Origin of the sequence: Rhodoferax sp. U2-2l (assembly GCF_020594515.1) — a bacterium.
Classification (GTDB): Bacteria; Pseudomonadota; Gammaproteobacteria; order Burkholderiales; family Burkholderiaceae_C; genus Rhodoferax.
The window spans coordinates 114384-170385 of the sequence record NZ_JAJCTH010000009.1; the positions used below are offsets into that span (position 1 = coordinate 114384).

General features: G+C 58.7%; 43 protein-coding genes and 1 tRNA gene (1 of these 44 running past the window's edge). 31 read left to right on the forward strand and 13 right to left on the reverse strand.

Annotation, left to right across the window (positions count from 1 at the left end; all coding sequences use genetic code 11):
* From htpG to LHU53_RS10100, 5 genes are all read right to left on the reverse strand, one after another.
* A protein-coding gene (htpG, locus tag LHU53_RS10080; protein WP_227332519.1) for a molecular chaperone HtpG crosses the window boundary here: on the reverse strand, nucleotides 1–1127 show its 5' portion. It extends 874 nt beyond the left edge of the window; 1127 of the gene's 2001 nt are visible here — the first part of the coding sequence; it begins with the start codon at nucleotides 1125–1127; its stop codon lies off the left edge, out of view.
* Nucleotides 1128–1369: 242 nt separating this feature from the next.
* Nucleotides 1370–3565 carry a TRAP transporter permease gene (locus LHU53_RS10085; RefSeq protein ID WP_227332520.1) on the reverse strand — a complete coding sequence of 732 codons (2196 nt, stop codon included), beginning with the start codon at nucleotides 3563–3565 and terminating at the stop codon, nucleotides 1370–1372.
* 84 nt (nucleotides 3566–3649) lie between these two features.
* Nucleotides 3650–4603: a TAXI family TRAP transporter solute-binding subunit gene (locus LHU53_RS10090; RefSeq protein WP_227332521.1), complete on the reverse strand. Its 954-nt coding sequence runs from the start codon at nucleotides 4601–4603 to the stop codon at nucleotides 3650–3652.
* Between the two features lie 127 nt (nucleotides 4604–4730).
* Entirely contained in the window at nucleotides 4731–5630 is a 900-nt protein-coding gene (locus LHU53_RS10095; protein WP_227332522.1) for a D-amino acid aminotransferase, read from the reverse strand.
* A 35-nt stretch (nucleotides 5631–5665) separates the two neighbouring features.
* On the reverse strand, nucleotides 5666–6601 hold the full coding sequence (locus LHU53_RS10100) for a DMT family transporter (protein ID WP_227332523.1): 936 nt from the start codon (nucleotides 6599–6601) through the stop codon (nucleotides 5666–5668).
* A 183-nt stretch (nucleotides 6602–6784) separates the two neighbouring features.
* Here LHU53_RS10100 and LHU53_RS10105 point away from each other — a divergent pair, with 183 nt between their 5' ends.
* From LHU53_RS10105 to LHU53_RS10115, 3 genes are all read left to right on the forward strand, one after another.
* Nucleotides 6785–7003: a glycine zipper 2TM domain-containing protein gene (locus tag LHU53_RS10105; RefSeq protein ID WP_227332524.1), complete on the forward strand. Its 219-nt coding sequence runs from the start codon at nucleotides 6785–6787 to the stop codon at nucleotides 7001–7003.
* Nucleotides 7004–7128: 125 nt separating this feature from the next.
* Entirely contained in the window at nucleotides 7129–7602 is a 474-nt protein-coding gene (locus LHU53_RS10110; protein WP_227332525.1) for a hypothetical protein, read from the forward strand.
* A gap of 501 nt (nucleotides 7603–8103) precedes the next feature.
* Complete coding sequence (locus LHU53_RS10115) at nucleotides 8104–9951, forward strand: phosphoenolpyruvate carboxykinase (GTP) (protein WP_227332526.1); 1848 nt, start codon at nucleotides 8104–8106, stop codon at nucleotides 9949–9951.
* 525 nt (nucleotides 9952–10476) lie between these two features.
* Here LHU53_RS10115 and LHU53_RS10120 read toward each other — a convergent pair.
* The 4 genes from LHU53_RS10120 to LHU53_RS10135 are packed head-to-tail and all read right to left on the reverse strand — an operon-like array spanning nucleotide 10477 to nucleotide 16098.
* Nucleotides 10477–13950: a DEAD/DEAH box helicase gene (locus tag LHU53_RS10120; RefSeq protein ID WP_227332527.1), complete on the reverse strand. Its 3474-nt coding sequence runs from the start codon at nucleotides 13948–13950 to the stop codon at nucleotides 10477–10479.
* Between the two features lie 59 nt (nucleotides 13951–14009).
* A complete protein-coding gene (lipA, locus tag LHU53_RS10125; RefSeq protein WP_227332528.1) occupies nucleotides 14010–15005 on the reverse strand; it encodes a lipoyl synthase in 996 nt (331 codons plus the stop codon).
* A gap of 59 nt (nucleotides 15006–15064) precedes the next feature.
* Entirely contained in the window at nucleotides 15065–15793 is a 729-nt protein-coding gene (lipB, locus tag LHU53_RS10130; protein ID WP_227332529.1) for a lipoyl(octanoyl) transferase LipB, read from the reverse strand.
* An 8-nt stretch (nucleotides 15794–15801) separates the two neighbouring features.
* Nucleotides 15802–16098, reverse strand: coding sequence for a YbeD family protein (locus LHU53_RS10135; protein ID WP_227332530.1), 297 nt, complete (start codon nucleotides 16096–16098; stop codon nucleotides 15802–15804).
* 6 nt (nucleotides 16099–16104) lie between these two features.
* Here LHU53_RS10135 and LHU53_RS10140 point away from each other — a divergent pair, with 6 nt between their 5' ends.
* The 9 genes from LHU53_RS10140 (at nucleotide 16105) to LHU53_RS10180 (ending at nucleotide 23443) form a co-directional block, all read left to right on the forward strand.
* Complete coding sequence (locus LHU53_RS10140; protein WP_227332531.1) at nucleotides 16105–16707, forward strand: ATP synthase subunit I; 603 nt, start codon at nucleotides 16105–16107, stop codon at nucleotides 16705–16707.
* A 14-nt stretch (nucleotides 16708–16721) separates the two neighbouring features.
* Nucleotides 16722–17612, forward strand: coding sequence for a F0F1 ATP synthase subunit A (gene atpB, locus LHU53_RS10145; RefSeq protein WP_227332532.1), 891 nt, complete (start codon nucleotides 16722–16724; stop codon nucleotides 17610–17612).
* Nucleotides 17613–17674: 62 nt separating this feature from the next.
* On the forward strand, nucleotides 17675–17923 hold the full coding sequence (atpE, locus tag LHU53_RS10150) for a F0F1 ATP synthase subunit C (protein WP_227332533.1): 249 nt from the start codon (nucleotides 17675–17677) through the stop codon (nucleotides 17921–17923).
* A 36-nt stretch (nucleotides 17924–17959) separates the two neighbouring features.
* Nucleotides 17960–18430, forward strand: a complete 471-nt coding sequence (locus tag LHU53_RS10155) for a F0F1 ATP synthase subunit B (protein ID WP_227332534.1) — start codon at nucleotides 17960–17962, stop codon at nucleotides 18428–18430.
* 9 nt (nucleotides 18431–18439) lie between these two features.
* The gene (locus LHU53_RS10160; RefSeq protein WP_227332535.1) at nucleotides 18440–18970 is read left to right on the forward strand and encodes a F0F1 ATP synthase subunit delta; all 531 of its coding nucleotides are present in this window, start codon (nucleotides 18440–18442) and stop codon (nucleotides 18968–18970) included.
* A 48-nt stretch (nucleotides 18971–19018) separates the two neighbouring features.
* Nucleotides 19019–20572, forward strand: a complete 1554-nt coding sequence (gene atpA / locus LHU53_RS10165) for a F0F1 ATP synthase subunit alpha (RefSeq protein ID WP_227332536.1) — start codon at nucleotides 19019–19021, stop codon at nucleotides 20570–20572.
* A 29-nt stretch (nucleotides 20573–20601) separates the two neighbouring features.
* Entirely contained in the window at nucleotides 20602–21498 is an 897-nt protein-coding gene (gene atpG / locus LHU53_RS10170) for a F0F1 ATP synthase subunit gamma (protein WP_227332537.1), read from the forward strand.
* A gap of 50 nt (nucleotides 21499–21548) precedes the next feature.
* Nucleotides 21549–22976 (forward strand): F0F1 ATP synthase subunit beta, encoded by a 1428-nt coding sequence (gene atpD, locus LHU53_RS10175; protein ID WP_227332538.1) that lies wholly within the window; start codon nucleotides 21549–21551, stop codon nucleotides 22974–22976.
* 50 nt (nucleotides 22977–23026) lie between these two features.
* Nucleotides 23027–23443 (forward strand): F0F1 ATP synthase subunit epsilon, encoded by a 417-nt coding sequence (locus LHU53_RS10180; protein WP_227332539.1) that lies wholly within the window; start codon nucleotides 23027–23029, stop codon nucleotides 23441–23443.
* A 75-nt stretch (nucleotides 23444–23518) separates the two neighbouring features.
* On the opposite strand, the gene LHU53_RS10185 is transcribed toward LHU53_RS10180, so the two are convergent.
* Genes LHU53_RS10185 through LHU53_RS10195 form a run of 3 tightly spaced genes read right to left on the reverse strand, consistent with a single transcriptional unit; the run spans nucleotide 23519 to nucleotide 25547 of the window.
* Nucleotides 23519–24040 carry a TPM domain-containing protein gene (locus LHU53_RS10185; RefSeq protein WP_227332540.1) on the reverse strand — a complete coding sequence of 174 codons (522 nt, stop codon included), beginning with the start codon at nucleotides 24038–24040 and terminating at the stop codon, nucleotides 23519–23521.
* On the reverse strand, nucleotides 24040–24957 hold the full coding sequence (locus LHU53_RS10190; protein ID WP_227332541.1) for a YgcG family protein: 918 nt from the start codon (nucleotides 24955–24957) through the stop codon (nucleotides 24040–24042). Before LHU53_RS10190 ends, LHU53_RS10185 begins: the two co-directional genes overlap by 1 nt.
* Complete coding sequence (locus tag LHU53_RS10195; protein ID WP_227332542.1) at nucleotides 24954–25547, reverse strand: LemA family protein; 594 nt, start codon at nucleotides 25545–25547, stop codon at nucleotides 24954–24956. Before LHU53_RS10195 ends, LHU53_RS10190 begins: the two co-directional genes overlap by 4 nt.
* Nucleotides 25548–25698: 151 nt before the next feature.
* Here LHU53_RS10195 and LHU53_RS10200 point away from each other — a divergent pair, with 151 nt between their 5' ends.
* The 11 genes from LHU53_RS10200 (at nucleotide 25699) to LHU53_RS10250 (ending at nucleotide 50173) form a co-directional block, all read left to right on the forward strand.
* Nucleotides 25699–26148, forward strand: coding sequence for a nuclear transport factor 2 family protein (locus tag LHU53_RS10200; RefSeq protein WP_227332543.1), 450 nt, complete (start codon nucleotides 25699–25701; stop codon nucleotides 26146–26148).
* A gap of 39 nt (nucleotides 26149–26187) precedes the next feature.
* Nucleotides 26188–27174 (forward strand): alpha/beta fold hydrolase, encoded by a 987-nt coding sequence (locus LHU53_RS10205; protein WP_227332544.1) that lies wholly within the window; start codon nucleotides 26188–26190, stop codon nucleotides 27172–27174.
* Nucleotides 27167–27706, forward strand: a complete 540-nt coding sequence (locus LHU53_RS10210; protein WP_227332545.1) for a DUF2946 family protein — start codon at nucleotides 27167–27169, stop codon at nucleotides 27704–27706. The genes LHU53_RS10205 and LHU53_RS10210 overlap by 8 nt, the downstream gene beginning before the upstream one ends.
* 288 nt (nucleotides 27707–27994) lie before the next feature.
* A tRNA-Arg gene (locus LHU53_RS10215) sits at nucleotides 27995–28070 on the forward strand.
* A gap of 839 nt (nucleotides 28071–28909) precedes the next feature.
* Nucleotides 28910–34204 carry a DEAD/DEAH box helicase gene (locus tag LHU53_RS10220; protein ID WP_227332546.1) on the forward strand — a complete coding sequence of 1765 codons (5295 nt, stop codon included), beginning with the start codon at nucleotides 28910–28912 and terminating at the stop codon, nucleotides 34202–34204.
* 18 nt (nucleotides 34205–34222) lie between these two features.
* Nucleotides 34223–37081: a helicase-related protein gene (locus LHU53_RS10225; protein WP_227332547.1), complete on the forward strand. Its 2859-nt coding sequence runs from the start codon at nucleotides 34223–34225 to the stop codon at nucleotides 37079–37081.
* A gap of 9 nt (nucleotides 37082–37090) precedes the next feature.
* Nucleotides 37091–41626, forward strand: coding sequence for an N-6 DNA methylase (locus tag LHU53_RS10230; protein WP_227332548.1), 4536 nt, complete (start codon nucleotides 37091–37093; stop codon nucleotides 41624–41626).
* 16 nt (nucleotides 41627–41642) lie between these two features.
* Nucleotides 41643–43634 carry a hypothetical protein gene (locus LHU53_RS10235; protein ID WP_227332549.1) on the forward strand — a complete coding sequence of 664 codons (1992 nt, stop codon included), beginning with the start codon at nucleotides 41643–41645 and terminating at the stop codon, nucleotides 43632–43634.
* Nucleotides 43635–43692: 58 nt separating this feature from the next.
* The gene (locus LHU53_RS10240) at nucleotides 43693–47685 is read left to right on the forward strand and encodes an RNA-directed DNA polymerase (protein ID WP_227332550.1); all 3993 of its coding nucleotides are present in this window, start codon (nucleotides 43693–43695) and stop codon (nucleotides 47683–47685) included.
* Nucleotides 47682–49367, forward strand: a complete 1686-nt coding sequence (locus LHU53_RS10245; RefSeq protein ID WP_227332551.1) for an ATP-binding protein — start codon at nucleotides 47682–47684, stop codon at nucleotides 49365–49367. The genes LHU53_RS10240 and LHU53_RS10245 overlap by 4 nt, the downstream gene beginning before the upstream one ends.
* Before the next feature lie 32 nt (nucleotides 49368–49399).
* Nucleotides 49400–50173, forward strand: coding sequence for an HNH endonuclease (locus LHU53_RS10250; protein WP_227332552.1), 774 nt, complete (start codon nucleotides 49400–49402; stop codon nucleotides 50171–50173).
* On the opposite strand, the gene LHU53_RS10255 is transcribed toward LHU53_RS10250, so the two are convergent.
* Nucleotides 50170–50478 carry a helix-turn-helix transcriptional regulator gene (locus LHU53_RS10255; RefSeq protein ID WP_227332553.1) on the reverse strand — a complete coding sequence of 103 codons (309 nt, stop codon included), beginning with the start codon at nucleotides 50476–50478 and terminating at the stop codon, nucleotides 50170–50172. The genes LHU53_RS10250 and LHU53_RS10255 overlap by 4 nt on opposite strands.
* Nucleotides 50479–50542: 64 nt before the next feature.
* On the opposite strand from LHU53_RS10255, the gene LHU53_RS10260 reads away from it, so the two are divergent.
* From LHU53_RS10260 to LHU53_RS10295, 8 genes are all read left to right on the forward strand, one after another.
* On the forward strand, nucleotides 50543–50782 hold the full coding sequence (locus LHU53_RS10260; RefSeq protein ID WP_227332554.1) for a hypothetical protein: 240 nt from the start codon (nucleotides 50543–50545) through the stop codon (nucleotides 50780–50782).
* Nucleotides 50775–52244 carry a site-specific integrase gene (locus LHU53_RS10265; RefSeq protein ID WP_227332555.1) on the forward strand — a complete coding sequence of 490 codons (1470 nt, stop codon included), beginning with the start codon at nucleotides 50775–50777 and terminating at the stop codon, nucleotides 52242–52244. Before LHU53_RS10260 ends, LHU53_RS10265 begins: the two co-directional genes overlap by 8 nt.
* A gap of 327 nt (nucleotides 52245–52571) precedes the next feature.
* Nucleotides 52572–53177 carry a hypothetical protein gene (locus LHU53_RS10270; protein ID WP_227332556.1) on the forward strand — a complete coding sequence of 202 codons (606 nt, stop codon included), beginning with the start codon at nucleotides 52572–52574 and terminating at the stop codon, nucleotides 53175–53177.
* 14 nt (nucleotides 53178–53191) lie between these two features.
* A complete protein-coding gene (locus tag LHU53_RS10275) occupies nucleotides 53192–53536 on the forward strand; it encodes a hypothetical protein (RefSeq protein WP_227332557.1) in 345 nt (114 codons plus the stop codon).
* Nucleotides 53537–54021: 485 nt separating this feature from the next.
* A complete protein-coding gene (locus LHU53_RS10280) occupies nucleotides 54022–54381 on the forward strand; it encodes a hypothetical protein (RefSeq protein WP_227332558.1) in 360 nt (119 codons plus the stop codon).
* A gap of 276 nt (nucleotides 54382–54657) precedes the next feature.
* The gene (locus LHU53_RS10285; RefSeq protein WP_227332559.1) at nucleotides 54658–55071 is read left to right on the forward strand and encodes a transposase; all 414 of its coding nucleotides are present in this window, start codon (nucleotides 54658–54660) and stop codon (nucleotides 55069–55071) included.
* A gap of 8 nt (nucleotides 55072–55079) precedes the next feature.
* Entirely contained in the window at nucleotides 55080–55424 is a 345-nt protein-coding gene (gene tnpB, locus LHU53_RS10290) for an IS66 family insertion sequence element accessory protein TnpB (protein ID WP_227332560.1), read from the forward strand.
* A gap of 81 nt (nucleotides 55425–55505) precedes the next feature.
* A partial coding sequence (locus LHU53_RS10295) for an IS66 family transposase zinc-finger binding domain-containing protein (protein WP_227332561.1) occupies nucleotides 55506–56002 on the forward strand: 497 nt, incomplete at its 3' end.

Sequence of the window (56002 nt, forward strand, 5' to 3'; positions counted from 1 at the left end):
ACACGTTTGGTGCAGCCTTCGCGGATGGCTTTCACGTCGCGGCTTTCCTGAAGCAACTCGCGGCTCACGTTCAGCGGCAGGTCGGATGAATCGACCACGCCTTTGACGAAGCGCAGGTAGGTCGGCATCAGGTTGTCGGCGTCGTCCATGATGAAAACGCGCTTGACGTAGAGCTTGACGCCCGCCGATTTTTCGCGGTTGTACAGGTCAAACGGCGCTTTGCCGGGGATGTACAGCAGCTGGGTGTACTCGGTGCTGCCTTCCACGCGGTTGTGGGTGTAGGCCAGCGGCGCCTCGGCGTCGTGGCTGATCTGTTTGTAAAACTCGTTGTACTCGTCGGACGTGATGTCTTTTTTGGCGCGCGACCAGATGGCGTTGGCCTTGTTGACGGTTTCCCACTCGCCGGTCTTGACCATGCCACCGGGTTGGCGGCCACCGTTTTCGTCCGATGGGTTGATCAGCTCGCCGTCTTTCCACTCTTCCTTTTCCATCAAGATGGGCAGGCTGATGTGGTCGGAGTACTTGTTGATGATGCTCTTGATCTTCCAGGCGCTGGCGTATTCCAATGCGTCGTCACGCAGGTGCAGGATCACGCTGGTGCCACGCTCGGCGCGCTCCATCGGCTCCACCTCGAAGTTGCCAGCGCCACCGCTGACCCAGCGCACACCTTCGGCAGCGGGCAGCCCGGCGCGGCGTGATTCCACCGTGATCTTGTCCGCCACGATGAAGCCCGAGTAAAAGCCCACGCCAAACTGGCCGATCAGCTGGCCTTGCTGGGAAGCATTGGCCTTCTGATCACCGGTGAGCTTGCTCATGAAGTCTTTGGTGCCGCTCTTGGCGATGGTGCCCAGATGCTCCACCGCTTCGATCTCGCTCATGCCGATGCCGTTGTCGGTGATGGTCAGCGTTTTGGCGTCCTTGTCAAAGGTGACCTTGACCTTGAGTTCGGAATCGGACTCGTACAACGCGGTGTTGTTGATGGCTTCAAAACGCAGCTTGTCGCAGGCGTCGGACGCGTTGGAGACCAGCTCGCGCAGGAAAATTTCCTTGTTGGAGTACAGCGAGTGGGTGACCAGGTGCAGCAGTTGCGCCACTTCGGCCTGGAAGGAAAGGGTTTGTTTGCTCATGGGGTTAGCGGTGTTCTCAAAGCATTAAAAAAACCAGCACGCCGGGCGGCTGGCACGCAAGCGGGGTAGCAGTTGTGGGCGATCCCGGCAAATTCAAGGGCCTCGCCGGGTTTTCTCTGGCCGTGGCCTGGCCTATGACGCTACCGGGCGCAGGCTGGGTACCAACGTGCGTGCCCAGTCTGGGCGAGTTGACTCAAAAAATAGCGGGCAGCCCTTTGTGCCAAAGGGCTGCCGCCTGATTTTTATGTGCCACTGGCCAAGGGCGACTCGCGCCAACTCTTGAGCTGGCGCAACACCACTGGCACCACCATCGCCACGCCGATCAAGGTCGCGGTCAGGCTGGGTGCCACCATCAGCAGCGCGGCGGCAATACACAGCGCCTGCTCCCAGCGTTTCATCTCGACCAGGAAGAACTTGGAGAACGCCATGGCCAGGAAGGTGATGCCCAGCACACAGCCGATAAAGGTCACGCTGAAGTCATACCAGGTGAAGCCTTTGGCCACCAGGATCAGTGACGGCGAGAACACAAACACAAATGGCACCAGCGCCTTGGCAATGCCCAGTCGGAACGCGGTGTTGCCGGTCTTGAACGGGTCGCTGCCCGCCATACCCGCCGCCGCATAAGCCGCCAGCGCCACCGGCGGCGTGATGTCGGCCAGCACACCGTAATAAAACACAAAGAAGTGCGCCACCAGCGGCTCCACGCCCAGCTGCACCAGCGTGGGCGCGGCCACCGTCACCATGATGATGTAGTTGGCGGTGGTGGGAATCCCGGCGCCCATCAAAATACAGACACCCGCCGTCATCACCAGCGCGGCCAGCAGGGTGAGTGACTGGAAGGCGACCAGGTAGCTGGGGATGATGGTGGCCAAGCCTCCGGCAATGGCCTGCGCCGCGCCGGTGATGATGAAGCTGATCTTGAAGCCCACGCCAGTCAGCGTGACGACACCGATCACGATGCCCACCGTGGCTGCTGCCGCACCCACGGCCAGCGCGTATTTGGCACCGGTCTCAAAGGCTTCCACCAGCACGGACGGTTCAATCCGGCCGCGGATTTTGAGCACGCGCATCATCACCCACGTCACCAACACGCTGCCTGCAAAGATGCTCAGCTTGACCATCTCGTCCAGGTTGGTGAAGGCAATGCCCATCAGCGCCAGGTGCAATACCACCATCAGGCCCCAGTTTTTGGGTGTGTTGCCGCGCACCGAGGTGGTCAGGCCGACGATGGCACACGAGGTGATGCCAACAAACGCCGCCAGATACGGCGTGCGCCCGCTGACCAGGATGCTGATCAGCAAAAACAGCGGGATCAGGGTGGGCCAGCGCATCTTCAGGCTCTGGCGCAGCTTGGGCATTTCTTCCTCGGTCAGCCCGCGCAGGCCGTAGCGTTTGGCCTCAAAGTGCACCTGCATGAACACGCCAAAGAAGTGCATGAAGGCCGGCACGATGGCGGCGGTGATGATGGTCTGGTAAGGCAGGCCCAGGAATTCGATCATCAAAAACGCCGCGGCACCCAGCACCGGCGGCGTGATCTGACCGCCGGTGGAGGCGGCCGCTTCCACGGCCCCGGCAAATTCGCGCTTGTAACCGACGCGGATCATCGCCGGAATGGTGAGCGACCCGACCGTGACCGCATTGGCCACGGAGGAACCTGACAACATGCCAAACATGGCCGAGCCAAACACACTCACCTTGGCCGGGCCACCGGCGTAACGCCCGGCGACGCTCGACGCAATGTCCAGAAACAGTTGCCCCAGCCCGATGCGGGTGGCCATCACGCCAAACAGCACAAAGTGAAACACGTAGGTGGCCACCACCCCGACCGCCACGCCGTAGATGCCCTGGCTGGTGAGGTACTGGTGGTTGATGAACTGGCTCCAGCTGGCCCCGGCGTGCTGCAACAGCCCTGGAAAATGCTGACCAAACAGCGAATAAGCGGTGAAACTCAGCGCAATCACCGGCAGCGGCCAGCCCATGCTGCGCCGCGTGGCCTCCAGCAGCGCCACAAATAACATGCTGCCAAACAGCACGTCATAGGTGTCCGGGTTGCCGATCCGAAACGCCAGGTCGTCAAAGGTGTAGGGGATGTACAGCACCGCAGCGGCCACGCATATGCCTAGCACCCAGTCGTACAGCGGAATGCCGCCCGGCGTGGCCAGGCGGTTATGCACCTGACGGTGTTCAGTGGCCTTGCTGGCGGAAAACACCAAAAAGATCAGCCCCAGCACAAACGCCAGGTGCACGCCGCGGTGCGTGGTTTCGCGCAGCAGGCCAAACCCGGCGGTGTAGTAGTGAAAACAGCTGAGCAGAATCAGCAGCCACTTGATCAACACCGTGGCGGGCGGCACCGAGGGGCGAAACCGCATCTCGGGATCGAATTTTTCCTCCATGGCCAGGAGTTGCTTGTCATCGGGCAGGGTGGTGGCTTGGCTCATGCTTGTTTTTCTGGTGGCTTCCAAAACGACAACGGGCGGAAAACCTGTTCCGCCCGCCCTGGTTCAATCCGTGTTGGCTGAAAATTATTTCAGCACACCGGCTTCTTTGTAGAACTTCTCGGCACCCGGGTGGTACGGAATGCCCACGCCTTGCACAGCGTTTTGCAGCGTGATGTATTTGCCCTTGGCATGGCCAGCGGCCAGGGTTTTCTGGGCAGCCTCAGAGTACAGCGCCTTGGTGATCTGGTACACGGTTTCGGTGTCCACCTTGTCGCTGGTCACCAGTTGGGCACCCAGCGCCAGGGTTTTCACGGCGGGCACACCCTTGTAGGTGTCGGCCGGGATCGAATCCACCGCAAAGAAGCTGCTAGATTTGCGCAGGCTCTCCGCTTGTGGGCCGTCAATCGGCAGCAACTCGATACCGCCACCGGCGGTGGCCAACTCGGCAATCGCGCCGGCCGGGGCGCCACCGGTGAAGAAGAAGGCGTCGAGCGCGCCGTCTTTCATCTTGTCGCCAGCCTGATTGGGCTTGATGTACTCGGGCTTGATATCAGACTCTTTGATGCCGTAGGCCGCCAGCACCAGGCGGGCGTTGATCAGCGTGCCGGAGCCGGGTTCGTCCAGCGCCACACGTTTGCCTTTCAGGTCGGCAATGCTCTTGAGGCCGGCGCCTTTTTTCACCACCACGTGGATGCTCTCGGGGTACAGGTTGGCAATCATGCGCAGACCGGTGATCTTGGGCTTGCCTTCAAAAATGCCGGTGCCGGTTTGCGCCCAGGTGGCCACGTCCGACTGGCTGAAACCTGCTTCCATGGCGCCACCGGCCACACCCGTCACATTCGCCAGCGAGCCGTTGCTGGCTTGCGCGGTGGCGATGATCTTGCCGGGCTGCGACACCGCGTTGGCGATCATGCCGCCCACGGGGTAATAGGTGCCAGCGGTGCCGCCAGTGCCGATGCGGAAAAACTGTTGCGCGCTGGCGGTGCCAACGAGCGCGGCAGAGGCCACAACGGCGGCTGCAAGGAATTTCAGTTTCATGGGTCGCTCCAGAGGATTGAAAAAAGTGACAGGAAAGGGCTGTCGGGACGAAAGTGGCAGTTTACCCTTGCGCGGGGGGCTCTTTGATTGCGGAAAACACGGGTGGTGGCGTGTTTTTTTTCAGCGCTCAGGTGGGCGCAACCGCCTGTGCCAGCGCCTTGGCCTGCTGGTAACCTGCGTAGAGCTTGGCATACACCGGACCGGGCAGGCCATTGCCCACGGGCTGACCGTCCAGCAAGGTCACGGGCAGCACCTCCTTGGTGGCCGACGACAACAGCAATTCATCTGCGGCCAGCACCTCGGCGCGGCTGATGCGCCGCAGCTCAAACGGAATGCCTTGGGCCTGGCAGATGTCTTCGATCAGGCCATAACGGATGCCTTCGAGCACCAGGTTGTCCTTGGGCGTGCCCAGAACCCGGCCGTTTTTCACCACCCAGACATTGCAGGCGGCGGCTTCGCTCAAAAAACCGTCGCGGAACATGATGGTTTCGATGGCGCCCACGTCAAAGCTGATCTGGCGCGCAAACACCGCACCCAGCAGGCTGGTGGCCTTGATGTGCGCCTTTTCCCAGCGGAAGTCGTCGGCGGTGACACAGGCCACGCCTTGGTCGCGTTGCGCTGCGCTGGGCGGCTTCATGCCGTTGGTCAACACAAACACGGTAGGGGTGAGGCCCTCGGGCATCACATGGTCGCGCATGGCCACGCCACGGCTGATCTGGATGTAGATCAGTTGATCGCCACTGGGCTCGCCAGATCCTGCGTAAGCGTCGTAGTCAGTGATCAATCTGGCGGCTATGTCAGCCCATTGGGCGCGTGTGAAGGGGTTGTGGATGCGCAGCTCTTTCAGGCTGCGCTCCAGCCGGGCCATGTGCTGCTCAAAGCGGAACAACTTCCCGGCGTACACCGGCACCACCTCGTACACGCCGTCGCCAAAGATGAAGCCGCGGTCCATCACGCTGATCTTGGCGTTGGGCAGGGTGGTGAATTCACCGTTGAGGTAACAGGGCAAGGCAGGTAGGGTGTTCATAAGCAGGTCGGGTCAGGTTGCAATGGGCTGGCAGTTTACGCCCCGGCACGTGCTTGATCGGGCCGCCGTGGTCCACCGCGCAAACTCACCAGCATCACACCTGCCAGCACCAACAGCGCGCCCATCACAAAACTGGGCTCCAGCGGCTCACCCAGCAGCCACACACCAAACCCCATGCCAAACAGCGGTGTCAAAAAGGAAAACACCCCCAGCCGTGAAGCCAGGTAATGCCGCAGCAACCAGAACCAGGCCAAAAAGCTGGCAAACGACACGATCACCGACTGAAACACCAGGCTGGCCCAGACCATGGGTGTGAAGTGGATACCGGTTTGCCCCAAAGCCAGCGCGGCCAGCATCAGCAGCACAAACGCGCCAACCAGTTGGTAGAGCAAGGTTTGTGAAGCCGACGCGCTGGCCAGGCGCGAGCAGCGCACGACCACCGTGGTGGCGGCCCATGCCATGCCTGCCAGCAACGCCAGCGCGTCGCCCCACAGCGCATCCGTTGTCGGTCCGGTCCCGCTGGCGGCTTGCTGGCGGCCAAAAAAGGTCAGCACGATGCCCGCAAAAGCCAGGCCAATACCCAGCCACTGCACCCCGTTGAGCCGCTCGGCGGGCAGTTTTACGTGCAGGCCCAACGCCGCAAAAATGGGTGCGGTGTACAAAAACACCACCGCATGCGACGCTGAGGTGTGGCGCAGCCCTTCACCCACCAGCAAAAATTCCAGCGCAAACAAACCACCCACCCACAGGCCCGCGGGCAAGGTGCCGTCGGTGATGGACATGCGTTCCTTGCGCCACCCCATGAACAGCCCCACCAGCAGCGCCGCCACCCCGGAGCGCAGACCAATCTGCATGATGGGCGCAATGTTGTGGGCGGTGGCTTTCAGCACCACTTGCTGCACGCCCCACAGCAGGCACAACAGCAGCATCAGGGAAGAGGCGCGCGCATCCAGCGCTTGGCGGGTGGTCATCGGGCAGGTCCGGGTTGCAGGGTCAAGGGGGTCGATGATAGGGACAGGTCGGCGTGGCTTGCTCAATTGTTGGAATGTGTTTTTAAACCCTGGTGGCGAAACATCTGGAAACACCCGGACATCAAACCACCAAACGGCTCTGGGATGATGACCACCTTCACAACACTAAAAAGAGGTCTCAGCATGAAAGCTTCCGTCAAATCCGTGACAAGCGTCGTTGGCTTGTCGGTTTTACTCGCGCTGGGTGGCTGTGCCAACCTGTCGCACCGTGACCGCAACGTGATTTCTGGCGCAGGCATTGGCGCTGTGGCGGGTGCGGTGCTCACCGGTGGCAGTTCTGTTGGCACGGTGGGTGGTGCCGCAGTGGGTGGTGTGATTGGCAACCAGATCGGTCGCCGGTAAGCCCATCGTCGCGCTCCGGGGCATGGTGGCCGCACGGGCCACTGCCGCTGGCAGCCCACTTCGGGGTTAGTATGCGGCGTCCAAATGCCCGGCTCCCGGGTGTTGCCACCCCTTGATCGCCACCCGTGACTGACTTACCCGACAAAATCCAAGAACCCCGCCTGTGGCGCCACGACGGCTGGACCGCTCAGGTCATCAAGAATGAAGATGACGACGGCTGGGCCGTGGCCATGACGCCCGACGGCGCGGCCGAGCCCGCGTTGATCGGCCCGTGGACCATGGGCCGCGACAAAAAGAACCCGAAGCCGCTGGACGGCAACGCCTTCAGCACCCTGCTCAAAACCGCCCGTGAATTTGTGCGTCGCAGCGAGCAGCAGTTGCACGCCACGCTGCACCAAAGCATCACGGTGACGCACGGCGTCGAACGTGTCACCGTGCGCCTGGACATCACGCCCGATGACGACCACCCCTGGGCTGTGTTGAGCGCCACGGACGACGGTGACGAACTGCTGGCGCAAGTGCGCGTAGCACCCGCTTTCAAGCTCAACCGAGCCAGCGCGCTGAGGTGGGTGGAAGCTGGGTTTGCCAGACCAGCGTAGTGGCGCGGCGTGCGCTGCGCTCGCCATCCCCGCCATGACCGCTGGGCATGCCCCAGCCGCGCATCAAACTTCTTCTTGACCACGTCCACCGCGGTAGCCACCGCGCTGCCCGCATCGGCCGCGTGCAGCGCATCGTTGATGCCGTCACCCATGCAGCCCACCACGTGGCTGGTTGTCTGCAGCGCCAATGTGGTGGTTTTTGGGCGGGCATCAAGGGCATGGCACCGCCCTGCTGTCTGTCGTTCAGCAGGGCCGTTGTTGTGTCAGGCCGGGCGCTATTTCCTGACATGAAAAAGTGCTAGCTTTGGCGGGCTTGATTGCCATCCTTTTGATTCAGCGCAAATCCGTACAGTACCAAGTGGTTGACTTGTATCAAGATAATGTTATCGGGATAATAGTTAATTATTCATTACCGTCATCAATCGTCCGTGACCTGAAGCCGAACCAGGGTTTGTGCGCCAGGACCACCGTCAAAGTTTTTTAACTGCAAGGAGTCGTTCAATGAGTGGCAAGCCCGTCGGTTACCCGGCAAATGTGAGCAACGAGAAACTTCTGACTTGGGTCAGTGAGATGGCCGAACTGTGCAAACCTGACCGCGTGGTGTGGTGTGATGGTTCGCAAGAGGAGTACGACCGTTTGTGTGAGGAGATGGTGGCCGCAGGCACCTTCATCCGTCTCAATCCCGACAAACGCCCCAACAGCTTCCTCGCCCGCACCCATCCCTCGGATGTGGCCCGTGTCGAAGAGCGCACCTTCATCTGCTCCGCCACCAAAGACGAAGCTGGCCCCACCAACAACTGGGCTGACCCGGCTGAGATGCGTGCGACGCTGAAGAATGTCTTCACCAACTGCATGACCGGGCGCACCATGTATGTGATCCCGTTCAGCATGGGGCCGCTGGGCTCGCCGATTGCCAAGATTGGCGTGCAAATCAGCGACAGCGCCTATGTGGTGGCCAATATGCGCATCATGACGCGTATGGGCGCCCAGGTGTTGGACGTGCTGGGCAACGGCGCCTTCATCCCGTGTATGCACTCGGTCGGCGCACCGCTGGCTCCGGGTCAAAAAGACTCGACCTGGCCGTGTGAGCCCGATATCGCCAAAAAGTACATTGCCCATTTCCCCGACACCACCGAGATCTGGTCGTATGGCTCGGGTTACGGTGGCAACGCGCTGCTGGGCAAAAAATGCCTGGCCCTGCGTATTGCCTCGGCCATCGCCCGCAAGGAAGGCTGGCTGGCCGAGCACATGCTGATCTCAGGCCTGGAGTCCCCTGAAGGCAAAAAAACCTATATCGCCGCGGCGTTCCCCAGCGCGTGTGGCAAGACCAACCTGGCCATGCTGCGCCCACCCAAGGGCATGGAAGGATGGAAGGTCACCACCGTGGGTGACGACATCGCCTGGATCAAAAAAGGCCCTGACGGCACCCTGCGCGCCATCAACCCTGAGGCCGGTTTCTTTGGCGTGGCCCCGGGCACCAACTACTCGTCCAACGCCAACGCCATGTTGACCATGACGAAGAACTCGATCTTCTCCAACGTGGCACTGACCGACGACGGTGATGTGTGGTGGGAAGGCATGGACGGCGAGCCACCGACCCATTGCATCGACTGGCAAGGCAAAGACTGGACCCCTGGCTGTGGCCGCCCGGCGGCGCATGCCAACTCACGCTTCACCGCGCCTGCCAGCCAATGCCCCTCGATTGACCCCGACTGGGAAAACCCCGCCGGGGTGCCCGTGGCCGCCTTCATCTTTGGTGGCCGTGCCAGCAAGGAAATGCCGCTGGTGTTCCAGTCCTTCAACTGGGCGCACGGCGTTTACCTGGCCGCCACCATGGGCTCGGAAGCCACGGCGGCCGCCATTGGTGTGGTGGCCACGCGGCGTGACCCGATGGCCATGCTGCCGTTCTGTGGCTACAACATGGCCGACTACTTCACCCATTGGCTCAATGTGGGGCGCAACGTCAGCAACCCACCACGCATCTTCCGAGTCAACTGGTTCCGCAAGGATGATGCCGGCAAGTTCATCTGGCCTGGTTTTGGTGACAACCTGCGGGTGCTGAAGTGGATTGCCGGGCGCGTGCATGGTCAAGGCAGTGCCGTGGAAAGCCCGATTGGCTGGATGCCGCGCTTTGAAGACATCGACTGGACCGGCCTGGACTTCCCCCAGGACAAGTTCTACGACCTGATGGCTGTGGGCCGCGAAGCTGGTACTGCCGAAGCGCACGCCCACGAGGAACTGTTCGACCGCTTCCGCGACCGTCTGCCCAAAGAGTTCACTTTTGAGCGCGAGTTGCTGCGCTCGCGTTTGTGGCGCTCGCCCGACCGTTGGGAACTGGCGCACGAGTAAGTGTTGATTGACCCCCGGGCGTACTGCGGGGGGTGCATTTGAAGAATCCGGCGAGTTTTTGACTCGCCGTTTTTTTTGGGCTGACATGTCAGGCAGGGATGCAGACGGTCAAACGCATGCCTTTGCTCGGTCAGGTGGCGTTGTGGGGATCTGGGTACGCCAGGACTCAGGACGACGCGGCACTCAGCTCCGCGGCTGTCCCCCGGCCCTGCGGGCCTCCTCCTTGATGCCGCTACGCTGAATGCCACGCCGTCCTGAGTCAGCCAACATGGTGCGACGATTGAGGAATTCATACCGGGCCCGCCCACACCGCTGGCGACCGATGAGAGTGGGGTGAATGGTGCAGCGGCATCAAGGAGGAGCCCACGCCAGTGGGCGGGGGACAGCCGCGGAAGCATTCGCCCCGCTTTCATCGGTCATCACCCAGAGAGGTAGACGACGTCCAGGCAACAGCGCCTCGGTGACACGTCGAATTGCCGCGGCTTTTATCTGGAAGTCTGTCAGCGGCCAACTGAAATTGCGTCTTCAGCCCGACAGCGGCTTAAGCAACTCCGCCAAATCACTCTCGCTAAACAGCGGCTGTTTGCGCCCCACCGAGCCGCTGTACATGCTGTCGGCCAGTGAGGCTTTGCGCTCTTGCAGCGCCAGGATGCGTTCCTCGATGGTGCCTTGGGCCACCAGTTTGACAACCCACACACTTTGCGTCTGGCCGATGCGGTGGGCGCGGTCGGTGGCCTGGGCTTCCACCGCCGGGTTCCACCAGGGATCAAAATGGATCACGGTGTCGGCCTGGGGCAGGTTCAGGCCGGTGCCACCGGCTTTCAAGCTGATTAAAAACAGCGGCACCGCGCCGTTGGTGAACTGGCTGATGATCTCGTCGCGCTTCTGGCTCTGGCCGGTGAGTTTGACCCACTTCAGATCCCGCTTTTTGAGTTCCGCTTCGATCAGGGTCAGCATGCTGGTGAACTGCGAGAACAGCAAAATGCGCCGCCCCTCGGCCAGCATCTCGGGCAGCAACTCCATCAGCTGCTCAAGTTTGGCTGAGGTTTTGACTTTTTTGGCGGCGTCGAGCTTGAGCAAGTGCGGGTCGCAGCAGACCTGACGTAATTTCAGCAGCGCGTCCAGGATGGTGATTTGTGACTTGGCCAAACCCTTGGTACTCAGCGCCTCGCGCACGGTTTTCTCCATGCCGAGGCGGATGGTTTCGTACAGGTCGGCCTGTTTTCCAGCCAGCTCCACGCGCATCACGGTCTCGACCTTGGGCGGCAACTCATGTGCCACCAGCGCCTTGGTGCGGCGCAGCATGAACGGGGTGACGCGCGCGCGTAATTGCTGCAGTGCCTCGGGGTCACCCTGTTTTTCGATCGGGTGGCGAAACAGCTCGGTAAAACGTTTCTGGCTGCCCAGAGACCCCGGCATCAAGAAGTGGAACAGGCTCCATAACTCACCCAGGTTGTTTTCCATCGGTGTGCCTGAGAGGCACAGCCGGTGCCGGGTGCTCAGTTCGGCCACCACCTGGGCGGCCTGGGTGGCGGCGTTTTTGATGTTCTGCGCCTCGTCCAGCACCACCAGGTGCCATTGGCCTTGTAACCAGCCTTCGCGGTCACGCGGCAGCAGCGAATACGGGGCGATAACGATGTCGTGCTCATGGGTGCTGCCACTGACCTCGTGGCGGTCCGCACCGTGGATCACCAGGCAACGCAGGCCGGGGCAAAAGCGCTCGGCCTCGCGGCGCCAGTTGCCCATCAGGCTCACCGGCGCAATGATCAGCGCGGGGGCAGTCAGGCGGCCAGCGTCTTTTTCGATCTGGATGTGGGCCAGGGTTTGCAGGGTTTTGCCCAGGCCCATGTCGTCGGCCAGGATGCCCGCCAGGCCGTACGTGCGCAAAAACTGCAACCAGTTCACGCCCTGCTGCTGATAGGGGCGCAGCGTGGCTTGTACGCTGGCCGGGATGCTCACCTGCGGCAACTCAGTGCGGCCGCTCAAGCGTTGTACCAGCTCGCGCAGCTGTTGGGCGCCGTCCCACACCGCGCCTTCGCCCAGCGCGGCGGTGGTGCGCATCGCGTCCAGGCGCGAGAGTTTGAGGCTCTCACCCGTGAAGTCGTGGGTGTTGTCCCCCACCAGCTCCAGCAGCGCGCCAAGCCAGGGTTTGAGGTTGTCGGTCGGCAGGCGGATGAAGCCGCCTTCGGGCTTGGGCAGGTAAACAAAGGGCGGCAGATCGGGCAGGCCGGTGGTGGCATCCCGCGGGCTCAAAGCGGCGGTGCTGATCAAGGTGGGCAGCAGTGGCAGGATGTTGTGGCGCTGGCCGTTGATCTCCATGCCCAAGCTCAGGTCAAACCAGGGTGAGGTGGCCTCGTCGTCACCCTGCGCTTGTATGTCCACATCCAGGGCGCTGGCGTGGCTGATCCAGTGGTTCAAGCTCTCGTCGAGCGTGATCTCGAACCCTGCCTCGCGCAGCGGCGCGTAGTCGCTGTCGACCAATTGCAGCCAGCGCTGTTGTGATGTATTGCCGGGAATACCAAAACCACCGTGGCCCTGGCTGGCAAAACCCCAGTCGCGCAGGCGCACGATGGCTTCCAGCTCACTTTGGGGGTCGCGCTGCAGCATGACGCGGCCTTGCGGGCCGTCCACCAGCACGGTGTTGCCCTGGCCCACCCACCAGCCTCGGTAACCGGCGTAGTCAAAACTCAGGTGCATCAGCATCAGGCCCTCAACACGCACCAGGTCTGGCGGCACTGCTTGCAGGTACAGGCAGGCTTTTGGGGTGATGTTTTTCAGCCTAGGCAGTTGCTCCAGCACCGGCGGCGGTGGCACCGGGCCAAGCTGAGCCATCAACTCAGGCTGGTACTTTTTGAGCGACTCGGCTTTGAGCGGCGGGGTTTTGAGCAACACCGCAATCTGGCCCAGGCTCATGCCTTGCAGGTCCACCAGGCCGCAGCGACCATTGACACTGTCCAGGTACAGCGGCGGGTTGTTCAGGCACAGCTTGGCCTGGCCGTCGCCGAGTTTGGCGCGCAGGGCCCAGCCCGCGCGGTGGTTGATGTTCTGGCCCACCTCAAACCACTCCCAGGTCAGGGTGAGTGGCTCGCCCCATAACACCGGTGTGCCGGGCTGGCTGGGGGGCACCAGCACATACAGGCGGCCGGTGCTGGCGGTTTTTTCCAGAATCTGCAGACCGTATTTGCCCTCGGGCGTGATTTTGTTGCGGGCGCTGTAGCTGTAGTAGTACTGGATCGAGCTGCCCGGCATGGCACGCATGAGCTGCAGCACATCGTGGTCGGTGTCGCTGGCCTGGTCGTAAATCGGCTGGCCGCGCTCGGGCTGGAACTTCATCGCCTTGGCGCGTGACCAGCCACCGCTGACCTTGGGGTAGGCGATGACCACCTCCAGGCTCAGTTGCGGGCTCGGGCCTTGCGGGTTGAGGACGGACAGCAGGTACAAAAACTGCTCGGGTCGCTCTGCCGGGGCACCGGAGCGGCTGGGTTTGGGCAGTGTCGGCAGCGCACTGGTGGTATGGCTGGCGGTGCGGGACAGTTCACCCAGCCAGCGGATCAGCTGGTTGTCGGCCTCCAGTTGTTCGGCCGCCTGATGGCGTGCCACATCGGCCAGGCGCTGGGCTTCGCGTTGTTCCGGGGTGCTGGCGGTATCGGCGCTGTTGCTGTTTTCCAGCAGCAGTTTGCCCCGGTAGGCCGCCTTGATCATCAGCGCCACCGCGTGTTTGCACTGGTAACCCACAGGGCAGGTGCAGTCGCTGTCCCAGCTGCGCAGCTGGCCGCCTGCGCCCAGGCTGAGTTCCACCTCCACCTGGTAGGGCTCGTGCTGGCTGCCTTGCACCTCGCCCTCCAGCAGCCAGTGTTTCTGGACGGGGGTGATGCTCAGGCTTTGCACCTTCTGGTTGCGGTACAGGTCCAGCGCCCGGCCATACACCGCGGCACTCGCACGCTGCGCCAGCGAGGCGAGGTCGAGCCAGAGTCCCTGGGGAGCGTTTGTGTGAGGCATAAAATTGGCCTCTAGCCCTTGTCTATAAAGGGTGGTTAGCTATAAAAATTGGTAGTTCCTCAGAGGCTGGCCATCGCGTGCCCGGCCTGCTGGTCGGCATGGTAGCTGGAACGCACCATGGCGCCGACTGCGGCGTGGCTGAAGCCCATCTCGTACGCTTTGGTTTTGAACATCTTGAACACGTCCGGATGCACATAACGTTTGACCGTCAGGTGGCTGGTACTGGGCGCGAGGTACTGGCCGATGGTCAGCATGTTGATGCCATGGTCACGCATGTCCTGCATGGTCTGCAGGATTTCCTCGTCGGTTTCGCCCAGGCCAACCATGATGCCGCTCTTGGTGGGCACGTCAGGGAACAGGGCCTTGAACTTTTTGAGCAGGTTCAGGCTGAACTGGTAGTCCGAGCCGGGGCGGGCCTCGCGGTAGAGGCGCGGGATGGTTTCCAGGTTGTGGTTCATCACATCGGGCGGCGCGGCCTTCAAGATCTCCAGTGCGCGGTCATCGCGGCCCCGGAAGTCGGGCACCAGTACCTCGATCTGGGTGTGTGGTGATTTGGCGCGAATCTGCTCGATACAGGCCACAAAGTGCCCGGCGCCACCGTCGCGCAGGTCATCGCGGTCCACGCTGGTGATCACCACGTACTTGAGTTTGAGCTGGGCAATCGTGTTGGCCAGGTTGACGGGTTCGTTCACATCCAGCGGGTCGGGGCGGCCATGGCCCACGTCACAAAACGGGCAGCGCCGGGTGCACTTGTCACCCATGATCATGAAGGTGGCCGTGCCTTTGCCAAAACATTCACCGATGTTGGGGCAACTGGCTTCCTCACACACGGTGACCAGTTTGTTGCTGCGCAACACGTCCTTGATTTCGTAGAAACGGGTGCTGGGGCTGCCGGCCTTGACGCGAATCCACTCGGGTTTGCGCAAGATCTCGCCTTGCACCACCTTGACCGGGATGCGCGACAGCTTGGCCGCAGCCTTTTGTTTGGCGGTGGGGTCGTAGTTCTCGGCGGATTGCGCCTCGCGCACGGTGGGGTGGTCGGTGGGGGTGGTCATAGGGTGTTGGATGGGTCGGCAGGGCCGCGGTTAATCAGAGACGCGGCCAGTGCGGGTTGTCAGGGCGCCAGGTAAGTCGCCAGCTTGTTGGCCAGAACGTCAGCCGCTTCTTGCCAGGAAACGTGGGTGCCAATTGTAGAAAGATCAACGGTTTGCAGCGCCTGGTAGCCACATGGGTTGATACGCGAGTAGGGTTCCAGGTCCATCGCCACGTTCAGCGCCACCCCGTGGTAGGTGCAATTGCGGCTGACCTTGATGCCCAAAGCCGCGATCTTGCCCACGCCGGTGAAGTCGGGCACAGGCGCCGATCTGGTCGGATTGGCTGGGTGTTCATGACCTTCTGCTGTGTCTGTTGCCCGCTTCATGGGCCGCTGCGGCAGCATCGCGTGTGAGCCCGGGTCATCCAGGCGCACATAAATCCCTGGCGCGCCTGCCACACGGTGCCCCGTCACGCCAAAGTGCAGCAGCGTACGGATCACCGCTTCTTCAATCCGATAGACGTACTCCTTGACAAAATACCCGGCCCGTTTGAGGTCCAGCAGCGGGTAGGCCACCACCTGTCCCGGCCCGTGGTAGGTGACCTGGCCGCCACGGTTGGTCTGGATCACCGGGACGTCACCCGGATTAAAAATGTGCTCCTTTTTGCCCGCCAGACCTTGGGTGTAAACGGGATCGTGCTCGCACACCCAGAGCTGATCCGGCGTGGTGTCGGTGCGCGCAAGTGTGAATGCCTGCATGGCCTCGTAAGTGGGCAGGTAGGCCACGCGACCCAAGAATTGGGGTTGCATCATCACGGCTACAGCACCACCTTGACCATCGGGTGGGTCGAGAGGGTGCGGTAGAGCTCATCGAGTTGCTCCCGGCTGGTGGCGGTGACGGTGAGGGTCACACCGAGATAGTTGCCACCCTTGCTGGGGCGCAGCTCCACGGTGCCCGGGTCAAAGCCGGGGTCAAACTGCTGGGCGATGTGGGTCAAGGCGGGGACCAGTTGGTCGGGTTTGATGCCCATCACCTTGATCGGAAACTGGCACGGATAGGTGATCAGCGAAGCGGCTGGTGCATCGGACGGGGAGTGTTCTGGCGGGTTGGTCATGGTCGTGTGGCGGTTCGGGCTGCCGATTCGGGTGGGTTTCTACCTATAATCAAAGGCTTATCTGACAAAAGCCGAGCCTGTAAAGTAATCGTAATCTTAATGGCGACAATAGCACCTACGGGAGCACCGGGCTCTGAATCAGATGGCGAGCCGGACGATTTTGTCCCGCTGACACCTGAGCAGGCGGCAGCGATCCGTGCGGCCAACCCGTCGACATCACCCTGGTGGGTGGTGGCTGGTCAAATCGTGTTGGGTGTGCTGGTCGTTATGGTGGCCTGGCTCTGGTTTGATGAAAGAGTTGCCAAATCCGTTGCGTGTGGTGTGATGGCGGTGGTGGTTCCGGCGGCAGTGTTTGCTCGCGGGTTGACCAGCCAGTTCGCCAGGGTCAACGTGGGTGCGGCGGTGATGAGCTTCTTTTTGTGGGAGCTGGTCAAGATAGTAGTGACGCTGGGCATTCTTTTTGCTGCCCATCGTCTGGTGGCAGGTTTGAGCTGGCCGGCAATGCTGGTTGGTCTGGTTGTTACCGTCAAGGTGTATTGGTTGGCGTTGGCGTTCAGACGCAAAGGCAAGCCGGTGCTGGTTTTAACGCCTCATGGCAAAAGTAACTGATGTAAGAGTGACCGATGGCTACTGAAGAACACGCTGCACAACAAGGCCCGACCGCTGGTGAATACATTGGTCACCACCTGACCCATCTTCAATCGTCCAAGCAAACGGGTGTGATCGACATGTCCGTGTTCAACCTGGACTCCATTTTTTGGGCGGTCCTGGTGGGTTGTCTGGGTATGTTTTTCATGTGGCGGGTCGCCAAGAGCGTCACGTCTGGGGTGCCTGGGCGGATGCAGGCGGCGGTCGAAATTCTGCTGGAGATGGTTGACACCCAGGCCAAAGGCATCATTCACAACGCCGAGTCGCGCAAGTTTGTGAGTCCTTTGGCGCTGACGGTCTTTGTCTGGGTGTTCTTGATGAATTCCATGGACTTTTTGCCGGTGGATCTGATTCCGCTGATTTGGGAGATGATTTACGCTGCGGCAGGCCATGATCCGCACCATGCTTACATGCGGGTGGTGCCAACGGCTGATTTGTCCACCACGCTGGCCATGTCGACATCGGTTTTGTTGGTCTGTCTCTACTACAACGTCAAGATCAAGGGTGCAGGCGGTTGGGTGCATGAGTTGGTCACGGCGCCGTTTGGTACCAGTAAGAATCCCCTGTTCGCCATTCCGTTGGGTGTGCTGAACGTCGCGATGCAATTGATTGAATTCACGGCCAAGACGGTCTCGCACGGCATGCGACTGTTTGGCAACATGTATGCGGGCGAGCTGGTGTTCATGCTGATTGCGCTGATGGGTGCGGTTGGTTTTGGCTCTGCCACAGGTATTGCTCTCTGGTTCGGTCATGTGCTGGCAGGCACCGGCTGGGCAATATTCCACATTTTGATCGTGACGCTGCAAGCGTTCATTTTCATGATGTTGACTCTGGTGTATGTGGGTCAAGCGCACGACCATCACTAACAATTTGTCAGTAGGTTTCGTTATCTTTTTTCTTTTCAACTTGAATCCATAGGAGCTCTTAAATGGAAAACGTTCTCGGTTTTGTGGCACTGGCCGCTGGTTTGATCATTGGTCTGGGTGCTATCGGCGCTTGTATCGGCATTGGCATCATGGGTAGCAAATACCTCGAAGCCGCCGCACGCCAACCCGAGTTGATGAACGAACTGCAAACCAAAATGTTCCTGCTGGCTGGTCTGATTGATGCTGCGTTCCTGATTGGTGTCGGTATCGCCATGATGTTTGCCTTCGCCAACCCGTTTGTGTTGCAGTAAGTCCTTTGCCTTTCACTGATCTAGAGAGGTGTTGTTGTGAGTATTAACGCAACATTCTTCGCGCAGATGGCGGTGTTTTTCCTGTTGGTGATGTTCACGATGAAACTCGTGTGGCCACCGATAGCCAAGGCACTCGACGACCGCGCACAGAAAATCGCAGACGGCCTCGCAGCTGCTGACAAAGCCAAGTCCGAACTTTCATCTGCCAACCGGCGTGTGGAAGAAGAGTTGGTCAAATCGCGCACCGAGACGGCCAGTCGTTTGGCAGATGCTGAGCGTCGTGCTTTGAGCATCATCGAAGAGGCCAAGGCCAAAGCCGCGGAAGAGGGCAGCAAAATTGTTGCTGCTGCCAAGGCAGAAGCCGAGCAGCAAACGGTGAAGGCTCGCGAAGCTTTGCGTGAGCAAGTTGCCGCGCTGGCTGTCAAAGGTGCCGAGCAGATCTTGCGCAAGGAAGTCAACGCTGGCGTCCATGCTGACTTGTTGAATCGTTTGAAGACCGAGCTCTAAGAGAACAACATGGCTGAACTTGCCACTATTGCACGTCCCTACGCTGAAGCCCTGTTCAAGGCTTGTGGTGCTGATGCCAAAACGGTCCTGGGCTGGCTTGATGAGCTGGCTTGTGTTGCCGCAGAGCCTCAGTTGCTGCAGTTTGCAGACAGTCCCAAAGCCACATCGGACCAGGTGTATGGCGTGATTTCTGGTGTCATGAAAACGGCTTTGAGCGTGCATGCCCAGAATTTCCTGCGTACGGTGATCGCGAACAACCGGCTGGCTTTCCTGCCTGAAATTGCCTCGCAATTTCGCGCGCTGGCCAATGCCAAAAGCGGCTCCAGTGATGCTGTGGTGTACAGCGCCTTCCCGATCGATGGCGCCGCCCTTGCGGAAACCGCCAAGGTGCTTGAGCAGCGGTTTGGCCGCAAGCTCAACGTGTCTGTGCAATTGCAGCCCGATCTGATCGGCGGCATCAGGGTGGTCATAGGTGACGAAGTTCTTGACACATCCGTCAAGGCCCGTTTGGAACAAATGAAAGTGGCTTTAACGGCTTGAGGCTTTGCCGCAAACCGTCAGCCCATTTAATGAAAGAAGGAAAGAGTCATGCAACTCAATCCCGCAGAAATTTCTGAACTGATCAAGAGCCGTATTGAGGGCCTGTCCGCCGTAGCAGACATCCGCAATCAAGGCACGGTTGTGTCCGTCACGGACGGTATTTGCCGCATCCATGGCTTGTCTGACGTGATGCAAGGCGAAATGCTTGAATTCCCCGCCGGCTCCGACGGCCAGCCCACCTATGGCTTGGCGCTCAATCTGGAGCGTGATTCGGTGGGCTCGGTGATTTTGGGTGAATACGAACACATTTCGGAAGGTGACACGGTCAAGTGCACCGGCCGTATTCTCGAAGTGCCGGTGGGCCCTGAGCTCAAAGGCCGTGTGGTCAACGCGCTGGGTCAGCCGATCGACGGCAAAGGCCCGATCAACGCCAAGATGACCGACGTGATCGAAAAAGTGGCGCCGGGCGTGATTGCTCGTCAGTCCGTGGACCAGCCGATGCAAACCGGTCTGAAGTCCATTGACTCCATGGTGCCCGTGGGTCGTGGTCAGCGCGAGTTGATCATTGGTGACCGTCAGACCGGCAAAACCGCCGTAGCGATTGACGCCATCATCAACCAGAAGGGTCAGAACATGACCTGCGTTTACGTTGCGATCGGCCAAAAAGCCTCCAGCGTGAAAAACGTGGTGCGTTCACTGGAACAAGCTGGCGCGATGGAATACACCATTGTGGTCGCTGCTACGGCTTCCGAGTCGGCAGCGATGCAGTATGTAGCCGCCTACTCTGGCTGCACCATGGGTGAGTACTTCCGTGACCGTGGTCAGGACGCATTGATTGTTTATGACGACTTGTCCAAACAAGCTGTGGCTTATCGTCAGGTGTCGCTGTTGTTGCGCCGTCCTCCGGGCCGCGAAGCTTACCCCGGCGACGTGTTCTACCTCCACAGCCGTCTGCTCGAGCGTGCCGCTCGCGTGAACGCTGATTACGTTGAAGCCTTCACCAAGGGTGAAGTCAAAGGCAAGACTGGTTCTTTGACCGCTTTGCCGATCATTGAAACGCAAGCCGGTGACGTGTCTGCCTTCGTGCCGACCAACGTGATCTCGATCACCGACGGCCAGATCTTCCTGGAAACTTCTCTGTTCAACGCCGGTATCCGCCCAGCGATCAACGCCGGTATCTCGGTGTCCCGCGTCGGTGGTGCTGCACAGACCAAGCTGATCAAGAACCTGTCCGGCGGTATCCGTACCGACCTGGCGCAGTACCGCGAACTGGCCGCGTTTGCACAGTTTGCGTCTGACCTGGACGAAGCGACCCGCAAGCAGCTGGACCGTGGTGCCCGTGTGACCGAGTTGCTCAAGCAAGCCCAGTACAGCCCACAGCCCATTTCGATCATGGGTGCGACGCTGTTCTCCGTCAACAAGGGCTTCCTAGACGACATCCCGGTCAACAAGGTTCTGGCGTTTGAGCACGGTTTGCATGGCTACCTGAAAGACAAACACGCTGCCTTGCTGGCCAAGCTGGAAGCTGCACGCGCGATGGACAAGGACGCCGAAGCTGAACTGAGCACCGCCGTTGCCGCATTCAAGAAGTCGTTTGCCTAAAGTCACCTCGCAAACAGAAGGAGACTGATATGGCAACTGGCAAGGAAATACGCGGCAAGATCAAAAACTTCGAAAGCACGAAGAAGATCACCAAGGCCATGGAGATGATTTCCGTCTCCAAGATGCGTAAAGCCCAAGAACGCATGCGCGCTGCACGGCCGTACACCGAAAAGGTGCGCAACATTGCGGCGCATCTGGGTCAGGCCAATCCTGAGTACGTGCACCCGTTCATGAAAATCAATGACGCCAATGTCGTTGGCATGATCGTGGTGACCACGGACAAGGGGCTGTGCGGCGGTTTGAACACCAACGTATTGCGTGGTGTGACCAACAAGCTGCGTGAGGTGCAGTCTGAAGGCATGAGCACCCAGGCGGTGGCCATTGGCAACAAGGGCCTGGGGTTCCTGAATCGCGTGGGCGCCAAAGTGGTGGCGCATGTGACGCAGTTGGGTGATCGTCCTCATCTTGAACGCCTGATTGGCCCGGTCAAGGTGCTGCTGGATGCCTACGCACGCGGCGAGCTCAAAGTGGTCTACCTGACCTACACCCGCTTCGTCAACACGATGAAGCAGGAAGTGGTCATGGAGCAACTGCTGCCACGTTCGGTCGGCCAAATGAACGAGGAAACGCGTGCCAGCGAGGCGGTCAGCGGTGAAAAACACGGCTGGGACTACATTTACGAGCCCGATGCGCAGTCCGTCATTGATGACTTGATCGTCCGTTACGTGGAAGCACTGGTGTTCCAGGCGGTCGCTGAAAACATGGCGTCTGAGCACGCCGCCCGCATGGTCGCCATGAAGGCAGCCACCGACAATGCAGGCAATGTGATTGGTGAACTGAAGCTGGTTTACAACAAGACCCGCCAGGCAGCCATCACCAAAGAGTTGTCAGAAATCGTCTCCGGCGCCGCCGCAATCGCTGCCTGATCACTCTTTCAGCGAATTAGCAAGATTCAAATTTATTGGAGCAAAACCAAATGGCTCAAGAAACTACCAACACGAACGCGGCTGTGCAAGGCAAGATCGTTCAGTGCATCGGCGCTGTGGTTGACGTGGAATTTCCGCGCGACCACATGCCCCACATTTATGACGCGCTCAAGCTCGAAGGCTCTACCCTGACCCTGGAAGTGCAACAGCAACTGGGTGACGGCATCGTCCGGACCATTGCGCTGGGTTCTTCTGATGGTCTGCGCCGTGGCCTGATGGTGTCCAACACCGGCAAGCCTATTTCGGTGCCTGTGGGTACGGCCACCCTGGGCCGCATCATGGACGTGCTGGGTGCACCCATTGACGAGCGTGGTCCGGTGAATGCTTCTTTGCACATGTCCATTCACCGCAAAGCGCCGGTGTACGACGAACTGAGCCCGTCACAAGAACTGCTGGAAACCGGCATCAAGGTGATTGACTTGGTCTGCCCGTTCGCCAAGGGCGGCAAGGTCGGTCTGTTCGGTGGTGCCGGTGTGGGCAAGACCGTGAACATGATGGAACTGATCAACAACATTGCCAAGGCGCACAGCGGCTTGTCGGTGTTTGCCGGTGTGGGTGAGCGTACCCGTGAAGGCAATGATTTCTACCACGAGATGGCTGACTCCGGCGTGGTGAACCTCGAGAAGTTGGAAGACTCCAAAGTGGCCATGGTGTACGGTCAGATGAATGAGCCTCCGGGCAACCGTCTGCGCGTGGCCTTGACCGGCTTGACCATTGCTGAATCGTTCCGTGACGAAGGCCGTGACGTGTTGTTCTTTGTGGACAACATCTACCGCTACACACTGGCCGGTACCGAAGTGTCCGCGCTGCTGGGTCGTATGCCTTCCGCCGTGGGTTACCAGCCGACTTTGGCCGAAGAAATGGGCCGCCTGCAAGAGCGGATCACCTCGACCAAGGTGGGTTCCATCACCTCGATCCAGGCCGTTTACGTGCCCGCCGATGACTTGACCGACCCGTCGCCTGCCACCACCTTTGCCCACTTGGATTCCACCGTGGTGCTGAGCCGTGACATCGCGTCGCTGGGTATTTACCCCGCTGTGGACCCGCTGGACTCCACCAGCCGCCAGCTCGACCCGAACGTGGTGGGCCAGGACCACTACGAAACCGCCCGCGCCGTGCAGGGCACCTTGCAGCGTTACAAAGAGTTGCGCGACATCATCGCCATTCTGGGTATGGACGAATTGGCGCCTGAAGACAAGCTGACCGTGGCCCGCGCTCGCAAGATCCAGCGTTTCCTGTCGCAGCCGTTCCACGTGGCTGAAGTGTTTACTGGTTCACCCGGCAAATATGTCTCTTTGGCTGAAACCATCCGTGGCTTCAAGATGATTGTGGCTGGCGAATGTGATCACCTGCCGGAACAGGCGTTCTACATGGTCGGTACCATCGACGAAGCGTTCGAAAAAGCCAAGAAAATCTGATGATTTTGCGGGACAGTCTCTAGCGCTGTCCCCAACTGATTAGGAAAAAAATGAACACTATTCACGTTGATGTGGTCAGTGCCGAAGAGTCCATCTTCTCTGGCGAGGCGCGTTTTGTGGCCTTGCCGGGTGAAGCGGGCGAGCTGGGCATTTACCCCCGCCACACGCCGCTGATCACCCGCATCAAGGCGGGGTCGGTGCGCATCGAAATGGCGGATGGCGGCGAAGAGTTTGTTTTCGTCGCTGGCGGCATCCTTGAAGTCCAACCCGACTGCGTGACCGTGTTGTCTGACACGGCCATTCGCGGCAAAGACCTGGACGACGAGAAAGCCAACGAAGCCAGGCAAGCGGCTGAAGAGGCCATGAAAAACGCCAAGACTGACCTGGATTTGGCCAAGGCCTCATCCGAGTTGGCGATCATGGCGGCGCAAATCAGCGCGTTGCGCCGGTATCGCGGCAAGAAGTAAGGCTTCTGGCGCAAAACAAAAAGCCCGGTCTAACCGGGCTTTTTTGTGGGCGCTTGATCGCCGCGTGTCCCAACCTCAACGTACGGAGGGCGCGTCAGGCAACTCGTTCGGGTTGTGGGCACCCGACGCCAGGGGGAAGTGGGTCACCAGCAGGTGTGACACCTCGGCCACCGCCTGATGCAGGCCGCCTTCAAAGCGGCCCTGGCGAAACGATTCGCGCATGTGCTCAATGAGCTGCTGCCACGTTTGTGGGCTGACCTTGTCGTTGAGTCCCCGGTCGGCCACGATCTCGATGGCGCGCTCAGCCAGCAGCACATAAATCAGCACGCCGTTGTTGTCGGCCGTGTCCCACACCCGCAATTTGCTGAATTGCATCACCGCCCGGCTGCGGATGATGTCGGGCAGAGGTCCGTCGCGCCAAAGGTAAATGCTGGGCAGGCCGCCTTCGACATCGATGCGTATTTCACCGCTGTGAAGCTTCTCGCTGGCTTGTACCGCCTGCGTCAATGCGTCCAGCACCTTGGGCGGCAGCACACGGCGTGTCAGGTCGTCACCCTGCCATCGGTGTTTGAACAATCGAACAAGTTTTGTGAGCATCACCAGCCTCCCGAGGCACCACCGCCGCCAAAACCGCCGCCGCCGCCCGACCTGAAGCCGCCACCACCACCCAAGCCACCGCGCGAGCCGCCGCCGCCCCAACCGCTGCCGCCCAGGCCGCCGCCAAAGCCACCTGTGCCGCCGCCCCGGCCGGTGTGGTTGCCGCCCAAGGAAAAAAGCAGGGAGACAAATAGTGCCCCGACACCCACCAAGCCGCCAATCAACAGGCTGGTGGTCATGTCAAAAGCGATCCAGCCCGCCACACCGCCGGTGGCCACGGAACCCAGGCGCGAACCGAGGATGTTCTTGGCCACCGCGCCGATCACCGGCACAGCGACCAGGAAAAAAATGAGCAGGTCGCCCATGTCCTGGCCCAACAGGCTGCCAAACGGCCCGTCGTTGCCCGGGGCAGCCGGGGCTGGCAGGGCTTCACCCCGAATCAAACCGATGAGCCGGTCCAGGCCGGCGTCGATGCCACCCGCGTAGTCGCCCTGGCGAAAGCGTGGTGTGATCACTTCGTCAATCACGCGTTTGGCGGCCAGGTCGGGAATGGCGCCCTCCAGCGTGCGGGCGACTTCGATGCGTACCCGCCGGTCTTGCACGGCGACGACCAGCAAAACACCGTCACCGACCGCCTTGCGGCCAATCTTCCAGCTGTCGGCCACCCGGAAGGTGTAGGCGGCGATGTCTTCGGGCTGGGTCGTGGCGACCAACAGCACCACCAATTGACTGCCAGCTTGCGTCTCAAACGCGGCCAGTTTGGCGTCGAGCGCGCTGCGTGCCTCAGGGGTGAGCGCGCCAGCCAGGTCCATCACCCGGGCGGTCAGCGCGGGCACGGCCTGTTGCGCGTGTACCGCACCCAGCAGCAACCAGAGTCCCAGGAGCCCGGCCGTCAGGCGGGCCAGCAACTGCTTCATTTCTTGTTGAAATCAACCACGGGCGGGGTCGAAATGGCGGCTTCGTTCTGAACCGTGAAACCTTCCTTGGCCTGGTATCCAAACACCATGGCGGTCAGGTTGGTCGGAAAGCTGCGTGCCAGCGTGTTGTATTGCTGCACCGCCTGGATGTAGCGGTTGCGTGCCACGGTGACCCGGTTTTCCGTGCCTTCCAGTTGCACCCGCAGGTCACTGAAGCCTTGATTGGCCTTCAAGTTGGGGTACTGCTCGGACACCGCCATCAGCCGACTCAGGGCAGAGCCCAACTCTCCCTGCACGGCCTGAAACCGCTTGAAGGCCTCGGGGTCGTTCAGCGTCTCGGGGGTGACCTGGATCGACGTCGCCTTGGCGCGGGCCTCAATCACCTTGGTCAAGGTCTCCTGCTCAAACGCCGCCTCCCCTTTGACGGTGGCCACAATGTTGGGCACCAGGTCCGCGCGACGCTGGTACTGGTTCAGCACCTCGCTCCAGGCCGATTTGGTCTGCTCGTCCAGGCTCTGAAAATCGTTGTAGCCGCAACCGCTCAGCGCCAGCGCCGCCGACATCACCAAAAACCAACGTCTCATCTTCATCTCCCGGCGTAAAAACCGCAACCTTAGCACACGCACCCTGTCGCTTAGGCAGGGCGCCAGCGCTAGGCATGCCACCCGCATGTGTTTTGGCGCCCGGCGCCATCTTGCGCAAACAGGGCAAAATCAAACCTTACCTGATGGCCCACCACACATGTCCAAAGCACCCAAAAAATCCGCCACGCTGGGCGGCACCGCTGATGAAACCGAAGCCAGCTTTTACGAAGCGCTGCAAACCGGCGACATCGAGCGCCTGATGGCCTGCTGGGCAGATGACGACGAGGTCATCTGCGTCCATCCTGGCAGTCCGCGGCTGGTCGGCCTGGGCGCCGTGCGGGCGGCGTTTGATGCCGTGCTCAGCCACGGCGGTGTGCGCATCCAGATGGAAGCCTTGCGCAAACTGGAGCACATGACCTGCGCCGTGCACAGCGTGCGCGAACGCATCGACATCCTCACCAACGAAGGCTCGGTCCAGGCCTATGCCCTTGCCACCAACGTGTACTTCAAAACCGCCCAAGGCTGGCGCATGGTGGCCCACCACGTCAGTGCGGGTGGTGCCAACGAGTCCGAGGACATTTCGGACTCACCCCATGTGTTGCACTAGGTGGGCTTGGCGCCCCGGGTTGGCCAGGGAGCGCTGGTTGTGAACTACCTGGCGCCGTGGTGGCTGCCCGGTGGTCACGCACAAACCATCTGGCCAGCCCTTCACACCCGCCGCCAGCACACCGCAAAGGGCGGCAAGACGCCAGCCTATCGACGTGAACGCTGGACAACACCGGACGGTGATTTCATCGACCTGGATTGGCTCGATACCCCGGGCGCCCAGACGCTGATGGTGATGTTTCATGGCTTGGAGGGCTCATCCAGCAGCCATTACGCGCTGGCTTTTGCCGGGTACGCCCGCCAGCATGGGTTCAGTTACGTGGTGCCGCATTTCAGAGGCTGTGGTGGTGACATCAACCTGGCACCGCGCGCCTACCACTCGGGCGACTTTGAAGAAATCGGCTGGGTGTTGCACCGTCTGCGCCAATGCCATGCGGGTCGCATCGTGGCGGTCGGCGTCTCGCTGGGTGGCAACGCCTTGCTGCGCTGGGCCGAAGAAGCGGGCAGCACGGCGGACCGGGTGGTGGCAGCGCTGGCCAGCATCTCCGCGCCGGTGGACCTGGCTGCCAGTGGCCGCGCCATCGGTCACGGGCTCAACCGGCAGGTGTACACCCGCATGTTTCTGGCCAGCATGAAGCCCAAGGCCTTGCGCAAACTGGCACAGTACCCCGGTCTGTTCAACGCGCAGGCGTTGCGCGACGCACGTGATCTGTACACCTTTGACAACCTGTTCACCGCCCCGCTGCACGGCTTCAAAAACACCGACGACTACTGGGCCAGAGCTTCTGCCAAGCCGCATCTGGCCCAAATCAAGGTGCCCACGCTGGTGGTGAATGCACGCAACGACCCGTTTGTGCCTGCGGGCAGCTTGCCCCAGAGCGGCCAGGTGGGCACCAGTGTGACCCTGTGGCAACCCCATGGCGGCGGTCACGTGGGTTTTGCCGCAGGCAGCCCCCCCGGCCACGTGCGCACCCTGCCCGAGCAGGTGGGCGGCTGGCTGGCAACGCATGGAGAACCGCATGGATGACATCGTCAAACAGGCCATGGCCAAATGGCCGAATGTGCCCGACTGTTATGGCTGGCTCGGGCTGGACGCCCGGGGCAACTGGTACATGCGCGATGACCGCGCTCAGGCGGCGGGTGCGTTCGACAGCGGCCAACCGGGCGCCAAAGGCTCGTTGCTGCAACACGAGAAACTGATTGATTTCATCGGCCGCAATTACAGTGCCGACGCCAAAGGCTGCTGGTTTTTTCAGAACGGCCCGCAGCGTGTGTATGTGGAACTGCAAGCCGCGCCGCTGGTCTGGCGGGTGCAGGCGGACTTCACGGTCAAGGACCATAGGGGCCGCAGCGCGCAGGTTCAGAGCTGCTGGCTAGACGAGCTGGGCCACCTGTTTCTGGCAGCGGATACCGGTCTGGGCCTGGTGCATACCCAGGACATGGAGCGTGCGGCGGATGCGGTGGAACGTGGCCTGTGGTTGCCGCAAGACGTCGCCAGCCAGGTGCTGCCGCGCCAGTTCGGCTTTGTCAAAAGCCCCCAAGCGCTCCGAAGCCAGTAGACCCCAGCCGTCGGCCTGCAAGCGCTGGGTCACGCCCACGTCCACCCTCTTTGGGCCGGACGTGGGGACAGGTTGATGAGTCCAACGCTGGGAAGCAGCCTGGGTTGCCAACACTGACCGGTCGCAGAAACCGACAGCAGCTGCGACGAGCCGGCCACTGAAACCACCTACAATCCAGCGCTTGAGAGAAAAATGCGGCTGTAGCTCAGTGGATAGAGTATTGGCCTCCGAAGCCTATAGTCATCCGGGCTCTCTGCGAAAATGTGAATATTGGTCTTTTTTAGAGTTGCGGCTGTAGCTCAGTGGATAGAGTATTGGCCTCCGAAGCCAAGGGTCGTGGGTTCGATCCCCGCCAGCCGCACCAGTCATAAGTTTGATGCTATCAAATATGACAAATTGCCGGGAATTTGCACTGGTGTCTAATAGTCAAACAGCAGTTTGATCCGAAAAAGACCAATCGTCAGCTGTTGTTGGCGATGCCCCACTGCGCCCTGTATGTGCCACGACTGTGCCTCAGTCGAACATGACGAAACCGAAATTCAGTAAATCTTGAGTATTGGACTTGTGCCCTGGATCTTTGCACGAACTGTCGCCTTTTCTCGTGCACCCAAGAACACCATGGACGCTCACAAAATCAGCAATCCACGACAAGCCATACTTTGTGCGAGGCCACGACCGCAAAAGTGAACGTATATCCAGACCCAAAGGTGCAGGGGACGAAATTCATTTGCGTCAAACGGCAGAATTGGGAGGCAGCCCACTTGGCCAATGCATAGAGCAGGCGCACCGGTGAATGATGTAGGCAGAACGCTTGTACAAAGCGAATGTCAATTTTGCATCCTCAGAAGACTCGAGTTCAGTGGCGAGCTTCTGAATTTCATGAACAGCAACACGAAGTTGTTGCCGAAGATAAGACAGAGGTTCATGTAGGACACTGTCTCAAGAGTGGAAATTCCAATGATGAGGTTGCTTATGACCTGCCGGTTGGGAGCGACTCTGAAGTGCCCATTTCAGTCAAAGCCTTGATCGAACTCGTAACCCGAATGCGGGTATTCAAACATGGATGGGTCAATGTTCGCCGGTCGGTCACGGCTGCAGAAGTTTTTTGAGTAGTCTCCGCTGTCCTGCCCGTTACAGTTAGGGAAAATCGGACAAATTGGTGTGGCTTTTCAGGAGCCAGCCAACAATTCAGGGACTCGCCTTATGGATGACGTTTTCAACTTTCGCAACCGGCTCATTGGCGAATACAGCTCGTTTTCGCGAAGCTTTTCCAAAGTTGCAGCGCCAGACATTCTGGTCAAAGTGGAAGAAGAATATGCCCGTGGCCGCTACTGGCCTGAGCCACTGATCCAGATTAACCCTAACTACAAGCGCAGTGGCACGGTTCAGCAGTTGGCAAAAGACGGGTTGCTGCATCCAGATTGCGCACATATCTTCCAGGCTGGAAAAACCGAAGGAAAGTCCGCTGACCTGCACCTGTACGTCCATCAGTTGCAGGCTCTGGCCAAGGCTCAAAAGCACCAAAGCTTTGTCGTCACCACTGGCACAGGCTCTGGCAAATCTCTCTCGTTCTTCATTCCCATCATCGACCGCATTGTCAAAGCCAAGGCGGGTGATTCCCAGAAGCGCACGCGGGCAATCATAATTTATCCGATGAACGCCCTTGCTAACAGTCAGTTAGAGGAGCTCGACAAGTTTTTGCATGGTTACACCAAGGGCGAGGCACCCTTTACTGTTGCCCGTTATACCGGCCAAGAAAGCTCGGCAGACCGACAAGAGATTGCCAATAGCCCCCCCGACATTCTGCTCACGAACTTTATGATGGCGGAGCTAATTCTCACGCGCTTCGAAGAGATTGACCGTCAGGTGGTTGAGCATTGTCAAGGGCTTGAGTTCTTGGTGTTGGATGAGCTGCATACCTATCGTGGCCGACAGGGCGCCGACGTTGCGCTTTTGGTGCGCCGCTTGCGCGAACGATTGAAGGCCGATCAACTGGTGTGCATTGGTACATCGGCCACCATGTCTTCCACAGGTACCCAGGCTGATCGCAACCTAACAGTGGCGAGCGTTGCCAGCTTGTTGTTCGGGGCATCCATCACAGAGAACGATGTTATTGGCGAAACACTGCAACGGGTCACTAACCCCGCCAAAGACGTTCAGGCCATCAAGCAGCTGCTGAAGGCCGCACTAATGAAGGAATCACATTCTTGGATCGACTTTGAAGCCTTCAGCGACGACCCGTTAGCCATTTGGGTGGAGCTCACGCTTGGCATTGAATTGCCTGCTGATGAGCCTCCCCGCCGTGCAAAGCCCATCACACTGAAAGATGCTGCCGGTCTGCTGGCCACAGATGCGCAATGCACCTCTGATGAAGCCATGGCTGGATTGCAACGCTTCTTGGTGGCAGCCAACGATGTCAAGACACCGCAGGGCCGTGCCCCCTTTGCTTTCAAATTGCACCAATTCATCAGTGGCCCCGGCAAAGTGCTCGCCACGCTGGAACCGGCTGGCGTGCGTCACATTACTTTGGATGCCCAGCGCTTTGCACCTGGTCGGCAAGAGGAGGGTGCACAGCTGTATCCAGTTCACTTTTGCCGTGATTGCGGGCAGGAGTACCACCCTGTGTGGCGCTCGGGCCAGGCTGCGCAGGAGTACACACCCCGTGAAATTGATGACATCTCAGGCGACGAAGATGACAAAGCCCGCTATGGGTTCTTGTGTCCGTCAAGTCTGAGCCAGTCCTACAAAGGTGACATTGAGGATTTGCCCGAGTCATGGCTTGACCTGACCAAGGCTGCACCGAGAGTCAAAAGCACCTTCAAAAACCATGTCCCTGAAGATGTGCAGGTCAGCCCACAAGGTTGGCAGGGCAGCGGCGAGTCATACTGGTACATTCCAGGCAAATTCCTGTTCTGCTTGAATTGTGGCCAGACCCATGAGGTCCATGGCAAAGACATCAATCGCCTGGCCAGCTTGTCGGGGGAGGGGCGTTCATCAGCAACCACCATCCTCACGCTCAGTGCAATACGGCAGCTCTTTGATGCGAAGGACATGCCGTCCGATCAGCCTGATCCGCGAAAGCTACTGGGCTTCACGGACAACCGGCAAGATGCCGCCTTGCAGGCTGGGCATTTCAATGACTTCGTGTTTTTGCTCACTTTGCGCTCTGCATTGATTGGCGCTTTGCAAAACAACCAGGGTGTCTTGACTGAGGAAACTCTGGCAGATGCTGTTTTCAAGGCGCTTGGTTTTGACAAGACGGACTTTGGCACGCTGGCCGAATACCTGCGCACGCCTAAGCTGATGGGCCTGGCGCGCCAGGATGCGCAGCGTACCTTGCGTTTCATCATTGGCTACCGCCTCTTGCGCGATTTGCGCCGTGGCTGGCGTTTCAATAACCCCAATCTGGATCAGTTGAACCTGCTCTCCATCGCTTACCGTGGTATCGATGAGTTTGCATCGGAGGCATCACTGTTCAATGGCAGCCCAGTGCTGTCCAAGATCAATCCTGCTCAGCGTACTGTACTGGCCAGGATGTTGTTTGACAGCATGCGCCGCAGCCTGTGTCTTGAGACGCGTTACCTCGATGCAGTGGAGCAAGACAAGGCCAAGACGACAGCGCATCAGTACCTCAATGAGCGTTGGGCCTTTGCGCCGGATGAAAACCTGGAGACTGCCAAATACCTGATCTTGACCAAACGCCCCGAATACAAAGGTAAACCTCGTGCCGACTTGGTGCCGGGAGGTTCTCGCTCCCGACTCCTCAAAGACCTCAAGGCAGCGTCATTTTGGAAAGACAGCGCGGCGGCTGGGCAGGTTGTCGGCTGGAAAGACCCGCAGTGGGTGGAACTGACGGATCAGTTGCTTCAGGCAGCATCCAACTACGGCTATGTGCAGAAGTTTGATGTGGACAGCCAGGTGATTGGCTGGCGGCTCAACGCGTCTTCTATGGATTGGTTGCTGGTCGATGAATCGCAAGCGTTGGAAGACGGCAAACATAACCAATTTTTCCGCAACCTGTATCAGGCCGTGGCTCAGACCCTGCGTCAGCAAGGGCACCCCTTGTTCGACTTTGAGGCCCAAGAGCACACCGCGCAAGTGGATTCTGCCCGCCGACAGTTGCTGGAGCAACGCTTTCGCTATACAGAAAAAGACCGCAAGGACTGGCTGGACAACCCCGCGCATGAGGCACCGCTGGAGCGCCTGCCAGTCATGTTCTGCTCGCCCACCATGGAGCTGGGCGTCGACATCTCGGCATTGAATACGGTCTACCTGCGCAACGTACCCCCCACCCCTGCCAACTACGCCCAGCGCAGCGGCCGGGCAGGGCGCTCAGGGCAGCAGGCACTCGTCATCACCTATTGCGCAGCCCTTAGCCCGCATGACCAATGGTTTTTCCACCACGCCACCGAAATGGTTCACGGCATCGTCAAGCCGCCCACATTGGACCTGGCCAACCGCGATCTGATTGAAAGCCACTTGCACGCCGTATGGCTTGCTGCTGCACAAGTGCAGTTGGACACCAGCATCGCGCCCCTGCTTGATCTGGAGCAGGTAGATAAACCATTGCAGCCCGCCCTGCGTGACAAGCTCAATGCCCCAGAGGTCACCGCACGCGCTCTGCAGAGTTCCCAAGGCTTTGTTGCCCAACTTGCTTCCGTGCTCAGCAGCAGTCCATGGTTCTCCGCCGACCATGTGGCTGCCACCATTGAGCGTGCGGGTCAAGACTTCAGTGCCGCCTTTGAGCGCTGGCGGGCTTTGGTGGATGCCACCCGCAAGCAAATGGACATGGCGGATCAGGTGGTTAAAAGCTACACCACCTCGCACGCTGAAAAGCAAAATGCCCAGCGCCGTTATGGTGATGCTGCCCGTCAGTACAGCGTGTTGCTCAAGTCGGGCAACGGCCAGAACTCTGATTTTTATACCTATCGCTATCTGGCCAGCCAGGGCTTCTTGCCTGGCTATAACTTTCCACGCTTGCCTTTGATGGCTTGGATACCCGCAAAAGGGGGGGCTGCTGTCAAAGGCAAGGATGACGAAGGTAGCATGGTTAGCCGCCCGCGTTTTTTGGCATTGTCTGAATTTGGTCCGCGCAGTCTCATTTATCACCAGGGTCGCATGTACCGCGTGGTGCGTGCCAAGCTCAATGTCGGCTCGGCCGATCACATCTCGGGTAACAGCACGCTCGCCACTGTGGCCAGCCGTGTATGCAGCCAATGCGGGTACGCCCACATGGGAGAGGAAGATGGCGCCGAACCATACCAAAACTGCTGCGAAAACTGCGGCGCATTGCTCACCGACCATGATTGGGTCCGTAACCTCTACCGCATCGAGACGGTGGAAACCATCCCCGTTGAGCGCATCTCCATCAATGACGAAGACCGTCAGCGCCAAGGCTTTGAGCTGCAAACCACCTACCGCTTCCTGCCAGGGCTGGACGGCAAGATCGCACAGCACAAGTCACTTATCGGCAGTGACAGCGGTGACGATGCTCATGCCTTGGCCGCGCTGACTTATTCCCCTGCGGCGCAAATCTGGCGAATCAACCGTGGCTGGCGCCGACGCAAAGACAAGGATCAGCTCGGCTTCTACATCAACCCCATTACCGGGCAGTGGAGTAAAAAAGACGAGCCAGGTGCCACGGATGATGGCAGCAGCGATGATGGCTTGCTGGACAAGGTGCCCAACCAGCAAATCGTTCCCTTTGTGGAGGACCACCGCAACATCCTTATTCTGGCACCCAATGTGCCGCTTGATTTGGAAGCCATGGCAACCCTACAAGCCGCACTTAAGCGCGGCATTGAAATGACCTTTCAGATTGAAGAGTCCGAATTGGTGGCCGAGCCCTTGCCCAAACAGGACGAGCGCAAAGCCTTGTTGTTTTACGAAGCAGCCGAAGGCGGAGCCGGTGTTTTGACCCGTTTGGCCACAGAGCCCCAGGCCATGGCCCAGGTAGCCGCTGCAGCCTTGCGCGTGATGCACTACAGGGAACCCGCAGGATCTTGGTCGGTGGAGGATTTGAACAATCTGGAGCAAAAAACGCAGGATGGTCACAGCATTTGTGAAGCCGGTTGTTACCAGTGCCTGTTGTCATATTTCAACCAGCCAGACCATGACCACATCAACCGACGCAATACGCAAGCCATTGAAATGCTGGTCGCGTTGGCCAACGCCCAAGTAGCTGCCGCACCTGCTGAGCCAAGTCAGTCGCCCTCTGTGTCAGAGGCTGCAGGCACCCATGACGCGCTTTTTGAGCAATGGCAACAGGCGCTTCAGGCTGGTGGGCACAAGGTGCCGGATCAAACCCAGTTGCAGGTGCTCGGTGGCCAGTTGACCGTAGCGGGCCAGTACAAAGCTGCCCGAACCTTGGTGATATTGCAGCCTTTGCAAGCCTCATGGCAGGCCGAACTGACCGATAAAGGCTGGTCTGTCATCAATATGTCAAATTCAGCCCTGTGGTCAGAGCAGTTCGCCGCTTACCCTCATGTCTTTAGCTAATTTCAAACCTTTTCACGCATGACCACAGCAACCGATGATTTCCACCCCGGCAACTTGGTGCGTGCACGCGGGCGCGAGTGGGTCGTGCAAGCCGACACCCGGCGAGACGGCGGCGGCAGCCTGCTGCGCTTGCGCCCCTTGGGTGGTGCGGATGAAGACATCATTACCCTGATCCCCGATCTGGAATTCGCGCCTGTGGAGCCCGCCACTTTTGCCTGGCCTGACCCGACGCAACCCGGCAACCACGCTGCTGCCTTGCTCTTGCGTGATGCTCTGCGCCTAAAGCTGCGTGCAGGTGGCGGGCCGTTCCGCTCATTTGGGAATATCGCTGTCGAACCCCGCGCCTATCAGCTGGTGCCCTTGCTCATGGCCTTGCGTCTCTCCACCGTGCGCCTGTTGATTGCGGATGACGTCGGCATTGGCAAAACCATTGAGGCTGGCCTGATCGTGCGCGAGCTGATGGATCGTGGCGAAGTCCGCCACCTGGCCGTGCTCTGCCCGCCCCACCTGGTGGAGCAGTGGCAGGCGGAGTTGCAAGACCGCTTCAACATGCAGGCCATCGCCCTCACGTCCGCCAGCGCCAGCCGTATAGAGCGCGACTTGCCGCATGGCGTAGGCCTGTTTGACCATCACCCCATCGTGGTGGTCAGCCTGGACTACATCAAAAGCGAACGCCACCGTGAACATTTTTTAAGTATCGCTCCCGAGTGCATCATCGTCGACGAAGCCCACACCTGCGCCAGCAGCGGTGCAGGTAAACAGTTGCGGTTTGAGTTGCTTCAGCGTCTTGCCAAAGATACTGAGCGCCACCTGCTGCTGCTCACCGCCACGCCGCACTCAGGGGATGAGGTCGCGTTTTACAACTTGCTTTCCCTGCTTGACCCTGCCTTTTTGGGTCTGCAAAATCGTACCTTGGCCGACGATCCGCTGCGCGACCAGCTCGCCCGACATTTTGTGCAGCGCCGCCGCAAAGATATTGTGGAATGGCAGGCCGAAACCCAAGATGGTCGTGGCTTTGCCCGCCGAATGAAAACCGAGCTCACCTACCAGCTCACTGGTGACTGGGGCGCTTTTTTTGATGCGGTGCAAACCTATTGCCGCGAAATGGCCGAATCGGTGGAGCAAAGCCAGCATGGCAGCGCCCGCCTGATCTGGTACGCCACCTTGGCCCTGCTGCGCTGCGTCGCCTCCAGCCCCGCCACAGCCGTCAAAGCGCTCAGCACCCGCCTGGAAGGCAAAACCGAAGCCCTGGCTGCTGAGGGCGATGACGATCTGCTCGAAGACGAGCGCCTGCACGACGGCCAGGCCGATGACCTCGGCAGCAATGACTTGGAGCCCGCAGGCCAGATCAACGACCGCCTGCAAGATGCCCAGCACTTGCAAGCGCTGATTGTTGAGGCCCAGCGCTTGTCCGGCAAAGTCGGTGACCCCAAACTGGCCGTGCTCATCACCCACGTGGACGGCTTGGTCAAAGACGGCTTTGCCCCCGTGGTGTTCTGCCGTTATGTGGCCACCGCTCACTACGTTGCCGCCGAGCTGAAAAAACACTTTCCCAAAGTGCTGGTGGATGTGGTCACCGGCGAACTCAGCCCAGAAGAACGCCGTGACAAGGTCGAGAGCATGGCGGAAGGTGTCGAGGCGGATGGTGGCCGTATTCTGGTCGCCACTGACTGTCTGTCTGAAGGCATCAACCTTCAGCACCTGTTTACCGCCGTGGTGCACTACGACCTGGCCTGGAACCCCACCCGTCACGAGCAGCGCGAGGGCCGCGTAGACCGCTTTGGCCAGCTAGCCCCCGAGGTGCGCTGCACCATGCTCTATGGGCAAGACAACCCGGTGGACGGGTTTGTGCTCAACGTCATCTTGCGTAAGGGCGAGGCCATCCAGAAAGAACTGGGCGTGCTGGTGCCCATGCCAGAAGACAAACTGCGCATCAACCAGGCCATGGTGAAAGCCGCACTGATGAAGCGCAACGCGCCGCGTAACCAGCAATTGGGTTTTGACTTTGCCGAGGCCGAGCAAGTATTGGTCCCCTTGCAAACCCTGTGGACCGATGCGCTGGAAAAAGCCAAGCTCAACCGCACAAAATTCGCCCAGCGCCGTATCCGCCCCGACGAAGTGCTTCCCGAGTGGCAAAAGCAGCAGACTGCCCTGGGCAGCAGTGCCGATGTGCAGCGCTTTGTGCAAAGCGCCTGCGTCCGCCTGAATGCCCCGCTGGAGGCCGTCCGCCGCACAGCTGGCAACACCCTGTACCGGCTGCCCACCCAGCACCTGCCCGAAGCCCTGCGCCAACGCCTCACTGACGAAGGCCTGGTGCCAGACAGCGCCAAGCCCATCCTGGGCCTGAACTTTGCCGAGCTCCACCGCAGCCACCCACTTGTGACCGTGCTGGCAGACCATTTGATTGAAACCGCCTTGCAGGGCGAATCCGGCGTCACCGCACGCTGCGCCGCAACCATCACCAATGGGGTGGACATTGTCACCACCGTTTACCTTCTGCGCTTGCGTCACCAACTGGGCTACGTGCGCCGCCGCCAGCCTTACCAGATGATGGCCGAAGAAACCGTGGCCCTGGCCGTCAAAGGCCGCAGCAACCCCGAGTGGCTCAGTGACGATGCCACCGCCCAGTTGCTGGAATGCCAACCCACCGGCAACCTGCCGCGTGAGGCCATGACCCGCGAGGTAAGCCAGGCGCTGGACTTCTTGCAAGCTCACCCCCAACGCCTGCAAGACCTGGCCAACGAGCGCGCCCAAACCCTGCTGGCCGACCACCGCCGAGTGCGCGAAGCCGCCCGTGACGTGGGCCAGTACAGTGTGGCCCCCTGTTTGCCGGTCGACGTGATTGGTGTGTATGTCCTCCTGCCAGACGCTCTGTAGTTCCCAGTTATGAAACCTGTCCGAAAACATACCGCAGCGCTCAACCTGCCCACCCTGCAACTTGAAGGTGGCCTGTTCCTGCCCGACATGCTGGAAAAAGCCGCCCTGGGCCAGGCCCGCATGCAAACCGAGGCCGATTACGGCATCCCCAAAGGCCTCAAGCTCAAAGACGAATACAGCCGCTCCTTCCAGATTGCCTGCGCCCAGTGGCGCGGCTTTGCCCCGCTGCTGGAGCGGGTCGACGTTGATGCCCAGCACGCCACCACCACCTTTGTGACCGAGCTGCTGCGCGATGCATTTGGCTACACCGCCGTGAATGCCATCCCCGGCATCACCCTTGAAGACCGCCACTACCCCATCTCCCTCCTGGCCCCTCCGTCGGGGGTAGGCAGCACTGCGCACGCCATTCCCATCGTGGTAGTACCCCACACCTTGGGCCTGGACGACGCAGACACACGCTTTGCCATCCAAGGCAGCGGCAGCCGCAAGAAAACGCCTTTCCAGCTAGCCCAAGAGTTGCTCAACGCCAGCCCAGATCACCAGTGGGCCATCGTCACCAACGGCAAAACCCTGCGTCTGCTGCGCGATGCCGCCACCCTGACACGCCCCAGCTACCTCGACATTGATCTGCAAGACCTTCTCAGCGGCCAGCGCTTTGCCGAATTTGCCTACGCCTGGCGCTTGCTGCATGCCAGCCGCGCTGGCCTGGTGAGTGGCACAAGTGAGACACCCGCCCCAGTGGTGTGGGAAAGCTGGCGCGAAGCGGGTCAAGAAGAAGGCACCCGCGTGCGCGACGGCTTGCGCCTGGGCGTGACCGAAGCCCTCATCACCCTAGGCCAGGGTTTTTTGCAGCACCCCGGCAACGAGGCCTTGCGCCTAGCCCTGCAAGACGGCAGCCTGAGCCAGTCAGCCTACTTTGCCCAACTGCTGCGCCTCATCTACCGCTTTATCTTCGTCTTCAGTGTGGAAGAGCGCGGGCTCATTCCCAACGCTCCCCAGCCTCAGGACGACCCCGCCACCGCCCGCGCCAAGCTGGCTGCCGCCCAGGCCTACGCACAAGGCTATGCCCTGTCCCGCCTGCGCGACATGGCCTTGCGCCGCCGTGCCCGCACAAAGTTTGATGACCTATGGCAATGCATCAAGATCGTCTTCAAAGGCCTGGCCCAGGGTGAAACCCGCCTGGGCCTGCCCGCTCTGGGTGGCCTGTTTGCACCCACCCAATGCCGCGCGCTGGACGGTACCCAGCTCACCAACGCCGACCTGCTGGCCGTCATGCAAAGCCTGCGCTGGGCCAAGCGTGCCGGTGGCCCACTGGCCCCCATTGACTACCGCAACATGGACACCGAAGAACTCGGCAGCGTCTATGAAAGCCTGCTGGAACTGGTGCCCGAGGTGGATTTGCACGCCCGCAGCTTTGGCTTTGTCGGGATCACCAGCGTGGGCAGCACGGCGGGAAATGACCGCAAACTCACGGGCAGCTACTACACCCCCGACAGCCTGGTTAAAGAGCTCATCAAAAGCGCACTCGATCCCGTCATCACCCAGCGCCTGGCCGCCAACCCCGCCATCCCGGTGGACGCATTGCTTGCCATCCGCGTGATCGACCCGGCCTGTGGCAGCGGCCACTTTTTGCTGGCAGCCGCACGCCGCCTGGCAGAGCGCCTGGCCAGCTTGCGCTCACCCGACGGTGCCGTCACCCCGCTGGCTTATCGCCACGCCTTGCGCGAGGTCATTGGCCGCTGCATCTTCGGCGTAGACCGCAACCCCATGGCCGTGGAACTGGCCCGTACCGCACTGTGGCTGGAAGGCTTTGAAGAAGGCCGCCCCTTGAGCTTTTTGGACCACCACCTGCAATGTGGTGACGCGCTGCTGGGGCTCATTGACCTCAAGACGCTGGAGTTAGGCATTGCCAAGGATGCTTTCAAACCGCTCTCCGGCGATGACAAAGAGGTGTGCAAACAGCTCGCCAAAATCAACACCGCAGCGCTCAAGGACCTGGTTAAGAAACGCAATGCTCGCGCTTTTGGACAACTCGATGTGGCAAGCGCTGTCGGAAATGGCCTAAGACACTTGCAAGCTATCGAAGCTCTCCCGGATAACACCACTCAGGAGATTGCAGACAAAGAGGTCGCCTATCGCGCTTTTTTGGAACAGGCCAAAACCAGCCGCTTGGCACACGCTGCTGATTTGCTGGTGGGTGCTTATCTGCTGACCAAACGTGAGGGTGCTGAAGCGCATATCCCCACCAGCGCCACGCTCTACCTCACCTTGCTCGGTGATGCGTTGCCCATGGCGCAGCAAGGCGCACTCTCTGCTGCCCAAGCCGCCTGCGTTGAGGCCCGCGTGCTGCACTGGCCGCTGGCCTTTCCACAGGTATTCGCCTCTGGCGGTTTTGACTGCGTGCTGGGTAACCCACCGTGGGAGCGCATCAAACTGCAGGAAGAAGAATTCTTCGCCACTCGCCACCGCGATGTGTTTGAGGCAAAAAACAAAGCTGAACGCAGCCAACGCATTCAATGGCTCTCCGAGGGCAAGCTGGCAAAGCATCTATTCCCACAAGTGGAGCGCGCACCGCATGACTGCGAGGCCGAACAGCGCCTTTACGCCGAGTTCATTATTGCCCGCCGCACAGCGGAAGCCGCCAGCGTGTTTGCCCATGTTAAGGGGGAGGACGGCGGACGTTTCCCTCTCACCGGTGTGGGTGATGTGAATACCTATGCCTTGTTTGCTGAAACCATTAGCCAGATTACCAATACTCAAGGTCGTTCCGGCTTCATCGTACCAACCGGTATAGCGACCGACGATGGCACCAAAGCCTATTTCGCGCATCACACACAGCAAGGAAGGTTGATCAGCATTCATTCATTCGAGAATGAAAAATTCATATTCCCAGATGTCCATCATTCTTTTCGATTCTGCATGCTGACACTGGGGATGGCTGAACAGGCGGAATTTGTTTTTTTTGCGCAGAAGGTAGAGCAAATTCACGATCCGCGGCGTCGCTTTCGACTAACCCCAGATGAATTCAAACTCATAAGTCCCAACTCTTTAACTTGCCCGGTGCTCCGCTCAGAAATGGATGCAGAGCTGACCAAAAAGTTATACAGAGCGGTGCCAATACTTATCGACGACAACAAGCCGGGAGGAAATACGTGGGGATTACGCTTCCACTCAAGACTGTTTCACATGGCCGAAGACAGTCATCATTTTAGAGACTCGTCAACTCCAGAGCGTCTGGCTCTGTACGAAGCGAAGATGATTCATCACTACGACCATCGTTGGGCGACATATGGTCTTGACAGCGAAAGTCACGACGTTTCCGTCGACCAGAAGATGGACCCTAATTTCACCGTTTCGCCGCGTTATTGGGTTGAAGCCAAAGAAGTAGAGCAGCGTTTAAGTGATAGAGGGTGGAGTCGTAATTGGTTGATGGGATGGCGAGATATTACTAGCGCGCATGTGTTGCGCACGGTAATCGCGACTGTCATGCCAAGGCTGGCTTTGGGAAATACTGTGCCATTCCTAATGTCTGACCAGTCACCGAAAAAACTTGCTTGCCTGATAGCAAACCTAAGCGCGTTAGTACTGGATTTTGTTGCAAGAGTCAAAGTGGGTGGAACGCATCTGACTTATGGCTACCTGAAACAATTCCCCATCCTCCCACCGGATCGCTACACCGATACCAATCTTGCCTTCATCAACTCTCGTGTTCTTGAGCTTACTTACACCGCCCACGACCTTTTGCCGTGGGCGCAAGACCTTGACTACCACGGTGAGCCGTTTGCCTTCAACCCTGAACGCCGCGCGACACTCCGTGCTGAACTCGACGCCTACTACTCCAAACTTTACGGCCTCACTCGCGACGAGCTCTGCTACATCCTTGATCCCGCGGACATCATGGGCGAGGATTACCCATCCGAAACCTTCCGCGTGCTCAAAAACAAAGAGCAGAAAGAACTCGGCGAATACCGCACTCAACGGCTGGTGCTGCGCGAATTTGACCGTATGACCTTGGCCGATGCGTCAGGACAACTGTATCAGAGCCTGTTGGTGCCCCCGCCAGGTGAGCAGGCTCAGCACAGCTATTCGTCGCACGGTGTCATCAAGGACGAGGCCGACGCGCACCTGATCGGCCTGTTGCTCACGATGGTTCGGCAGCAGGGGCATTTACCGCGCCGTCATTTAACCGATGCCATGGCGATGGTGGCTCAGCCAGCGTCGTGGCCCAAATTTGTCGATGCACAGGGCGTTGATCTCATCAACACCCTCCAGCAGCAGCATCCAGGCATTTTTGAGGCTCAGCGGCTGACGGGTGCCCGTATCCAAAATTGGCTTCGCTACCTTGAGTCCACCGGAGCGATTCGCGTGGAGTCCCTGACTGGTGATCTTGTTGCGGTCCAAGGTGCAGCCATACCCGGCGGAGTTGTGGCGGATGAAGAAACGGGTCGTGTGGCAACTCTCTTGAACCTTGCAGCCGCCCAAATTGCAGTCAGCACCACAACCCGTGATGAGCAAACGACCGAAGTCGCGGTGAAGCGGGCCTGACCACAAGGACGGAGCGATGGAGCAGTTGACCCAGCATCTACCGACCGACAGAAGCAGTCCGCGCCTGTGGTTTGAACGTTTGGTCATTTTCGGCGAGCCGGATGAGGCGCATGTATTGCGCACAATCCCGTTTCATCGTGGCTTGAATCTGGTTTGGGCCAAAGAGCCCGAAGTAGGAAGAGCAAAGGGCACACAGGCCGCTGGTCACGGTGTTGGCAAAACCTCTTTGTGTCTGTTGCTGCGTTTTTGCCTAGGTGAGCCGTCCAATGCGGTGGCGGAACTTCGCGACGAACTGTTTGGCGAGTTTGCCCAAGGCGGTGTAATTGCGGTCTTGCACGTAGATGGTCAGCCCTTCACGCTACGTCGCTACTTCAATCCGCGTAAGGAAGGCATAGCCTGCGCGGGCGCTGTGGCTGACATGTGGGGCAGCGGCACGGAAACCAGTGACCGCGCCTTTTTGAAGAAGCTCGCAGACGACATGATGCGCCCGGTGTCGCCGCGCAACATCCCGGAAACAAAGCAGCTCATCGAATGGAAACATGTGCTGGCCTGGATCAGCCGGGATCAAGGCTCTCGCTTCAAATCTTTTTTTGCTTGGCGCGAGGGCGAAGGTACTCAATTGCAGCGCAGCCGCCAAGACCCACCCATTGTGATGCGGGCCGTGTTGGGATTGTTGGAGCAAGGCGAATCCCGGTTGATGACCCAAATTTCCGGGCTGGAGGACGACCTGGAGCAAGCAAAGAAAGATACAGAGACTTTGCTGCAAGAGCCTATGCTGATCCGCCACCGCATTGAATCGAGTCTGCGGGACAGAGGCAATCTGCCCAATGATCTACCCATCCGAATCAATGATTTTTTTGCAGACTCCGTAGAGCTGCGGATCAAGGCTGCCAATAATGAGGCGGCCGAGCGGTTGGCGCAGTGGGAGAAAAAACAGGAAGAAGCCGACCAAGCTGTGGCAGACCTGCGCGCCAACCTGAAGTTGATTCAAGGTGAACATGACACGGCTGAGGCTGAGTTCAAACAGGCTGATGCAGCCAGACGTGGCGATGATGAGGCCTTCCAAACCATTGGTGCTCAGTTACTGAAGCTCCGGCAACTGACTGGACACTGCGAGGAGGGCAATCTGCCTTTTTCGCAATGCCAACATGTGCAAGATGAAATCAGCAAGTTGGAACTGGCAAGCTTGCGGGATCTGCGAGACAGAAGGAGCCTTCAAGCTGCTATGGCTGAGTCAGCCCGTCGGGCGGTCAGATTGCTGGAACGAAAGAATGAACTGAAATCAAAGATTGATGCAATGTCGAGGCAGGGAAAGACATTGGCAGACGTTCAGCAGAAGACCCGAATAGGCAAGCGAACGGCTGAACTGGAAGCAAACAAATGGCCAGCGTTGTTGGATGAGCTGGATCGCTGGGAGCGCACCGCTGGCTCTTCACAAGCCCAGGCGGCCATAGATGCATCACGGGTGAAAAGTGCAAAGATCGAACAGGACATGAACCGAGCTCGCACGCAACTGACCGTCTTGCAGCAGGATAGGTCTGAGCGGGAAAAAGCGTTGGCCCGGATCACGGACGGCTTGACACGCCAGTTGTTGCCAGATGGCGCATTTGGTGTATTCGATCCTCGCGACGAAGCGCGGCCTTTCCGCTTGTCGATGCGCGGTGGTGAAGCCTATCGGGTGCTGGAGGTTTTGCTAGGCGATGTTGCTTGCATGCTAGACAGCGCCCGGCCAGAAAATGCGCTACCCGGCCTTTTCATTCACGACTGCCCACGGGAAGCAGACATGAGCGTAGGCCTGTACGAGAATTTTCTGACATTGATTGGTCAATTGCAAAAGACGCAGTACGCGGGCTTGGAGCTGCCGTTTCAATACATTGTTACGACAACCACGCCACCGCCAACTGACCTGCAGGATGGCACCGTGTGTTTGACCCTCGACCCCAGTTCTGATGAAGGCCTGCTGTTCGGTCGTCGGTTTGTTGGTGAACGGCAAGCGGTGTTGGGGTAGAGCAATGAAACACTGCACAAAAGTGTGGGATGCAATGGAAACAGGGAGCTGAATAACTATGTCGATTGTTAAACCCGAATACAAAACGCTTGGCCCAAGCCTGATGTTGCTCAGCGATGTCACTGTGCTGGCGCAGGCATGGAAGAAGTCGCATCAGTACATTCGTCGCCATAACTGGTACGCCGATGTGCTGGAACTGGATGCTTCAGCCATTAACCTGGAAAAGAGATTGAGCCAATGGGCTGAACTGGTTACAGATACCGAGTTCAAGCCAGCCCAGCTTCGACTAGTGCCTGCACCTAAGAACCAGACCTGGGTTTTCAACGAGTGGGAAAAGTTCAATTTGAACACTTTTCTGGACATGAATTTGGACGACATTGGAAGTGAGCCAAATTTCAATGACTGGCATCCCACGCTAACTGATGACATTGCGGTGCAGCCACTGCGTCCGTTGGCCCATGTGAACGTTCGGGACCAGGTGCTGAATACCGCTGTGATGCTGTGTTTGGCCAATGCCATTGAAACCGCACAAGGTGACCCAGGCTTGGATGCAATGGCGGCGAGGGAAGCAGGCATGGTGAGTTATGGGAACCGGCTTCATTGCCACTGGAGAGACGGCACCGTTAGTCATGCAAAGATCGCAGTTTTTGCTTGGGGCAATAGCCGCACCTATAGCGACTATTTTCAACATTACCAAGCATTTTTGGCTCGCCCCGCTCATGTGTGCCGTGAGTTGAGTGGGCAACTAGCGCATGACAAAGAACTGTTTGTGGTCAAGCTCGACATCAAGGCTTTCTTTGACGGAGTGAATCGAGATGCACTGATTTTTGAAATGAAACGTCTGGAGACGCTGTACCGTGGTAAGACAGGCGACGTTCTTGACTCAGATGACGATCAGGATTATCTGCAGTTTTGGGATGCTGTGGCCCGTTTATCCGCATGGGAGTGGTCACCCGACGATGATGTACACAAGACACTATTCAACGGTGATTCTGGTTTATTGCCATTAGGTTTGCCACAGGGTTTGGTTGCTTCCGGTTTTTTTGCCAATGCCTATTTGCAAGGCTTCGACCAATTGATGGCACAAGCAGTAAGCAGAGGCACTGCCATTGGTAGTGACGCTTGCATATTGGATTACTGCCGTTATGTCGATGACATGCGCGTAGTGGTGTCAGCGCCGACGAATGCGCGAGCAAGCGGACTTCAGGCAGTGTTAAAAAGTGCGGTCGAAGGATTCGTTGAAAAGCTGCTTAAAAAGCATTTTGACGATGTACAAAGCCGTTTTGAAAGCCAGTCTGTTGTCATTCAACCACTGAAACTAAACACGAAAAAATCAGAAATTCAGTCTTACCGTTCGATGGGACAACAGGGTGGCCTGTCTGCCACCATGCGCAGCTTGAACGCTGGGCTAAGCGGCACGTTTGATCTTGATTCACTGGTTATGGCGACAGGTGGATTGGATGGTTTGCTTTGGTTGTCAGCGCAGTTGGATGATACGAACCCAGTGAAACCTTCGCGGTTGAGGTTGGCGGCAGTAGCATCACCCGTGAATGATGTGCGCGACGACACAGTCAAACGTTTTGTCGCGACTCGACTGGTCAAGGTTCTGCGTGAACGACTCGCCATGGCCGATAACAATGCTTCTACAGACGACGGCTTGTCGCCAAGGGGGGCGGTCACCACAGACAAGACCATGTCTCATGAGTTTGAGAGGATGGCACGAAAACTCATCAAAGTTTGGTCTGAAAACCCTTCTTTGGTACTGTTGCTGCGGTGTGGTCTTGATTTGTTTCCGCATCCCAAGCTGTTGGAAACGGTCACTCAGGCACTTGAGTTAAAACTCCAACCGCCGAAAAAGGATAAGGATAAAGCCGAGGTTCAGCAACAAGTGCATGCGGCGAGGTATGTGATCGCTGATTTGCTGCGCGCAGGAGCGGTGGAAACAGGTCATCGCGGCAATGAGGCTTATCCGTCTGGGGTTGACATAACGGGATACCGGCAATGTTTAGCCGCGTTGGCCAAGCGCGTATTGGTAGAAAAGGCGTCACCTTGGTATGTCAAGCAGCAGGCCTACTTGTTTTTGTCGTCCATCGCTGATGTGTCCATGAAAATTATCATCAAGGGGGCTTCTGTCGAACTATTGCCCTACTTGAACCTGCAAAAAGCATTGCGCTATCGCGCGATAGAAGCTTCCGAATTATTGGATGCCTTACCGTTGGCATTGGTGGTGCAACAGATCAAGCCGAACCCGACCCAGTTTGCATCGTGGTTTACAGCTCAACTGGAGTTGGATGCATTTGATGAAGCTGAAGAGGCCATCGAGGTTTTGGCATTAAGTTCGCCCGACCTGCTAATGGCATGTTTGGCACATCGGTCTACAAAACAACGTCAGTGGTTTTCGCATGTTCCGTCAGGAATGCGTGAGTTCTTCAAAGAGACTGGTATGGCGCGCAGCAAAAAGCGACTTCCAGAAAAATCCACGTTACTACGCGCAATTTCCAACCACCAGAACCCCTTTGAAAATGAAAACTCGATCCTCGCTTTGGCGCGTGCGCTGCTGCTGCACATTACCAATGACGATATCGAAGGCGGTGGTAAAAAAGTTCGATGGCTCGGCGCTGGGCTATCAGCAGAGCATATCAACTTGGCAAGCAAAGATTGGGACACCATTTCCGCTTTGGGAGAAGAGACCCTGATCGCAGAGATTTTGGATCCAGGTGAGAACGTGTGGTCGTTGTACCAACCTCCACCATGGGTCAGAGAAAACCGTGCATGGCTTTATGGCCTGGGGCGTATCTTGCGCTCTGCTGTAACAGGTGAGATGGACTTCACAGCTAGAAGGTTTTTGTTATCCGAAGATATTCAAAGGTACAGCGGTCTGCGCTCTACTTGGTTTCAGCGTCGATTCGGGTTAGTGAACAATGGACGTGGTTTGTACACTGAACCCTCCCCGGTGACACCATGGTTATCTAGTTTTTTGACTGCTTTGCTGCAGTGGCCCGGTACATTCGTTCGTGGATCAGTGGCAAGTGAGATAGGTCAAGTCGGCACCCCCCATGAACTCCTGAAAATCGTTCAAACCCGTATTGCGTCTCAAAGGGCGTTGTATGGTGGGCGAAGTAAAACGCCGTTCTACGTGCTACCTACCTCTGACAGCCTTCCCCAGCATCGGGCGATGCGCGTTGCCGTAGTTCAAACATTGCGACCAGCATTGAGAGATTTTGATGCCAAAGACCCACTGCATTGGACACCTGCAGACTTGGCCGCACACCGTAGACACTTAGCGGAGATGTGCAAATTGACCCATGCAAAAATCTCGGCTTGGGCATCGTCACGCGAGAAATCGAACTCAGCAGATAGTGGCGAACCGTTGGTGGACTTGATACTCTTTCCCGAGCTCACTATTCATGAGGAGCATATTGATTTTTTACGCAGACTGTCGGACAGCGTGGGAGCCAATATTTTTGCTGGGCTTACCTTCGTGCATTCTCACAAGGCAGGGGGCATAACCAACCAGGGACTGTGGTTGATAAGAACCCAGTTTGAAGGTGACGGGCGCCAGATTGAGTATGTGCGTCAGGGCAAAAAATTTCCAATGAAATTGGAGCGACAGATGGGAGTTAAGCAGTATCGCCCCCACGTGACACTGGTTGAGTTCCCTGTGGGTCAAGGGGCACCGACGCGCGTTGCTGCTGCCATTTGTTATGACGCAACTGACTTGGACTTAGTTGCCGACTTACGTGATCGTTCTGACATGTTCATAGTGGCGGCCATGAACCAGGACGTGCAGACATTTGACAACATGGTGAGCGCTCTGCACTTTCATATGTATCAGCCTGTGATTCTGGCCAACAGTGGCGAATTTGGCGGTTCAACGGCTCAAGCGCCGTTCCCTAAGCATGAGAAAACCATCGCACAGGTTCATGGAGGCAATCAGGTTGCGGTTAGTGTTTTTGAAATCGAGCCATGGCATTTCAAAGAAACCAATCAACCAAGCCCCCGGAGGGAAGTGAAGACACCGCCTGCCGGTTATCAAGGGCGTCGAACATGAGTACCCAAATTCCAGCCAGTGAAACGCTTACCGTCGAATTCAAAAGCGACCGCAAACGCCTGTCAGACGTTGAACTGGTGGAAGCAGTCGTCTGCCTGACCAATGCAGATGGCGGTGACTTGTGGCTGGGTGTGGAAGACGATGGTAAGCCTACTGGCCTGCACCCTGATCATCAGATGCTGACCGGCTTGGCGGGCATGGTGGCTGCGCGAACGTCGCCATCCGTCAGCGTTACCGTGTCCTCCGTGGAGGCTGGCGGTGTGACTGTTGCCCGCATCAGCGTGCCCAAGGCGCAAGGCGAGGTTGCTACGCAGGGTGGGGTGTACTTGCGCCGCCGCATCAAGCACGATGGCACACCCGAATGTGTGCCGATGCTTCCACATGATCGAGTCAGTCGTGCCAGCAGCTTTGGCATGTTGGATGTGTCCGCCCAGCCGGTGGCAGGGGCAACTCTGGCTGACTTTGACCCATTGGAACGGGAGCGCTTGCGCCAGGCGGTGCAGCAATATGGTGGTGACCGCGTGTTGCTGGAGCTGGACGATGAAGCCTTGGATGGTGCACTCGGTCTGACTGCCCGCCAGCCTGATGGCCGCCGCCTGCCGACGTTGACGGGCCTGCTGCTGGTGGGGCGCGAGTCCGCGCTGCAGCAGTTGGTGCCCACGCATGAATTCGCTTTTCAAGTGCTGGCGCAGCAGTCGGTCAAGTTTAATGAATTCCGGCGGTATCCCTTGCTGAAGGCTGTGGACTGGTTGGAAACCAATTTTCGACCTTACAACCCGGAAGAAGAATTGCAAGTGGGGCTGTTTCGCGTGCCGGTGCCTATGGTGGACATGGGTGCCTTCCGCGAGGCGGTAGCCAACGCGTTGATCCACCGCGACTACCACCGCCTGGGGGCTGTGCATGTGCGTCTTGAGGATGATGCTTTGGTGGTGAGCAACCCTGGCGGCCTGGTGGACGGGGTCACGCTGGCCAATATGCTGGTGACCGAACCCCGCCCTCGCAACCGGGCGCTGGCCGATGCGATGAAGCGTATTGGCGTAGTGGAGCGGTCTGGCCGGGGCGTGGACACCATTTACCGTGGCATGCTGAAGTTTGGTCGCTCTGCGCCTGACTACACCCGCACCGATGCTCAAAACGTGGTGTTGCGCATGCCCACGGAGCCCGCCGACATGGACTTTCGCCGTCTAGTGGTGGACGAAGAACGCCGCCGCAGCTCCGAGTTGCCCATTGATTCTCTGATCGCTTTGGGAGCTTTACGACAGCTCAAACGCCTGTCGGCTGAAGAACTCGCCGAACGCATACAACGCGACGTGATTTCTGCCAAACGCACGCTGGAGGCTCTGACCGAATCTGGCTTTGTCGAGGCGCATGGTGCCACCCGGGCCCGTACTTACATGCTTTCTGCGGCTGTTTATGGCGCTGTGGCTGACAAGGCTGCCTACACGCGGCAAGCTGGGTTCGCACCCATTCAAAATGAGCAGATGGTGCTGAGTTATGTGCGACAGCACGGGCGTATCAAGCGTGCCGAGGCGAAGGAGCTGTGTCGCCTGAGTGAGGGTCAGGTAAAGGCTTTGCTCAAACGGATGTGCCAATCCGACTTGTTGGTCTTGGAAGGGGTGGGACCAGCCTCTTTCTACCGAATCGGTACATCCGATCGGATGAATTCGGATGGAATTGGATGAAATCGGATAAAGCAACCGGTTTCGGAGCTGCCATGAACCCGTTGCAACGCATCCTGGTCGAAAAAGCCGGGTATGACAATGGCTTTGAGCATGTGTTGCCAAGCGATGGATCACACGTGGGATTGGGCTCCGCCAGGCATCCCGCCCAGGTGGCTGTGACGACATCCGATAAGGTTTTTCAGGTAGCCATCCAATCCGGATCTGCCACGCTGGGGCAGGAACTGGCGCGGACTTTCCCCAATGCAGGTAGCACTGCACAGGGCTTTACCCTGCCGACTGAGGCCGCACTGGCCCAGTGGCTGCGTCGTGCCGCTGCCCTATCGCAAGCGCTGCCGAACCAAGCGGTCACAGCGTTTGAGCAGCAAGTGCAAGCCGAACTGTCGGCCATGCCAACCGCAGCCGCCCAAAATACCGAGGTGCTGCGAATGGTTCGACAGCGGGTGGGGCAACAGGCCTACCGCCAGGCCATGCTGGACTACTGGGGCAGTGCCTGTGCGGTGACGGGCCTGGCACTGCCGCAAGCCCTGCGGGCCAGCCACGCCAAGCCATGGGCCGAATGCGGGTCTGACGCAGAGCGGCTGGATGTGTACAACGGTTTTTTGCTGAGTGCGAATCTCGATGTGCTGTTCGACAGCTTCCTGGTCAGCTTTTCGGATTCGGGCGAGTTGCTGGTATCTAAAGCCATCACGCCAAGCGACCAGCTGAAAATAGGGTTTGCCGCAGGCATGTGCCTGAGATGGGTATCAGCGCAGCATGGCCCGTATTTGAATTTTCATAGGCAGCGGTTTTTGCAGATGGGGCGCTAGTTGCCTGCGCCGTTCGCTTCATTCGCCTCCGGCAAATGCTCCATCAGATCCTCCACTCGGCATCCAAAGAACTGACATAGACGGTCAATTGTGTCGGTTCCAGTGCCATAACCCTTTTGATTGAGGATTTTGGAAAGAGTGACTCGGCTTAGGCCTGTCTCAGCGGCAATGTCAGTAATGGAAAAGCGCCGACCGTCCGTAAAACGTTTCTTTTCCATCATTTCGCCAAGCTTGAATCTGATCATAAAAACATCTAAACGTAAAAAATAACTTACGGATGTATTGAAAGTTGTGCAAACATGCATAAAATGCGCTGCAGACGTAAATAAAACTTAACGTCTGTTTAGTAAATTGTATAGGAGCACTTCAATGACAGACCAAACTTACCTCACGACTGAGGAGCTTGCGGGCCGCATCAAATACGACAGCCGGACCATCCGTGACCGCCTGAAGGATAGTGTTTTACTGGAGGGGCGGCACTACTTCCGCCCCTTTGGTGGTCGCAAAACCCTCTACATCTGGGAAAACGTGCAAAAGGACATGCTGATGTACTCCAGTGGGAGTTCGGTTGGCATTCCGCTGGCAAACGGAGGCACTATCCATGGGTAGCATCCGTTCGCGACCAGAAACCGGCGCATTGTTCATGGATTTCAAGTATCAGGGGCAACGTTTGCGGGAGCAGACAACACTGTCTGACACCCCCTCCAATCGCAAACGCCTTCAAAAGGCCCTAGATCGCATCGAAACCGAAATCGCTCTTGGTACCTTCGACTATCAAAAGACTTTTGGCAAACCACTGCCTACGAAGTTGGACGTGGTTGCGACCCCAAGTGCTGAAGATTCAGCTTTGGTCAAGCAGCCGAGCTCCAGAACAGGGACGCCCCTCTTCAAGGAATTTGCTCAGCAGTGGTTTGCAGAAGCTGAGATCACTTGGCGGCGCAGCTACACGGTCACCCAGAGAGGGGCGCTGGACAAATATCTGATTCCCTTCTTTGGGGATAAAGAGGTCGGCCAAATCACCAAGTCAGATGTTCTGGCTTTTCGGGCATCACTCGCCAAAGTCACCGCCCGAAAACCCGATAGCACACTGTCAAACCGACGCATCAACTCCGTGATGAAGCCGCTGCGACAAATCCTCAACGAAGCGGCCGACCGCTTTGAGTTTACGTCAGCGTTTCGCAACATCAAGCCTCTCAAAATGAAGCGCAGCGATGTGATGCCATTCAGCATGGATGAGGTGCAGCGCATCCTGGCTAGAGCGCGTCCGGACTATCGTCACTACTTCACAGTACGGTTTTTCACGGGCATGCGCACCGGTGAGGTTCATGGTTTGAAGTGGAAGTACGTCGACTTTTCACGTCGGCTGATCTTGGTCCGCGAATCGATTGTGCTCAATGAGGAGGACGAACTCAAGACAGATGGGAGCATGCGCGACATCCAGATGAACCAGTTGGTCTTCGATGCTCTTCAGGCCCAGTTTGAAGCCACTGGCCACTCATCTGAGTACGTCTTTTGTTTAAGAACTGGCAAGCCTATCGATAACCAGAACTTTCTGAACCGGGTTTGGGCACCGTTGCTGCGACATTTGGGCATTGCACATCGCCGCGCCTACCAAATGCGCCACACCGCCGCCACCCTGTGGCTCGCCAGTGGTGAAGCCCCTGAGTGGATTGCTCGCCAGTTAGGCCACACCAGCACCGAGATGTTGTTTAGGGTCTATTCCCGCTACGTGCCCAACCTGACCCGCCAGGACGGCTCAGCCATGGAACGCCTGCTGGCCAGCCAGTTCTCCCAAGGCGCCCTCATTGAGCAGAAGATGCCCGGCTCCCAGGTGGCAGTCTTTGTTCCGGCAGCCCAGGCAGCACCGATGCCCCAGCCCAAACCACGCGGACTACCTGGCCGAGCTGCACCCATGCAGGCAGTACCACCTACCGGTGAACCCAGCCCGGCATCGGCCATGGCATCAGACCAAGCTGCAAATCCGGTGAGCGCACAGCCACCGCCGTTGAGTTGGCAGGACATGGCCAATCACTGGATGGGTGACACCACCATCCAGAGCGCAGCCGGGTAAACCACCTCGGCCAAGGCCAGTCGACCAACCCCCAGCCGACCTCAACCGTTCTACCGCATCCCCTGATTCAGCAGCACTGAAACAGGGGCAGGGCAGAGCCTTGCCCAAAAACGGCCAGTAGCACCCAAAGAACCATTCAAAAACCTATTCGCAAGGACAAACATCGTGAACACAGCGTCTTCTCTGACAACAGCACCACGTCACCTCCAAGCTCAACATCAACCGCAAACCCAGGCCAAGAAACGTGCCCTGACCTGCAGCATTCCCGGTGTGGTCAGCGCAGCTTCCTTGCTGTCAACTCAAGCGCCAGCGCTGCGAGGTCGTGCCGTGGTTGAACTCACCATCGGTACAGATCCGCAGACCTTGGTCTCACAAGCCGTGGCCAAGGTCCGGCACCCAGGACTCAACCGGCTTCTGGCCAGTTTCATGCAGGAACCGGAAATCCGCGAAGTGATGCTATGCATGCCAACATCATCAAGCGACTCCGATGCGTTGTCGGCCCCAAGGGAGTCACCATCCCGTTCAACTGCACCCATCTGGACGATCCAGCGACTGCGCCGGGCGGCCGAACTGGCGCAGTACCTGTGCGCCTTCGGTTGTGAGGAGCGCGAGGTCCTCTATGTGGCCACATTGCTGCAAGGCTGCCAGCCCCTGCTCAACCATGGCCTGCAAAGCACGGCGAGCCAGCAGGACGTCTTGCGGACCTTGGTGCGCAAGAGTCTGCAGCAATTGGAAGAACGTTATCCGCGTCAGGCCTGGCTGCTGCGCCAGGCCATGGGTTGGGGGCTGGAGGATGAGGTCGATGATTTTTACGTTCCCCGGCTTCAACAGTCGGTCCAACGGTCGTTGTCGCTGGTGGTTGAGCCACCCACCGGTCTGAAACTTCCAGACAGTTCGTCCGGGGCAGCCAATCCGTGCGAATTCTGGCACTGAGCGGGCAACTCACCATGATTGAGACTTACAAATTCAACATTGCACCTGTCAGTGCGGCGCTTGGACCGATCTTCGGCGACGGCAATCGCCATCCACAAAGCACTGGTGCGTGGGTCAAGCCGATGTTCGGGATCGACGCCCACGGATGGCTGGTCATCAGCATCTCCAACGAACTGGAAAAGGCTCTGGGCAGAACCACCTTGCAGCAGACCCGGTCTGCAACCGTGCTGTTATGCGCCCATTTCGAGACTGAGCAGGCGGTGTACCAGCTGCATGTGGCCACCCGGGTGCAGCTGAGCCTGCAGGAGCAAGGCCTTCGCCATAACAATGAATCACATCAGGGAGCCACACCATGCTGAAACTATCTGATTTACATGCTGGACATCGGACGCTGACCCTGAGTCTGACACTTCTCGGTTTCAAGACCCCTGGCACACGGCTTTGGTTCATCGTTCCGACACAAGTCATGAAGACACTGCAGTGGCCCGTCGGACAGCGACTGCGTATCAAAGTGTCCCACACCGCGTCGGTCATGACGCCGCTGCGTCAAGCCAGTGCGCTACGCAAGTCATTGCCTCGCAAACGCACAGCCGTCGATCAGCTGCGCCAGGACCTGGCCTGGCAGACTTGCCTGAAAAAGCTCCTGCGCTCAGACCAGACCAAAGGGCTCGTGAAACGAAAAAAGACCAGGCCGGTGCGAGGTGCGAATCCGACGCATCGTGCCCCTGCGCTGTCCCTGCCAACGCACACCAGCCAGCACCCGACTCCGGTTCAGACCGCTAGCGCTGGCAAGCAAGCGACTTCAGACGTTTTGGGCGGTGAAGGTCCTTTGTCGAGGTTGCGCATGTGGATCAAGCGGACGGAACTTCACTTTCTGGTGCTGCTGATCGTGTTGCTGGTGCTGGTGCTGGTCATTTTTGTGCCCCTGACGCAGTATGCGGTGCGTCATGTTTTCTGGGATGAACCCGTGCCCAAGGCGGTGCTTGTACAGAACGCAGGTCGGGTGATCTCCGTCAGCCTCAGTGGCGGGTTCTTGGCCCGGTCACTGGTGGAGACCGACCAGGGCTTCTACGCACTGATGGACGGCATCAGCCTGGCCAGGAACGAGGCGTTGACCCTGGAAATCCGTGAGGGCAGGGCGCGATTCCTGTGTGACAGCCAGCATCGCTGCCTGAGGCTGATGGGAGATGACCAGGACAGGTAGAAATCAAGGTACTGACGGCGCTGCAAAGTCGATTGAGCGTCAAGCGTCTGTGCGCCCGATCAGGCGTCCTCACTGCTGGTGGATTGGCTGCGCCAGGAGTGCCAATTTCGGGGACAGCAGGAACCGTCGGTCGGGTTCCTGACGCATTGGGAGATGTCGGTGTTGTCAGAGCGCTTGTGCCTTGCCAGCGTTTCATCGTAAGCGCCCAGCCAACCCATCTTGAATTGAGATCTCGCATCTCGCAAGATCGTGTGCACGCAACCCATCGTGCACACCATGCTCAAAGACCCAGACCCCGCCAAGTATCCGGCCCGACGCACCCACCGAACCTACACAGCCGAGTTCAAAGCAGAGCTGGTAGCGGCCTGCCAAATCCCCGGTTCTTCCATTGCAGCCATAGCCGGGCAACATGGCATGAACGCCAACGTCCTGCACCGCTGGCTCAAAGAACACCATCAAAGTGGGCGCCACCAACGCCTCGTCTGCAGCGCCACGGATCAGTCGCTGCTCACTTCACCACCGGTGCCCGCATTCATTGCCGTCAAACTGCCTGCCACTGCAACGCCTGAACCCGCGAGCAACGACCTCATCAAGGTAGAACTGCACAAAGGCGCAGTCTCAATGATCATCACCTGGCCCTGTAGCGCAGTCGATGACCTGGCGCCATGGACCCGGGCCATTCTCAAGTAATCCCTCACATGATCCGCATCGATGCCATCTGGCTGGCCACCAGCCCCATGGACATGAGAGCTGGTACCGACACCGCCCTGGCCCGCGTGATCTCAGTCTTTGGTGCGGCCCACCCGCATACGGCCTATCTCTTCACCAACAAACGAGCCACCCGCATCAAAGTCCTGGTGCACGACGGCATCGGCATCTGGCTGGCAGCCAGACGACTGCACCAGGGCCACTTCGTGTGGCCTCAGGCCAGTGCGCTCCATGGCACCAACCGTGTGACTTTGAGCCGCGCCCAACTCGATGCCCTGGTGCTGGGACTGCCTTGGCAGCGCATGGGCGACGCAGGCATCATCACCATGGTTTGAATCATCGAAATAGATAGCACTTTAGTCAATACAGATAAGCACCAATGGTACCTTTCGTTCACCAAAAATATACTGCGCGTCATGGTGATCGCCCCTGAACAGTTGCCCCACATGAGCGCAGATGAACTGCGCGAGGTGGTGCAGTCCCTGCTCAAGACCGTCACCTTCAAACAAGCCACCATCGACAAACTCACGCATGAGAACGCTTATCTCAAACGCCTGAAGTTTGCCGCCCAAAGTGAGCGCTTCAGCGCCGAGCAAAGAAGCCTGCTCGAAGAAACCCTCGATGAGGATCTACAGGCCGTCAGTGACGAGATCGAACAGATCAGTGCCACCGATGCACCGGCACCCCGGGCCAAGGAACAACCCAAACGCCAGCCCTTGCCAGCCAACCTGCCACGCGTTGAGATTCACCACGAACCCGATGCCACCACCTGTGCTTGCGGCTGTCAAATGAAACGGATCGGTGAAGATGTGGCCGAGAAGCTGGACTACCAGCCCGGTGTCTTCAGTGTGCAGCGCCACATCCGTGGCAAATGGGTCTGTGCCCAGTGCCAAACGCTGATCCAGGCCCCGGT

Coding starts and splice junctions, on each gene's coding strand:
- LHU53_RS10185 (WP_227332540.1), bottom strand. CDS start 24,040: ATGCTCACAAAACTTGTTCGATTGTTCAAACACCGATGGCAGGGTGAC.
- LHU53_RS10160 (WP_227332535.1), top strand. CDS start 18,440: ATGGCTGAACTTGCCACTATTGCACGTCCCTACGCTGAAGCCCTGTTC.
- LHU53_RS10190 (WP_227332541.1), bottom strand. CDS start 24,957: ATGAAGCAGTTGCTGGCCCGCCTGACGGCCGGGCTCCTGGGACTCTGG.
- lipA (WP_227332528.1), bottom strand. CDS start 15,005: ATGACCACCCCCACCGACCACCCCACCGTGCGCGAGGCGCAATCCGCC.
- LHU53_RS10085 (WP_227332520.1), bottom strand. CDS start 3,565: ATGAGCCAAGCCACCACCCTGCCCGATGACAAGCAACTCCTGGCCATG.
- LHU53_RS10240 (WP_227332550.1), top strand. CDS start 43,693: ATGTCGATTGTTAAACCCGAATACAAAACGCTTGGCCCAAGCCTGATG.
- LHU53_RS10260 (WP_227332554.1), top strand. CDS start 50,543: ATGACAGACCAAACTTACCTCACGACTGAGGAGCTTGCGGGCCGCATC.
- LHU53_RS10180 (WP_227332539.1), top strand. CDS start 23,027: ATGAACACTATTCACGTTGATGTGGTCAGTGCCGAAGAGTCCATCTTC.
- LHU53_RS10195 (WP_227332542.1), bottom strand. CDS start 25,547: ATGAAGATGAGACGTTGGTTTTTGGTGATGTCGGCGGCGCTGGCGCTG.
- LHU53_RS10245 (WP_227332551.1), top strand. CDS start 47,682: ATGAGTACCCAAATTCCAGCCAGTGAAACGCTTACCGTCGAATTCAAA.
- atpA (WP_227332536.1), top strand. CDS start 19,019: ATGCAACTCAATCCCGCAGAAATTTCTGAACTGATCAAGAGCCGTATT.
- LHU53_RS10210 (WP_227332545.1), top strand. CDS start 27,167: ATGGATGACATCGTCAAACAGGCCATGGCCAAATGGCCGAATGTGCCC.
- lipB (WP_227332529.1), bottom strand. CDS start 15,793: ATGCAACCCCAATTCTTGGGTCGCGTGGCCTACCTGCCCACTTACGAG.
- LHU53_RS10220 (WP_227332546.1), top strand. CDS start 28,910: ATGGATGACGTTTTCAACTTTCGCAACCGGCTCATTGGCGAATACAGC.
- LHU53_RS10255 (WP_227332553.1), bottom strand. CDS start 50,478: ATGCATGTTTGCACAACTTTCAATACATCCGTAAGTTATTTTTTACGT.
- LHU53_RS10090 (WP_227332521.1), bottom strand. CDS start 4,603: ATGAAACTGAAATTCCTTGCAGCCGCCGTTGTGGCCTCTGCCGCGCTC.
- LHU53_RS10285 (WP_227332559.1), top strand. CDS start 54,658: ATGCTCAAAGACCCAGACCCCGCCAAGTATCCGGCCCGACGCACCCAC.
- atpG (WP_227332537.1), top strand. CDS start 20,602: ATGGCAACTGGCAAGGAAATACGCGGCAAGATCAAAAACTTCGAAAGC.
- LHU53_RS10275 (WP_227332557.1), top strand. CDS start 53,192: ATGATTGAGACTTACAAATTCAACATTGCACCTGTCAGTGCGGCGCTT.
- atpD (WP_227332538.1), top strand. CDS start 21,549: ATGGCTCAAGAAACTACCAACACGAACGCGGCTGTGCAAGGCAAGATC.
- LHU53_RS10100 (WP_227332523.1), bottom strand. CDS start 6,601: ATGACCACCCGCCAAGCGCTGGATGCGCGCGCCTCTTCCCTGATGCTG.
- LHU53_RS10105 (WP_227332524.1), top strand. CDS start 6,785: ATGAAAGCTTCCGTCAAATCCGTGACAAGCGTCGTTGGCTTGTCGGTT.
- LHU53_RS10225 (WP_227332547.1), top strand. CDS start 34,223: ATGACCACAGCAACCGATGATTTCCACCCCGGCAACTTGGTGCGTGCA.
- atpE (WP_227332533.1), top strand. CDS start 17,675: ATGGAAAACGTTCTCGGTTTTGTGGCACTGGCCGCTGGTTTGATCATT.
- LHU53_RS10265 (WP_227332555.1), top strand. CDS start 50,775: ATGGGTAGCATCCGTTCGCGACCAGAAACCGGCGCATTGTTCATGGAT.
- LHU53_RS10135 (WP_227332530.1), bottom strand. CDS start 16,098: ATGACCAACCCGCCAGAACACTCCCCGTCCGATGCACCAGCCGCTTCG.
- LHU53_RS10230 (WP_227332548.1), top strand. CDS start 37,091: ATGAAACCTGTCCGAAAACATACCGCAGCGCTCAACCTGCCCACCCTG.
- LHU53_RS10235 (WP_227332549.1), top strand. CDS start 41,643: ATGGAGCAGTTGACCCAGCATCTACCGACCGACAGAAGCAGTCCGCGC.
- LHU53_RS10095 (WP_227332522.1), bottom strand. CDS start 5,630: ATGAACACCCTACCTGCCTTGCCCTGTTACCTCAACGGTGAATTCACC.
- LHU53_RS10120 (WP_227332527.1), bottom strand. CDS start 13,950: ATGCCTCACACAAACGCTCCCCAGGGACTCTGGCTCGACCTCGCCTCG.
- LHU53_RS10200 (WP_227332543.1), top strand. CDS start 25,699: ATGTCCAAAGCACCCAAAAAATCCGCCACGCTGGGCGGCACCGCTGAT.
- atpB (WP_227332532.1), top strand. CDS start 16,722: ATGGCTACTGAAGAACACGCTGCACAACAAGGCCCGACCGCTGGTGAA.
- LHU53_RS10280 (WP_227332558.1), top strand. CDS start 54,022: ATGTGGATCAAGCGGACGGAACTTCACTTTCTGGTGCTGCTGATCGTG.
- LHU53_RS10250 (WP_227332552.1), top strand. CDS start 49,400: ATGAACCCGTTGCAACGCATCCTGGTCGAAAAAGCCGGGTATGACAAT.
- tnpB (WP_227332560.1), top strand. CDS start 55,080: ATGATCCGCATCGATGCCATCTGGCTGGCCACCAGCCCCATGGACATG.
- LHU53_RS10115 (WP_227332526.1), top strand. CDS start 8,104: ATGAGTGGCAAGCCCGTCGGTTACCCGGCAAATGTGAGCAACGAGAAA.